Source organism: Bacillus haikouensis (genome assembly GCF_013179555.1).
Classification (GTDB): domain Bacteria; phylum Bacillota; class Bacilli; order Bacillales; family Bacillaceae_B; genus Rossellomorea; species Rossellomorea haikouensis_A.
Genome location: NZ_JABMCR010000006.1, coordinates 1 through 43,993 on the forward strand (window position 1 = coordinate 1; position 43,993 = coordinate 43,993).

47 protein-coding genes are annotated in these 43,993 nt (G+C 41.0%); 5 read left to right on the top strand and 42 right to left on the bottom strand.

Annotated features, from left to right (window positions below; all coding sequences use genetic code 11):
- The 27 genes from pgeF to HP456_RS01460 all read right to left on the bottom strand — a co-directional run.
- On the bottom strand, positions 1-811 hold an 811-nt coding region (gene pgeF, locus HP456_RS01330), incomplete at its 3' end, for a peptidoglycan editing factor PgeF (RefSeq protein WP_312857717.1).
- A gap of 58 nt (positions 812-869) precedes the next feature.
- Positions 870-1,151 (bottom strand): YlmC/YmxH family sporulation protein, encoded by a 282-nt coding sequence (locus HP456_RS01335; RefSeq protein WP_172248214.1) that lies wholly within the window; start codon positions 1,149-1,151, stop codon positions 870-872.
- A gap of 162 nt (positions 1,152-1,313) precedes the next feature.
- Positions 1,314-2,090 (bottom strand): RNA polymerase sporulation sigma factor SigG, encoded by a 777-nt coding sequence (gene sigG / locus HP456_RS01340; RefSeq protein WP_172248215.1) that lies wholly within the window; start codon positions 2,088-2,090, stop codon positions 1,314-1,316.
- A gap of 192 nt (positions 2,091-2,282) precedes the next feature.
- Positions 2,283-3,002, bottom strand: a complete 720-nt coding sequence (gene sigE / locus HP456_RS01345) for an RNA polymerase sporulation sigma factor SigE (protein ID WP_172248216.1) — start codon at positions 3,000-3,002, stop codon at positions 2,283-2,285.
- Between the two features lie 53 nt (positions 3,003-3,055).
- Positions 3,056-3,979 carry a sigma-E processing peptidase SpoIIGA gene (spoIIGA, locus tag HP456_RS01350; RefSeq protein WP_172248217.1) on the bottom strand — a complete coding sequence of 308 codons (924 nt, stop codon included), beginning with the start codon at positions 3,977-3,979 and terminating at the stop codon, positions 3,056-3,058.
- A gap of 346 nt (positions 3,980-4,325) precedes the next feature.
- Positions 4,326-5,483, bottom strand: a complete 1,158-nt coding sequence (ftsZ, locus tag HP456_RS01355; RefSeq protein ID WP_172248218.1) for a cell division protein FtsZ — start codon at positions 5,481-5,483, stop codon at positions 4,326-4,328.
- 40 nt (positions 5,484-5,523) lie between these two features.
- Positions 5,524-6,822 (bottom strand): cell division protein FtsA, encoded by a 1,299-nt coding sequence (gene ftsA, locus HP456_RS01360; RefSeq protein ID WP_172248219.1) that lies wholly within the window; start codon positions 6,820-6,822, stop codon positions 5,524-5,526.
- Positions 6,823-6,936: 114 nt separating this feature from the next.
- Positions 6,937-7,299 (bottom strand): small basic family protein, encoded by a 363-nt coding sequence (locus HP456_RS01365; protein WP_172248256.1) that lies wholly within the window; start codon positions 7,297-7,299, stop codon positions 6,937-6,939.
- A gap of 1 nt (position 7,300) precedes the next feature.
- Positions 7,301-8,029: a DUF881 domain-containing protein gene (locus HP456_RS01370; RefSeq protein WP_172248220.1), complete on the bottom strand. Its 729-nt coding sequence runs from the start codon at positions 8,027-8,029 to the stop codon at positions 7,301-7,303.
- Positions 8,030-8,079: 50 nt separating this feature from the next.
- Positions 8,080-8,781, bottom strand: coding sequence for a DUF881 domain-containing protein (locus HP456_RS01375; RefSeq protein WP_246288650.1), 702 nt, complete (start codon positions 8,779-8,781; stop codon positions 8,080-8,082).
- A complete protein-coding gene (locus tag HP456_RS01380) occupies positions 8,765-9,553 on the bottom strand; it encodes a cell division protein FtsQ/DivIB (RefSeq protein WP_172248222.1) in 789 nt (262 codons plus the stop codon). Before HP456_RS01380 ends, HP456_RS01375 begins: the two co-directional genes overlap by 17 nt.
- A gap of 689 nt (positions 9,554-10,242) precedes the next feature.
- Entirely contained in the window at positions 10,243-11,343 is a 1,101-nt protein-coding gene (gene spoVE / locus HP456_RS01385; RefSeq protein ID WP_172248223.1) for a stage V sporulation protein E, read from the bottom strand.
- Positions 11,344-11,458: 115 nt separating this feature from the next.
- Entirely contained in the window at positions 11,459-12,808 is a 1,350-nt protein-coding gene (gene murD / locus HP456_RS01390) for a UDP-N-acetylmuramoyl-L-alanine--D-glutamate ligase (RefSeq protein WP_172248224.1), read from the bottom strand.
- A complete protein-coding gene (gene mraY, locus HP456_RS01395) occupies positions 12,809-13,783 on the bottom strand; it encodes a phospho-N-acetylmuramoyl-pentapeptide-transferase (RefSeq protein WP_172248225.1) in 975 nt (324 codons plus the stop codon). It abuts the gene before it with no gap.
- 1 nt (position 13,784) lies between these two features.
- Positions 13,785-14,174 (bottom strand): hypothetical protein, encoded by a 390-nt coding sequence (locus HP456_RS01400; protein WP_172248226.1) that lies wholly within the window; start codon positions 14,172-14,174, stop codon positions 13,785-13,787.
- Between the two features lie 29 nt (positions 14,175-14,203).
- Positions 14,204-15,664, bottom strand: coding sequence for a UDP-N-acetylmuramoyl-L-alanyl-D-glutamate--2,6-diaminopimelate ligase (locus HP456_RS01405; protein ID WP_172248257.1), 1,461 nt, complete (start codon positions 15,662-15,664; stop codon positions 14,204-14,206).
- Between the two features lie 332 nt (positions 15,665-15,996).
- Positions 15,997-17,913, bottom strand: a complete 1,917-nt coding sequence (locus HP456_RS01410) for a stage V sporulation protein D (protein ID WP_172248227.1) — start codon at positions 17,911-17,913, stop codon at positions 15,997-15,999.
- Between the two features lie 213 nt (positions 17,914-18,126).
- The gene (locus HP456_RS01415; protein WP_216663135.1) at positions 18,127-20,343 is read right to left on the bottom strand and encodes a penicillin-binding protein; all 2,217 of its coding nucleotides are present in this window, start codon (positions 20,341-20,343) and stop codon (positions 18,127-18,129) included.
- Positions 20,343-20,711, bottom strand: a complete 369-nt coding sequence (ftsL, locus tag HP456_RS01420; protein WP_172248228.1) for a cell division protein FtsL — start codon at positions 20,709-20,711, stop codon at positions 20,343-20,345. Before ftsL ends, HP456_RS01415 begins: the two co-directional genes overlap by 1 nt.
- Positions 20,712-20,735: 24 nt before the next feature.
- Positions 20,736-21,671, bottom strand: a complete 936-nt coding sequence (gene rsmH, locus HP456_RS01425) for a 16S rRNA (cytosine(1402)-N(4))-methyltransferase RsmH (RefSeq protein ID WP_172248229.1) — start codon at positions 21,669-21,671, stop codon at positions 20,736-20,738.
- Positions 21,672-21,708: 37 nt separating this feature from the next.
- Positions 21,709-22,140 carry a division/cell wall cluster transcriptional repressor MraZ gene (gene mraZ / locus HP456_RS01430; protein WP_172248230.1) on the bottom strand — a complete coding sequence of 144 codons (432 nt, stop codon included), beginning with the start codon at positions 22,138-22,140 and terminating at the stop codon, positions 21,709-21,711.
- Between the two features lie 318 nt (positions 22,141-22,458).
- Entirely contained in the window at positions 22,459-24,078 is a 1,620-nt protein-coding gene (gene bshC, locus HP456_RS01435; RefSeq protein ID WP_172248231.1) for a bacillithiol biosynthesis cysteine-adding enzyme BshC, read from the bottom strand.
- A 97-nt stretch (positions 24,079-24,175) separates the two neighbouring features.
- Positions 24,176-24,562: a DUF3397 domain-containing protein gene (locus tag HP456_RS01440; protein WP_172248232.1), complete on the bottom strand. Its 387-nt coding sequence runs from the start codon at positions 24,560-24,562 to the stop codon at positions 24,176-24,178.
- 2 nt (positions 24,563-24,564) lie between these two features.
- Positions 24,565-25,461: a 2-dehydropantoate 2-reductase gene (locus HP456_RS01445; RefSeq protein ID WP_172248233.1), complete on the bottom strand. Its 897-nt coding sequence runs from the start codon at positions 25,459-25,461 to the stop codon at positions 24,565-24,567.
- Positions 25,462-25,604: 143 nt separating this feature from the next.
- Positions 25,605-27,146 (bottom strand): acyl-CoA carboxylase subunit beta, encoded by a 1,542-nt coding sequence (locus HP456_RS01450; protein ID WP_172248234.1) that lies wholly within the window; start codon positions 27,144-27,146, stop codon positions 25,605-25,607.
- A 304-nt stretch (positions 27,147-27,450) separates the two neighbouring features.
- On the bottom strand, positions 27,451-27,666 hold the full coding sequence (locus HP456_RS01455) for a biotin/lipoyl-binding carrier protein (RefSeq protein ID WP_172248235.1): 216 nt from the start codon (positions 27,664-27,666) through the stop codon (positions 27,451-27,453).
- A 23-nt stretch (positions 27,667-27,689) separates the two neighbouring features.
- Positions 27,690-29,039, bottom strand: a complete 1,350-nt coding sequence (locus HP456_RS01460; protein ID WP_172248236.1) for an acetyl-CoA carboxylase biotin carboxylase subunit — start codon at positions 29,037-29,039, stop codon at positions 27,690-27,692.
- Positions 29,040-29,267: 228 nt separating this feature from the next.
- On the opposite strand from HP456_RS01460, the gene HP456_RS01465 reads away from it, so the two are divergent.
- Entirely contained in the window at positions 29,268-29,744 is a 477-nt protein-coding gene (locus HP456_RS01465; RefSeq protein ID WP_172248237.1) for an N-acetyltransferase, read from the top strand.
- An 82-nt stretch (positions 29,745-29,826) separates the two neighbouring features.
- Here the strand turns inward: HP456_RS01465 and HP456_RS01470 are convergent, their stop codons facing one another.
- From HP456_RS01470 to HP456_RS01485, 4 genes are all read right to left on the bottom strand, one after another.
- Entirely contained in the window at positions 29,827-30,453 is a 627-nt protein-coding gene (locus HP456_RS01470; RefSeq protein WP_172248238.1) for an RsfA family transcriptional regulator, read from the bottom strand.
- 101 nt (positions 30,454-30,554) lie between these two features.
- The gene (locus HP456_RS01475) at positions 30,555-31,313 is read right to left on the bottom strand and encodes an enoyl-CoA hydratase/isomerase family protein (RefSeq protein ID WP_172248239.1); all 759 of its coding nucleotides are present in this window, start codon (positions 31,311-31,313) and stop codon (positions 30,555-30,557) included.
- A 270-nt stretch (positions 31,314-31,583) separates the two neighbouring features.
- Positions 31,584-31,757 (bottom strand): 50S ribosomal protein L32, encoded by a 174-nt coding sequence (rpmF, locus tag HP456_RS01480; RefSeq protein WP_032088947.1) that lies wholly within the window; start codon positions 31,755-31,757, stop codon positions 31,584-31,586.
- A gap of 62 nt (positions 31,758-31,819) precedes the next feature.
- Positions 31,820-32,362 (bottom strand): YceD family protein, encoded by a 543-nt coding sequence (locus HP456_RS01485; RefSeq protein WP_281357935.1) that lies wholly within the window; start codon positions 32,360-32,362, stop codon positions 31,820-31,822.
- A 306-nt stretch (positions 32,363-32,668) separates the two neighbouring features.
- On the opposite strand from HP456_RS01485, the gene HP456_RS01490 reads away from it, so the two are divergent.
- Positions 32,669-33,883 (top strand): nucleotidyltransferase, encoded by a 1,215-nt coding sequence (locus HP456_RS01490; RefSeq protein ID WP_172248241.1) that lies wholly within the window; start codon positions 32,669-32,671, stop codon positions 33,881-33,883.
- 58 nt (positions 33,884-33,941) lie between these two features.
- Here HP456_RS01490 and HP456_RS01495 read toward each other — a convergent pair whose 3' ends face one another.
- Complete coding sequence (locus HP456_RS01495) at positions 33,942-34,988, bottom strand: SepM family pheromone-processing serine protease (RefSeq protein WP_172248242.1); 1,047 nt, start codon at positions 34,986-34,988, stop codon at positions 33,942-33,944.
- 5 nt (positions 34,989-34,993) lie between these two features.
- On the bottom strand, positions 34,994-35,773 hold the full coding sequence (locus HP456_RS01500; RefSeq protein ID WP_172248243.1) for a patatin-like phospholipase family protein: 780 nt from the start codon (positions 35,771-35,773) through the stop codon (positions 34,994-34,996).
- A gap of 170 nt (positions 35,774-35,943) precedes the next feature.
- Here HP456_RS01500 and spoVV point away from each other — a divergent pair, with 170 nt between their 5' ends.
- Positions 35,944-37,170 carry a dipicolinic acid transporter SpoVV gene (spoVV, locus tag HP456_RS01505; RefSeq protein WP_172248259.1) on the top strand — a complete coding sequence of 409 codons (1,227 nt, stop codon included), beginning with the start codon at positions 35,944-35,946 and terminating at the stop codon, positions 37,168-37,170.
- A gap of 44 nt (positions 37,171-37,214) precedes the next feature.
- Here spoVV and coaD read toward each other — a convergent pair whose 3' ends face one another.
- The 4 genes from coaD to HP456_RS01525 all read right to left on the bottom strand — a co-directional run bounded on the left by coaD (position 37,215) and on the right by HP456_RS01525 (position 40,377).
- Complete coding sequence (gene coaD / locus HP456_RS01510; RefSeq protein ID WP_172248244.1) at positions 37,215-37,703, bottom strand: pantetheine-phosphate adenylyltransferase; 489 nt, start codon at positions 37,701-37,703, stop codon at positions 37,215-37,217.
- A gap of 29 nt (positions 37,704-37,732) precedes the next feature.
- A complete protein-coding gene (rsmD, locus tag HP456_RS01515; protein ID WP_172248245.1) occupies positions 37,733-38,287 on the bottom strand; it encodes a 16S rRNA (guanine(966)-N(2))-methyltransferase RsmD in 555 nt (184 codons plus the stop codon).
- Between the two features lie 260 nt (positions 38,288-38,547).
- Positions 38,548-39,969, bottom strand: coding sequence for a stalk domain-containing protein (locus HP456_RS01520; RefSeq protein ID WP_172248246.1), 1,422 nt, complete (start codon positions 39,967-39,969; stop codon positions 38,548-38,550).
- A 93-nt stretch (positions 39,970-40,062) separates the two neighbouring features.
- Complete coding sequence (locus HP456_RS01525) at positions 40,063-40,377, bottom strand: hypothetical protein (protein WP_172248247.1); 315 nt, start codon at positions 40,375-40,377, stop codon at positions 40,063-40,065.
- 88 nt (positions 40,378-40,465) lie between these two features.
- On the opposite strand from HP456_RS01525, the gene HP456_RS01530 reads away from it, so the two are divergent.
- The gene (locus HP456_RS01530) at positions 40,466-40,855 is read left to right on the top strand and encodes a DUF7147 family protein (protein ID WP_172248248.1); all 390 of its coding nucleotides are present in this window, start codon (positions 40,466-40,468) and stop codon (positions 40,853-40,855) included.
- Between the two features lie 52 nt (positions 40,856-40,907).
- On the opposite strand, the gene HP456_RS01535 is transcribed toward HP456_RS01530, so the two are convergent.
- A complete protein-coding gene (locus HP456_RS01535) occupies positions 40,908-41,183 on the bottom strand; it encodes a YlbG family protein (protein WP_172248249.1) in 276 nt (91 codons plus the stop codon).
- Between the two features lie 787 nt (positions 41,184-41,970).
- On the opposite strand from HP456_RS01535, the gene HP456_RS01540 reads away from it, so the two are divergent.
- Positions 41,971-42,285: a hypothetical protein gene (locus HP456_RS01540; protein WP_172248250.1), complete on the top strand. Its 315-nt coding sequence runs from the start codon at positions 41,971-41,973 to the stop codon at positions 42,283-42,285.
- Positions 42,286-42,329: 44 nt separating this feature from the next.
- Here the strand turns inward: HP456_RS01540 and HP456_RS01545 are convergent, their stop codons facing one another.
- The 4 genes from HP456_RS01545 to HP456_RS01560 form a co-directional block, all read right to left on the bottom strand.
- Positions 42,330-42,773, bottom strand: a complete 444-nt coding sequence (locus tag HP456_RS01545) for a YlbF/YmcA family competence regulator (RefSeq protein ID WP_172248251.1) — start codon at positions 42,771-42,773, stop codon at positions 42,330-42,332.
- A 99-nt stretch (positions 42,774-42,872) separates the two neighbouring features.
- Positions 42,873-43,262, bottom strand: a complete 390-nt coding sequence (locus HP456_RS01550; RefSeq protein ID WP_172248252.1) for a hypothetical protein — start codon at positions 43,260-43,262, stop codon at positions 42,873-42,875.
- A gap of 161 nt (positions 43,263-43,423) precedes the next feature.
- On the bottom strand, positions 43,424-43,663 hold the full coding sequence (locus tag HP456_RS01555) for a YlbE-like family protein (RefSeq protein WP_172248253.1): 240 nt from the start codon (positions 43,661-43,663) through the stop codon (positions 43,424-43,426).
- A gap of 11 nt (positions 43,664-43,674) precedes the next feature.
- A partial coding sequence (locus HP456_RS01560) for a YlbD family protein (protein ID WP_172248254.1) occupies positions 43,675-43,993 on the bottom strand: 319 nt, incomplete at its 5' end.

The window sequence follows — 43,993 nt, forward strand, 5'->3', positions numbered from 1 at the left end:
TCCAGCCAATGAAACTCATCATTCTCCCTGTTTTCCCTTCATCTCTTCGGTAAGAGAAAAATTCGCTGCTGCATGAAGAACAATAACCAGAAGTATGGATTTGTCTATCATTTAATCCCCGTTGAAGCAAAAGAAGTTTATTCACTTTCTTTAAATCCAAATGATATTGACCTTCTTCTTTTAAATTATAGGGCATGTCGTTCCCATCTTCTAGTACTTTTTTTACTCGTTTCATCACTCTGTCATCCACTACATAACAATCTTTACAAATGGAAGGTCCAATCACCACGTCAATATCCGATATACTTGAACCTTCGCCCTGGAATTTCGTCAGCATTGCCGGACCAATTTCATCTACTGTTCCCTTCCAACCCGCATGAGCGACTCCCATTAGGCCATTCTTTCTATCAAGGAAATACAGGGGGACACAGTCTGCATAGCACATTGTCAACAACAGATTCTTGTGAGCGGTAAGAAATCCATCCGTATCTTTAATACTTGTAGAGTAAGACGTACTGCCCATTCCTTTATCTGAAGGAGTAACTTTATGGATCCGGCTGCCATGAGTCTGTTCTGCTGCTACCCAATTATCCAGCGGGAGCTGCAGCAAATCGGCAATTTCCGCACGGTTCTTGATCACATTTGCCTGCTTATCGCCAACATGCAGCCCCATATTCAGAGAATCAAAGCAGCCGTTACTTTCTCCACCGTTCCTTGTAGTAAAACCTGCTGTCAAACCAGGGAATTCTTCAGTCCAATTCTTAATTGAATAATATGATTCAGATTCTCTATAAAAAGGCTCAATAGACACAATTGAATCTCCTTCGTTTTCTATAAGTGTACCACAGAAACTGAATATTCGTCATTTATCAAGAAGATTCTTTAGGTTCTTCGAGCTGCCCTTGTATAAAATGACTATCTTTATGTCGAACCAGTATGACATCTTCACCGATTTTCACGATGCTTTTCCATGGTATGACAATATCCTCATCTTTTCCAAAGAACCCCAATAACTTACCGCCTCCACCGATGACGATGGCTTCAATCCTGCCCGTATCAAGATTGATTTCAATATCCCCGATATTCCCTAACTTCTTTCCATCCGAAATGTTGACGACATCTTTTATTTGAAACTCAGAAATACGAACCACAAGAATCCCTCCTGCACGCTTGCCCTCAGGCTTTTTATTAGGCAGCATTTTTTGCATAATACTATATTATATGCAGCAATAAGAAAGGCAGACCCTGGATTTAAGGATCTGCCTTTCTGCTCGATATAGGGGAAGAATTTTTTCTTCTTACGCCCTTTTCACTTACTGAATGTTTTTATTCATTTGTTTTATGGCTGCTTTTTCTAATCTGGATACTTGAGCTTGTGAAATCCCTATTTCGTCAGCAACTTCCATTTGTGTCTTCCCTTGGAAAAAGCGTTTGCTTATAATCAGCTTTTCCCTGTCATTCAATCTTCTCATTCCTTCTTGTAACGCAATCTCTTCGATCCAATGGAAGTCGCGGTTACGTTCATCGCTAAGCTGATCCATAACGAAAATAGGATCCCCGCCATCGTTATAAATAGGCTCGAACAAAGAAACCGGATCCTGGATCGCATCCAAGGCAAAAACAATCTCTTCATGCGGGACATCCAGTACCTTTGCAATTTCTTCAGCAGTCGGTTCCTTGGAGGTTTCGCCCATCAGCTTTTCTCTTACTTGTAAAGCTTTATAAGCAATGTCACGCAAAGAGCGCGATACGCGAATGGGGTTGTTGTCACGCAAGTAACGGCGTATCTCTCCAATGATCATAGGTACTGCATAGGTGGAGAATCGCACATTTTGACCCAAGTCAAAGTTGTCAATCGATTTCATTAATCCGATACACCCGACTTGAAACAAGTCATCAACATACTCACCACGGTTGTTAAAGCGTTGAATTACACTTAGTACGAGGCGTAAATTTCCATTAACAAGCTTCTCTCTTGCGGATATGTCGCCTGCTTGCATTTGTTTGAACAATACTCTCATTTCATCATTCTTCAACACTGGTAATTTGGAAGTATCTACACCACAAATCTCTACTTTATTACGTGTCATTCTTTCCCCTCCTTGCAGGAGCTGTTGTACAAAATTCATTATTTCCTTGAGGAGGAAAAATATGCATTTCTTTCTGTCGATTTATGGTTGAGTTCCGGCCAACCCCTTACAAAATCTAGAAAAAATCACTGAAATTTTTTTGTTAATATAAAAAAACACGCTGATCTTTTTATAAAAAGATCAGCATGTTATTTACACCATTTTATTAAATTCTTTCTTTAGTCTTTTAATGATCCTTTTTTCCAGCCTCGAGATATAGGATTGGGAGATCCCCAGCATATCCGCGACATCTTTTTGAGTCTTCTCTTCTTCGCCCATCAGACCGAATCTCAGCTCCATAATTTGTTTCTCTCGCTCTGAAAGCTGGTGAAGAGCGTTGAATAACAACTTTTTATCCACGGTCGCCTCCAAATCTTTCGTAATGATGTCTTCATCCGTTCCAAGAACATCTGAAAGCAGCAATTCATTTCCATCCCAGTCTATATTCAATGGTTCATCAAATGAAACTTCAGAGCGAATTTTGTTGTTTCTTCTAAGATACATAAGGATTTCATTTTCTATACACCTTGAAGCATAAGTGGCCAATTTGATCTTCTTCTCTGGATTGAAGGTGTTAACCGCTTTGATTAAGCCAATTGTACCGATACTGATGAGGTCTTCAATGTTGATACCCGTGTTCTCGAATTTCCTTGCGATATATACGACCAGCCTAAGGTTTCGTTCTATAAGAAGTGAACGTGCTGCTTTATCTCCTTTTGGCAGTTTGTTAAGAAGTACTTCTTCCTCTTCTTTGGTCAGGGGAGGAGGGAGTGCTTCACTGCCTCCTATGTAATAAATTTCATCCGTCTTGATTCCAAGTTTGATTAATAATTTATACCATAAATATAAAAACTTCATTTTTAATTTTTTCACCGTTGCTCCCCCTTCTATTTCTTAAGAATGTGAGTATAGTAGTAGTAATTGAACTATGAAACATTCTGCACCGGTTTCCCTGAAGCCATTCTGGGATGAACGATTGCTTCGAAGCTGTCATCAGCCGAAAGAGGCTCCTGTCTGAAAACGATCAACCCGTCGGAAGACCAGGAGGATTCTTGGTCTTTTAATGTAATGGAATCTGGCTTGATCGCAGCCAACAGCTGACTTTTCCTGCCAACTGACTTGGCAGGTACGATTCTTAATCTGTCTGACCACTCTGGCTCGAGGTTTTTTTTCCCTGAGAAGATTTCATCAGCTTCTTCACATAAAATTTTCACCACATCAGGAATTGTATCTTGCAAAGATGAAATGGATACAACCATTACAGGAACCTTTGATATAGGATCCTGAAGCTGGTTTCCGCTGTCCACAAGGCCTTTAACATGAAATTCAAATTCTCCAATCTTAATGACTACTTCAACAAGTTGATCATATTGGATTTTCACGTATTCCACGCTATCCATCCGTCCTTTGGAAAAGTACCATGCAATAGGTAATGCCAGCATGACAAATACCCAGCTGATGGGATCTCCAAATCCCTTGATACTTGCCAATAGTACAGTTGTTTCCGCCCCGGGATCAAACGTAAGGAAGTAATGAGCACCTATGAGGATGCCCCCTGTTAAAAAGGTGACAAAATAAAACATTAGAAGATTTGTAAGGTAGTATCGTAACCTTTTATACCCAAAAGCCGAATAGACCATGACCAATGAAAACAGCAGTTTAATTAACGGATTTCCAACTATATAGGCAAAAGGAGAAAAGGAAAGAATTATAATGGCAGAACCAATCAAACTTCCTATTGCTATTCTCCAAAGAACCAATCGTCTCTTGAGGATCAATCCTGTCAGCCATAGCAATATAAAATCCACACATACATTCAACAACCAGATGACATCTAAATATAAGGCCAATCGCTCCCCTCCTTTTTAAACTTCACCTAGTTTGTGTACTGTTATAGTTGAAAACTGTATGACTTATACGAAGTATATCGTACATACCCTCTAAAAGTTTGTCACTTTATGTATGCCATCGAAGAAAACTTTTAGAAGATATGAACGAAATATGTCACAAATATTTTAGAGTCTAAAAAGGTGAATCTTTTACTCTGGATCCATTTAATCAGACAGCATACCTACTTGCGATATACAGTAAAATCAATACAAAAAAGACCCCGATAAAGGGGTCTTTTTTGTGAAATAATTTAAATCTGATCGAACACGCAAGAGATTAGTTAAACGCAAATGTAACTAACCCATATTATCTTCTGCGGTTACGGTTACGCAGGAAGGTTGGGATATCCAATGTATCTTCTGCCCCCTGGTTGTTGGATGAAGAGCGTACAGGTTCCTGCTGCTGCGGTTCTTCACGTTTCTGTTCACGTTTAACCTGCTGCTGGGTCGGTGCAGGGTTGGGCTTGACACCGCCAAATGTAGGACGGGTCTGCTTTGGAGGCTGAATGACTTCTTCGTTAAAGCCTGTTGCAATAACAGTAACTACGATATCGTCTTTTAGGTCTTCATTGATGACTGATCCGAAAATCATGTTTACATCCTGGTCTGAAGCTGAAGCAACAATATCTGCGGCTTCCTGAACTTCATACAAACTAAGGCTTGTACCACCAGTAATGTTCATCAAGACACCCTGTGCCCCATCAATTGATGTTTCAAGTAATGGACTTGAAACAGCTTTCTTGGCAGCTTCTGCTGCGCGATTTTCACCTGATGCTGCACCTATTCCCATTAAAGCGGAGCCTTTGTTGGACATAATGGTTTTGACATCTGCAAAGTCAAGGTTGATTAAACCAGGTGTTGCGATTAAGTCTGAGATGCCTTGTACACCTTGTCTGAGTACGTTATCCGCTTCCCTGAAGGCTTCAAGCATCGGAGTGCTCTTGTCAACGATTTCAAGCAGTCGATCGTTAGGGATAACGATAAGAGTATCTACCCCTTCTTTCATTGCAGCAATACCGCCGCTTGCCTGATTTGAACGCTTGCGTCCTTCAAATGTAAATGGACGTGTCACCACACCAACAGTCAATGCTCCTATTTCACGGGCAATCTGAGCGATGACAGGGGCCGCTCCAGTGCCTGTTCCGCCGCCCATACCAGCGGTTACGAAGACCATATCTGCTCCTCTTAAAGCTTCTTCGATTTGTTCTTTGCTTTCTTCTGCAGCTTTTTTACCAACTTCAGGATTGGCACCTGCGCCAAGTCCTCTTGTCAGTTTCCCGCCGATTTGCATCTTTATCTCTGCTTTTGAGAGATTAAGAGCTTGTGCGTCTGTATTAACGGCGATGAATTCAACACCCTGGACACCGTGCTCGATCATCCGATTGACAGCGTTGTTTCCTCCACCACCGACACCGATAACTTTTATTGTCGCTAATGAATCTAAATTTGTATCAAACTCCAACATGACAAATCCTCCTAACTCGTCGAATCAATGGATTCCTTATTTATTCAAAGAAGTATCCAAAGAACTTTTTCACTTTTGTCATCGCCTTATCATCTTCATGCGTCTCTTCTGCTGCTTTTGCCGGCTTTGGTTTCTTATTCGTTTGTTTTGACTGTCTTTTTTCAGCTGTATCGACCGGGACAGGTTCAGCACTAACGTTTTTACCTTGTAATCTTGCATTCTTTTGAGAATACTTTATCAAACCGACTGCAGTGGTATATTGTGGTTCCCTGACTCCAATATAATCCGGAATGGCTACCCGGACCCTATTCTGAAAAACAATTTGTGCTAATTCTAACACACCTGGAAGGTTCACTACACCACCTGTCAATACATATCCGCCTGGCAGGTCTCTAATTCCCATTCTCTTAAGCTCATGACTGATGAGATCCAGGATTTCCTCCAGCCTTGCTTCTATGATATCAGAAATTTCTAATTGATTAAATTGTTGGTGTTGATCACTGCCGATGATCGGAACACTGAACACTTCATCTTCGGAAGCATGATCGTAATAAGCATGTCCATATTTGGTTTTTATCTTTTCGGCATCCTCTGTAGAAGTTCTTAGGCCGATGGATAAATCCTTTGTTATATGCTCTCCACCTACTGGCAGGACTGTAGTCGCTCTTAAATGACCTTGTTCGAAAACGGCGATGGTCGTTGAGCCTCCGCCGATGTCGATTAAAGCAGCACCGAGATTCTTCTCGTCTTTTGACAATGCGACAGATCCGGCTGCCAGCGGCTGCAATACAATATCCACAATTTCGAGTCCTGCTTTTTCAACACAACGCAAAGTATTATGTAATATCGTCTTAGATCCTGTAATAATGGTGCCTTCCATTTCAAGGCGGACCCCTATCATCCCTCTCGGGTCTGTTATTTCATCCAGACCGTCAACAATGAACTGTCTGGGGATCACATTGATGATTTCTCTTTCAGGCGGGATAGAGACAACTTGTGCTGCATCCATCACCCTCAGAACGTCTTCATCCCCAATTTCGCGATTTTCGCTTGAAACGGCGACTACACCGTGACAATTTTGAAGTGAAACATGGTTTCCTGTTATACCAACGATAACCTGGTTTATGGATAAACCGACCATTCTTTCCGCTTGCTCCACTGCCTTCTTAATCGTATGAACAGTTTCGTCTATATCTACAATGGAACCCTTTCTGATTCCTTCTGATTCTACATTCCCTACACCGATAATGTTCAAGGAATCATTTGACATTTCACCAATGATCACTTTCACTGTGGACGTACCGATGTCTAGGCTAACGTAAATTTCATTGCTGTTCACTCTATGGCACCTCCTTAAAGAATGTTAATGAGAACAACAATCCTAGATAGTCTCAATTCTAAGTATATCTTATTAAGATATTCGTCGTAACAAAAACGATTTCCTTTTAAAATTCTAATTTTTTTCTCTTTTTTCTTGATTACTTGTCCAATTGCTTATAAGTATCCTTCTTATCACTGCTATGTTTTGGAATAACCTCACTCCAAAAGCAAAGACAGCTGCCAAATATAAGTCTACACCAAGATGGACACCTAGAAAAGCTAAACTTGCTGCTAGTAAAATATTAAAAAAGAATCCCGAAACAAAGACTTTATCATCGTAAATATTTTGGAGGTGAGCACGGATTCCGCCAAACAGCGTATCCAGGGCTGCCAGAACTGCAATCGATAAATAATTCGAGTATTCATCTGGAATTCTAATATCAGTAAGAAGGCCCAGGAAGACCCCTACTAGCAACCCTAAAACGGGAAGCCACATATTATCCGTTACCTCCTCTTTCACTGACAGGTTCCATATAGCGGACACGGATTGTATCATCATATGATGGCAGAACAACCTCTTCCATCGGTTTTGAAATGGATACCCTGAGATTATCGATAAAGAAATCCTCTACGGATTGTGATACCTGCATTCGATTGTACAATTTTTTGGCCGTTTCAAGATCCTTCGTCAATACTCTTACCTCGAACGGAATCTTGGTGATGGAATATCCATCTACATTTGTTTCTCCATTAATATCCCGGATAACCGAGGTATTGATCAAACGACGACCATCAATCGAGATGTCCATGGCATCATATTGGTTTAATTCATTGACCATCCTTTCGAGGAGCTGCGGGGATACACTATGTACTTTTTCACCAAGCAATATCTCTTCCATCGCCGGTTCGACCGTAAGAATCAGACCGGTTCCTTTTTTCTCGGTCAAACCCGCTTCCGTCTTCAGTTCCTCTAATGTTTGTTTCAGTGCCTGCTCGGGACTTTCCTTTCTCTCTGATTCATATGTTTCAAGCTTTTCTTCTACTGCTCTCATTTCATCAAGCAGACTTGAATTCAATTCTTTCTCTTTAAGAAGGGCATCTCTTAGTTCCCAAATGTCTCTCGTATCACGGACAACAGGTTCCTTGACTGTCTGGAATTGAATCGCAATCATGAAACCAATGATAATAGTGATAACCGTAAAACTCGCTTTAAGCTTGTTGTCCATTCCCTTTCACCTTGCTTTCCAATCACTTTCCTTTTATTGGAGTGCAAACTTTATGACTCACCGATCAGCGGTTCTAAAACAATATCCGTTTTCTTTTCGAGGGAGAATTCGATATTATCATTCACCAATTGATCTTTAACCCCACCTGTTATGTTCATGGCAGAAGAGAGTACTTCCGGATCCCCGATAGCTGTAATTTCAAATGGAGCCGGGTATTCAATTCCGTCGATTTGTATGACCGGCCCATGACACAGTACATAAGAATCATGTTTCAGCCTCTGCCCATTTATGGAAACGGCAGAAGCTCCGGCAATATACAATTCATTGATTACCTTGAAAATATGGTGTTCATGAACAATATAATTGTTTGCGTTATCTTCATTCGGTTTATAGTCGGCATCTGAAAGCTTTACTTTCACTCCCGGACCTTTGACCTTGGTTTTCCCTAAATACATGCGGTATTTTTCCGCTTCCTCAGCAAGATTAAAATAGATCTGCTTCTCTTTTGAGAATTCTTTTTCAATGTCGACTACTTTTTCTTGTTTCTCATAGAGCTGTTCCTGCAGATTATTATTCTTTTGCTGCTGCTCCAGTATTTGATCTCTCAACTCTTCTTCCTGTTTCCATTGACCATTACTTCGATTTCCCAGTCCTGATTCTTCTGAATTGGCAAGACTGTATGAAAAAGCAAGGATGAAACCGAGCACAAGGCTTACGAGTGAGAGGACAACTTGTTTACCTTTCACTTTCATCCCCGTCATCTCCTTCATCTTGCCCTTCTGCTTCATATGCCCTGAAATAAGAGCCTACCTCCAGATCAATGATACCTTTTTTCGAAGGGTCCAATTGACTGACGATTGATGGGTAATGCTCCATTTTCTCTGAAAATGTCCTGATTGTTGCACTTACCTCATAGCCGTCATTCATAAATAAAGTCAGATGATATTGATCCGTTTTCTTAGGGTCCAGGTTAATCTCGGATATCAGGTGCTGAACCTCCTTGGGAAGTTCACCTAATTCAGAAATCATTTTCTTCAGTGTCTCATCCTCTTTGAATCCTCTTAAAAGAGGGGCATCAACAGGAATGGCTTCGGTCCCCTTATCAAGCACCTTACCGTTTTCCAATATGATAAGAAATTTATTATCCTTAAGAAGGTAAGCTTTTTTCCCCAATTCATCCACTTCAATCACAAAGGAATTGGGAAACGACAATCTCACCTTTGCATTCTCCACCTCGGGAAGTTTCTTTAATCGTTGTGCAGTTTCATTTCTATTAACGCTCCAGACATTCATTCCCGGTTCAAGTTTACTTTTTGAAAGAATGGTTTCACTTGAGACAAGCTCATTCCCCTTTACCTTGATGGCCTTCACATGACTGAGAGGCGACTGGAAATAAATAACCGACAAGATCATGATGAGAAACAGTGTCAGCAAGAATAACAGCCTTCTGTTTGCCTTCTTTTTTCTATGCTGTTTGAGCTTGGGAATTCTTTCTTCAATGGACACAACATTTTCTTTTCTCATTACGTTTTCCTCAATTTCATTTCGTATTTATGGGCATGTCTGTCACGCCTTAAAATGAGAGTACTCTTAAATATGAGTTACCTTCTTTGTCCTCATGAAGGCAATCGCTGTAAAAGAGAATTGAACGGTTATCATTCAGAAAGGTCAATTTAGACTCCTTGACTGCATAGCAATGCAGATCTCAATTGATCGTTATGTACACTCCACGGAATGGAATTGAAAAGAGAACAACCTTTTGTATATTTCACTCTTCTCCTCTATTTTAAACACCATTTCCATGTTATGAAAGGATGTCATTGAATTGTAAAAGTTTTGCTTAATAAAAGTAATATAACCTCCTATTATATTGAAAACCAAATCACTTTCACCCGTTGCATTTATGTAATTAATTGTAACATCTAACCTTCAAATATCCTATTGTTATTTCATCGAAATTTGGGTATTAGTGCTTTTTTTTACCTCATCTGAACAAAGCCGTTTCACTATTCTGCCAGGATTCTTCATCTTGCCCTCCAATCAACAGCCCGAACAGATAAAAATGGGATAAATCGGTAACCTGCCAAGGAGTAAAAACTAAAAAAGACAGAAAAAAAGATTGACTTCGAATTCAACCAGTCAACCTTACAGCCCTATTCTGTATCTTGGACAGGATTGTTTACTGAATGAAGAAAAAGCCAATCTTTTTTTGATTAATTTCTTGAATAACGGCTTATGTTCAATAGAACTCCCACTGCCATCAGCATGAGGGTCAGTGAAGATCCACCGTAGCTCAGGAACGGAAGCGTAATACCCGTTACCGGCATCAAGCCCGTTACGACACCGACATTGATCATGACTTGAATCGCGATCATCGAAACAATCCCTACTGCCAGGAAACTCCCGAATAAATCAGGTGCACCTAGCGCAATCCTTATTCCCCTCCACAATATCAATGAAAATAAAAGGAGGACAAAAGTACCACCGATAAAACCAAGCTCCTCTGCCAAAATAGCAAAAATAAAATCATTCTGAGGTTCAGGCAAATAAAAGAATTTTTGTCTGCTCTCGCCCAGCCCCAATCCAAACAGCCCCCCCGGGCCGATTGCATACAGTGATTGAATGATTTGAAACCCGCTATTCAACGGATCTTCCCAAGGATCCAGGAAAGAAGTAATACGCTTTATCCTATAGGGGGCCGACAGTACCAGTGCTGCAAACCCTGCGAGTCCCGCTATTCCCAGCCAAGCAAAATGCATGACTCTTGCGCCTGAAATGAATATCATCACCACACAAGTACCGACCATCACTGTGCCTGTCCCTAAATCCGGCTGAAGCATGATCATTCCAAATGCTGAAAAGACCAACAGCAAAGAAGGCAGGATACCTTTTCTGAATGAGGTAATGTATCTCTGATTTTCAGATAAATATTTTGCAAGAAATGCAATCATAGCCAGCTTCATGAACTCTGAAGGCTGAATGGAGAAAGCCCCCACTCCTATCCAGCTTCGGGATCCATTTCTAAGGACTCCGATTCCTGGGATAAGCACAAGCACGAGCAGGACAAAGCAAATGATGATAAGAACTTTCGCCCAATTCTTCCACGTCCAATATTCCACGTTCATGATGAAAAACATGGCGAAGACACCAACGGCTGCAAAAAGCAATTGTCTTTTCGCAAAGAAAAATGAATCATCAAACTTGTAATCCGCCCATACAGCACTTGCACTGTACACCATAATTAACCCTACAGCCAATAGCGTCAGGGTGACCATAATAAGAATAAAATCGGGAGTCGATTTTTTTAAAGGCAATCTTAACACCTCGAATAGACGTATTTGAGCCGCTTCAAGCAATACATACTGTTCCGTTTCTTAGATTGCCTTACCTGATGTGTTCGTGATGATGCTTTTCTTTGACAAGCCCTTATTAAAGGTTATGCACCGCTTCAATAAAAATGTCACCGCGTTCTTCAAAAGTTCGATATTGATCCCAGCTTGCGCATGCAGGTGAAAGCAGGATGACGTCTCCCTCTTCTGAATGTTCATAAGCGGCCGGTACTGCCTTCTCAACATTATCGACACGTACGATCGTTTGTATCCCTGCCTTTTGACCGGTTTGTTGCAGTTTGTCAGCTGTCTCGCCAAATGTGATCAGTACTTTCACATTTTTCAAATGGGGAATCAGATCATCGAAAGAATTCCCTCTATCCAGTCCGCCTGCCAATAAAATGGTTGGCCCATCAAAGGCATTCAATGCACTTTTCGTGGCTAGACTGTTAGTCGCTTTTGAATCGTTGTAAAACTTTCTATTATTCAATTCTTTTACAAATTGCGTGCGGTGTTTCACACCTGTAAATGATCCGAGTACATGCATAATACTATCATTTGAGACTCCGTACAGTTTCGATGCAGCGACTGCACAAAGTATATTTTCAAGATTATGGGCTCCCGGCAGTACTACCGCAGATAACTGACCGATGCATTCTTGTTGAAAATAGATTGCCCCCCCCTTTATATAAGCTCCGTTTTCCACTTCCCTTATTGTTGAAAAAGGAATGATTGATGCCTGTGTAAAATCGACGATAGTCCGAAGATGATCCTGGTCCTGATTGATGATGAGATAATCTTCTTTAGTTTGATTCTTTGTAATATTGGCTTTCGCTTTCCAATACTCATCGATGGTACCGTGGTAATCAAGATGTGCATCATATAAATTGGTGATGATGGCGATATGAGGAGAGAATTCGTCGATCCCCATAAGTTGAAAAGAAGATAATTCCACCACCATTTTCTCATCTCTTCCCGCTGTTTGAGCCACCTCTGATGCAACTGTACCAATATTCCCTGCTATTAGTGGATTTTTCTTGTCTTCGCTAAGGATTTCATATAGCAGTGTGGTTGTAGTGGTTTTACCATTTGTACCCGTAATTCCAATCATTTCAGCTTCTGATACTAAATAAGCAAGCTCTACTTCAGTAAGTACAGGTATCCCTTTCTCGACTGCTCTTTTTATTAAAGGATTATGATAAGGGATCCCTGGGTTTTTCACGACATATTCAAAGCCTTCGTCCAGCAGCTCTATCGGATGGCTTCCACAGATCACTTTAATTCCTTCCTGCAGAAGCCCTTGTGCTTCGGGGTTCTCCGCTAACGGTTTCTGATCGTTCACCGTCACAAAAGCTTCAAGCTTATGTAATAATGAGGCGGCACTGACTCCGCTCTTCGCCAATCCTAATACAAGAATTTTTTTGTGTTTGAACTTCGTTATTTTCTTCAATTATAACCACACCTCGATATAGATTCCTAATACAGCAAAAAGCAAACCAATCGTCCAAAATGTAACGACGACTCTCCATTCTGACCAGCCGACTAGCTCATAGTGGTGATGAAGAGGACTCATTTTGAAGATTCGTTTCCCAGTCGTTTTAAAAGAAGCAACTTGTAAAATAACCGATAATGTTTCAATGACGAAAACTCCACCGATCAAAATCAGGACAATTTCTAATTTTGTTAAAATCGCGATCGCTGCAATCGCGCCTCCAAGTGCTAGAGAACCGGTATCCCCCATGAAGACTTTCGCTGGATGTGCGTTAAATACCAAAAATCCAAGTACGGCTCCGACAACAGCCACACTGAAAATCGATACATCATATTGACCCTGATTCCATGCAAGAACTGCGAGTGCTCCAAAAGCAATGGCCGATGTGCCTGATACCAATCCATCCAACCCATCAGTCAAATTAACCGCATTTGAAAAACCAACAAGCCAGAATATGATGAATAATACATACATCCATCCAAGGTCAAAGGAGATGTCAGTCATCGGAATCGATACAGTAGTAGGGAATTCATTCTGCTTAAAGACAAGATAGAAAATAACCGAAATGATGATTTGGCCGATCAGCTTTTGTTTGGAAGTCAGCCCCAGGTTCCGTTTCATGACAACCTTGATGAAATCATCCAAAAATCCAAGAAGGGCGAAACCGACTGTAACAAGAAGCATCAAATATGTTTCCGGTCCAGGTTCTGAATATTTTCCAGTCATAACAAACGTTGTGATAACGATCGACAGCAAAAATACAATCCCGCCCATGGTTGGTGTACCTGTTTTCTTTTGGTGGGACTGAGGTCCCTCATCTCTTATGCTCTGACCAAATTTCAGTCTTCTCAAGAAGGGAATGAAGATCGGTGCCAGAAGCACAGTGATCAGAAATGCCATGATGATTGTAAAAAAGATAACCTGTTCAAGCACTTCATTCCCCTCCTTTCTGTTTCATGTCCTGATCTTCCAAACTTTCTGCTTCAATTGATTTAATTAAACTTGATTCACTATTACATATAAACTTCGTCATAATTTCCCACTTTTCTTGATTGTTTTTTTGTTTGTAGAAATGGATAAGTTCGTCATAAGCCAATAGAACATCTTTCACAATGAACAAAGGAAAATGATTGGGTACGAATCGAGGTACCTCTACTTTGCTGTCCCATAAAGAAGCGATGGCACCATTATTTATACTCTCAAAAAGGTGATCATGGGATACCATCGGCACATACAAACCTTTTTCAAGACGTATATCGTACAAGGGTGAAACTGCATGAAATCCAACTCCCTTAAGCTGGATTCCCCGAGTATGTGGAAACATTGTCTTTACATCCTCATAAAAGAGCATGACTATATCTCCCTTATGATTTGCTTTGCCACGTCACGGTCATCAAAATCAAATACATCGTGTCCAATGACCTGATAGGTTTCATGACCTTTCCCTGCTATAAGAACAACGTCACCTGCTGCGGCAAGGAAGATCGCTTCTTTTATCGCTTCTTTTCGATCCGGAATCAATTTATATTGTTTGCCGACTACTCCCGCTTCCATATCTTTGAGAATCTCTATCGGGTTTTCAGTACGTGGATTATCAGAAGTGAAGATGGCAAAATCACCAAAATCACACGCAATTTCTGCCATTATAGGTCGTTTGATTTTGTCGCGGTCCCCACCGCATCCGACCACTACGATAACCTTTCCGTCAGTAATGGATTGAATGGTTTCCAAGACGTTTTTCAAACCGTCGGGCGTATGGGCGTAGTCAATGATTACAGAGAAGGACTGCCCTTCGACAACTGATTCAAATCTCCCTCTGACACCCTGGGCTTTTTCCAGGCATTCAACAGTTTGTTCAATGGGGATGCCTGCTGCAGAAGCAGCAGCTATCGCAGCTAATGCATTGTAAACATTGAACTTACCAGCCAGACTAAGAACCATATCCTTCTCTCCGAATGGGCTGATCATTCTAAACGAAGACTCTGAAGCATTCAACTTCAAATTCTTTGCATAAAAATCAGCTTCATGTGACAGGCCATATGTAAAGACATGGGCAGCTGTCGACTTGATGAAGTACTCTGCCGCCTCATCATCTTTATTGATAATGGCATATTTAGGAGTTTTTTTAAAATAAGTATTTCCTAATTGAGAGAACAATAAGCCTTTTGCATTCCGATAATCATCCATTGAACGATGGTAATCGAGGTGGTCCTGGGACAAGTTTGTAAATACGGCAATATCATAATCACAGCCATGCACCCTTCCTTGATCAAGGGCATGCGAAGAGACTTCCATGATGGCCGAAGTGATCCCTTTCTGACAAAAGCGGCTGAATGTCTGCTGCAGAGTCAAACTGTCAGGCGTCGTATTATGACTGACTTCAAGCTCATCACCTGCCTTAATATGCATGGTTCCTATAAGGCCGGTCTTTATTCCATTCCCTGAAAAAACTTGGTCGATAAGATGAGTAGTAGTCGTCTTGCCATTCGTTCCTGTCACACCGACTAACAATAATTGGTGCGAAGGTTGTTTATAGAAATAATCGGCAAGCACAGCCATGGCTTTTTTTGTATCAGGTACAAGTATTAGAGGTATGTTAACATCTACTTTCCTTTCTGCAAGAATAGCAGCTGCACCATTCATCTCTGCAAATTGGGCGAGAGTATGGCTATCTACCTCCAGGCCTTGAATGCAGATAAATAAGTCACCACTTTTAACTTTCTTATGGTGATTCGCGATGTTTGAAATAGCTGGATTTCCTTCACCATGTACTTTATAGAACGGCAGTACCTCCAGCAAAGTGTGCAATCTCATCATTTCAACTCCTCACAGGTAGAAAGCAACCTTTTTATATTTTACATAAAAACAGACTTGAAAGCTATCAACCTTTTAACTTAGTTCATAATTTCTTGGCACCGTTATACACCGCTGCCCGGTTCCGTGGAAGACCATGTTTTCTTAGGATGTGCCGTGAGCCACCCTGGTCGTACCGCCCTAGGTGACTCATCTGTCCAGCTGGACATAATCCAAATTAAAATTTGTGTTAAATTCAGCCTTCACTCTCCCAATCTCTTAAACAAGATCATCACTTCCTGAATAGAATTAAATAGACGAAATACATAGATTGAAAAACATTTTTCTGATGTTTATTCAGACAAATAAACTCGGACTGTCGATCCTTGTTTTATTTTCACGCCTGGATCCGGTGACTGATTTACTACCTTCTCTCCGCTTCCGCTTATGTCCAGATTCAAATTAACCAACTGCTGCTGAAGTTCTTTTTTCGTCAAACCAACCAGATCAGGTGTCTCAATTAACGGAATGTCATCCCAATTCATTTTTTTCTCTATTTGTTCCTTTCGTTTCGGTACTCCCATCGCTTCCAAACTATCCCCTATGATACTGCCCGCAATCGGTGCAGCAACCACTCCACCGAACTGAACTGTCCCTTTCGGATTATCAACGGCTATATAGACGACAATCTCCGGGTCATCCGCAGGGGCTACCCCCATAAATGAAACGATATGATTATTCTCCAAATACTTACCGTCCTTTGCTTTTTGTGCAGTACCTGTTTTCCCTCCGATGCGATAACCATCGACAAACGCTTTCCCGCCTGTACCTTGTGCGACTACACTTTCGAGAGCTTCCCTTATTTGTTTGGAGGTTTCTTCAGAAATCACTCTTTTCTTTTTCTGGGGAGACTTTCTCATAACTACTTCGTTCGTTTCTGGGTCTATCAACTCTTTGGCAATATACGGCTGGTATAAAACCCCTCCGTTTACAGCCGCAGAGACAGCTGCGACCTGTTGGATGGGTGTTACGGCAACACCTTGCCCGAAAGCCGTTGTAGCTTGTTCGACCGGACCGACACGATCTAATTTAAATAGAATTCCCTTTCCTTCCCCTTGAAGATCGATACCTGTTTTTTGGCCGAACCCAAAATCATTGATGTATTTAAATAATGTTTCTTTACCAAGCCGTTCCCCCAGTTCGACAAAACCAGGGTTGCAGGAGTTCTGTACCACTTCGAGGAAAGTTTGAGTCCCGTGCCCTCCCCTCTTCCAACAGTGCAGAGTAGAACCCGCCACTTCTACATGGCCGGAATCGTGGAACGTATCTTTATATAAATCAACTTTTTTCTCTTCGAGTGCAGCTGCAAGAGTGATGATCTTAAAGGTCGAACCTGGTTCATACGTACTCCATATTGGCAGGTTTCGGTTGTAAATTTCCTGCGGCACATTGCGGAAGTTGGCAGGATCAAAAGTCGGCCTGCTTGCCATAGCCAATATTTCTCCATTTTTTGGGTTCATGGCAATGGCGATCATACCATCGGGATTATAGGTAGCCTGTGCAATATCCAGTTCCCTTTCTACGATGGTTTGAACCTTCGTATCAATTGTCAGTTTCAAATCCAGTCCGTTCTCCGGATCCTCAAAGTCATCCGCCATATCCCCCATCCTCTTCCCTTTCGCATCTGAGAAGAATTTGACATATCCTTTGTCACCTGTCAGTTCCTCATCGTAGGAAAGTTCAAGTCCCATCAAACCTTGGTTGTCGATCCCCGCAAACCCCAGTACATGGGATAAGTAACTTCCATAAGGGTAATACCGCTTGGAGTCTTCCCCAAGGTAAACCCCTTTCAGATTCAGATCTCTGACTTCCTTTGCTTTATCATAAGATAATTTTCTTGCTTCTTTAATCAAAACCATACTCGCCTGCTGTGTTACATATTTATATGCAGATTCCACTGAAATATTAAGAACCGGCGCCAGTTTCTCAGCGGTCCCTTGAGGGTCTGTAATTTGTCTTGGAACGACAAAAATAGTCGGTGCACTTTGATTTGCTGCCAGCTCCACACCGTTACGGTCTACTATTTTCCCCCTTTCAGGCTGAAAAGGAATATTCCGGCTCCAGGAATCTTTTGCACGGCTCGTCAGCATATCCCCCATGAAAAATTGTACATAACCAAGCCTCAAATCAATAATGGAAAATATCAATACTCCTGCAATCAGAGCAATCGCTAATCTCTTTCTTACCGTTACATTAGATACTCTTTTCACAAATGGACCTCCCCTTCTATGGCTCGTTCCATTATATGCTTGGACACAGAAGGGTATGTATTCCTTTATTGATTCATCGCAATGCTCATTGCTGTGATTTTGGGATTACTACAATAAAAAAGGCGGACAATTTCATGTGATCACCCATACCCGAATCGGTTCAGCAATTCGGGTATAATGAGCTCATTGATTGTCCACACTTCTTTTTAGCCATTAATTCAAGGGTCTTTCTTCCTCGGAGGCTTCTTGGTCTTCACTTTCTTTTTGCTTATTCCGTTGTTCCTCAGGCGTTTTGAAATTTACTACGAGAGGTTCGTTTTCTTTTACAGGTGAATCAGGCTGGATGTTTTGGCTTACCGCGAAGCCGTTCCCTACCATATTAATTCTGAGTTCTGCAATATTTGCTATTTTGAAAACATCTCTTATTGACCAGCCTTTCATATTCGGGATGGTAATGTCTCCATCCGTCCTTATGATGACTTTTCCACCTTCAAGCATTTCACTGCCCGGCTGCGGCAATTGTTTAATTATCTTGGATCCGTTTCCGACGACTACCGGATCCCCCCCAGCTTTTTTAATGACTTCCTTAGCTTCATCAATACTTAAACCTGTCAGGTCAGAGATTTGTTCCTGTTTCAAGTTCACTTTTTCCTGCGGTTTGATATTCAAGTACTTCAAGCTGTTCTGCATGACGGGTTTAAACACAGCAGATACCGGATCTGATCCTATCTCGGTCGGCTTCAATTCTGGCTCCTGCACCCCTACATACACAATCAGCTGTGGGTTATCAGCTGGCGCCATCCCGATAAATGAAAATAGATAGTTCTCTTTTCCGTATTTATAACCACCGGTTTCAGGGTCGGGGATTTGAGCAGTTCCTGATTTACCGGCTACACTGTACCCTTCAATTGCAAATCTAGTACCTGTACCATGTTCGGATGTAACCGTCGACTCTAAGTATTTCCTCGTCTTCTCCGCTGTTTCTTTCGTAATAGGATTCCCCACTACTTCAGGTTTTGTTTCTTTTACTACTTCATTTGTATTCGGATCCACCACTTTCGAAATGACAAAAGGCTTCATCATCTTCCCATCATTGGCAATCGCAGATTCTGCCTGGATCATTTGCAATGGGGTGACAGTCGTACCCTGGCCGAAAATGGTTGTGTATTTCTCAATAGGATAATGATACAGAATGGATCCAGGTGCCTCATGCGGCAAGCCAACATTTGTGGGCTCTCCAAATCCAAAATCATCTAGATAACCTTCGAATTTCTTAAATCCGATCTTATCCAGCAAATAAGCAAAAGCCACATTGGAGGAACGCTGAACTCCTTCGAGGAACGAAATAGAACCCCACCCCTCCCCGCCATTATGGTCACGGATAGGGTTTGGAACATTATCTACCTTATATGTTCCCGATTCGTATGCTTCGTTCGGATTGAACTTTCCTTCATTCACTGCTGCAGCCAGGGAAAATGATTTCATTGTTGACCCCGGTTCGATAGTTTCTTCTACTATCGTATTCGTCCAGTTATCCAGTAGTCCATCTCTTGTATCGGGATGGAAAGTCGGACGCTGGGTCATAGCCAGGATTTCCCCTGTTGTGGGATCGGCAACAATAGCGAACATTTTCTTTGGTTTATATTGTTTTTGAACCTGGTTCATCGCTTCTTCGAGGAAGGTCTGTATCTTCTTATCGATGGTTAGATAGATATCATTTCCATCCTGCGGTGGTGTGACGTGTTCTTCAGAGTTCGGAAGTAAATAGCCCCAAACATCACTCTTATATTCTACCGAGCCGTTCTTCCCGCTCAGAATGTCATTAAAGCTTTTTTCAATCCCCATTTTACCCGCAGTTACGGATTCCCCGTCATCATTGGTGGTCTTCTGGGCAAACCCGATCAGATGAGAAGCGAATGTCCCATTTGGATAGAATCGCTTGGATTCTTTCCTGAAGGTAATGCCCGGCAGTTTCTCCTTTTTTATATCAAGCATCAACTGGTGGGAAAGGGTCCGTCCGGCTGAACCGAATTCAACCTGATAGGCTCCCTCGGTGGTTAACTTTTCATATATCTCGCTTTCCTTCATGTCAATGAACTGTGAAAGTTCTCTTGCCGTCTTTTCCGGGTCGGTCACATGTTTAGGGTTTTCTGGATCATTGGTAACAGTCGGGCTGAGGACAGCAACCAGAGTATATGCAGAAGTATCTTCTGCTATCACCTCGCCTTTATGGTCATAGACGGTCCCCCGGTGTGCTTCAAGTATCCTGCTTTTTATATATTTTTCTGCAGCCTGGGATGCAAGAACCTTCCCTTCAGCTTCTCCCGTAACTTGTATTGTGATGAAGCGTACCATTAATACAAAAAAGAGCAAGCCGAAAATCCCGAAAAGGATGGCTGCCCCTATGTTCATACTTGGCCTTTTTTTCATTATTGTTCAACAACCTTCACATTCTTTTCTTTTAAGTCAAGACCGAGCTCTTTTGCTTTTTGCAAGATTCGTTCGTAAGTGCTTAACTCACTGATTTGAAGCTTAAGGTCATTGTTTGCTTTTTCTTGTTTCTCAACGGCTGTTTCCATCACTTGTACTTCTTTATTTACGTCATAGATAGCAGCTTGTGTCTGTACAATCTGTACAGCAAGGAAGCAAAATACTACAGCAAAGATTGCGACAAGAATTTTTTCTCCCGGTGTAATGACAGATCGCTGCTCTTTTCTCAGGGGCTGAGGATTCACTTGAACTGATTGGTTTGATTGGTCTACTTGCTGCCTTTCAAAGTTTCTGGCTAAGTTACTCATTATTGCTCCCTCCCATTTCCTTTTTTATCTATTTTTTTCTGCAATTCTCAACTTTGCCGATCTGGCTCTATTATTTTCTGCGAGTTCTTCCTCGCCGGGTAAGATAGGTTTTCTTGTGACAAGCTTGAGTACCGGTTCATATTCCTTTGGTATGATTGGCAGCCCAGGCGGTAAGTCCGGTCCCGCGGCTTTTTCTTTAAACATGGTTTTACACATCCGGTCTTCGAGTGAGTGGAATGTAATAACGCTGACTCTTCCGCCTTTAGCCAGCATTTCAATCGCTTGTTCCAGCGAATCCTCAAATGCACCAAGCTCATCATTCACTGCAATCCGGATTGCCTGGAATACTCTTTTGGCAGGGTGGCCTCCCTTTCTTCTGGCAGGTGCCGGGATTCCTTCCTTAATCAATTCCACAAGCTCACCAGTCGTTTCAATGGTCTTTGACTCCCGGGCAGCTTCAATCTTCCTTGCTATTTGCTTTGAGAATTTTTCTTCCCCATATCGATAAAAGATTCGGACAAGGTCTTCATAAGCCCAGTAATTTACCACATCAAAAGCCGATACTTCACCCTCTAGATCCATCCTCATATCAAGTGGGGCATCATGATGATAACTGAATCCTCTTTCAGGTGTATCAAGCTGAGGAGACGATACTCCCAGATCGTAAAGTATTCCATCGACATTATGTACTCCAAGCTGCTCAAGCTCTTCTTTTAAATGACGGAAATTCGATTGGACGAAAGTTACCTTCCCTAAGTGAGGCAGGAGCTTTTCTCTTGCGTGGTTAATAGCGGTTTCATCCTGGTCAAAGCAATAGAGGTGACCTTCTTCGGACAATTGGCTTAGCAGGTACTCACTATGGCCAGCCCCTCCTAATGTACAATCCACATAGATTCCGTCTTTTCTGATATTCAATCCATCTACTGTTTCCTTCAATAATACTGTTGTATGTTTAAACATGTTGACGTCACCTTTCCAATCGAACGTTTTTGATCATTTAAATATCAAATCCTATCATATTCTCTGCAAGTTCTGCAAAAGAATCTTCAGACTCTGTGAAGTAGTCTTCCCATAAAGCCTTACTCCAAATCTCAATCCGATTGGAAACTCCAAGGATGATACATTCTTTATCCAGTTTGGCATAATTGACAAGAGTGGCAGGAATGTTGATTCTTCCTGTCTTGTCCAATTCACTTTCTGTGGCTCCAGAAAAGAAGAAACGTGTAAAGGCACGGGCATCTTTCTTTGTAAGTGGCAAAGCTTTCAGCTTTTCTTCAAGTGCCCGCCATTCATCCATTGGATAGCCGAATAAGCATTGATCTAATCCACGGGTGATGACAAATGACTCGCCCAGAGAATCGCGGAACTTGGCAGGCACAATTAAACGGCCTTTATTATCAATGTTATGTTGATATTCGCCCATGAACATATGCACTGCCCCCACTTTCTAACACAAATGTACCACATCCCCCCACTTTTCTCCACTGTTTTCTAAATTCTCTTTTTATAAAATATTTCCTTTAATTTTCTTTAGCCTTTTTCTCCGTTTTCCTGACAAGATTGAGAAAAAATTTGTCTTTATAGCACACAAAAAGGACTTCTTTCGCCCTTTATTGCGAAAGAAGTCCTTAAATATTGGGCTTATTTAATCCGAGTGGATTTCCGTAAAACCTCCGGAGGCACCTTTTTACTTCTACTCTACGGTACCCTTAACTCTCAGCCATGTATTTTCATAAGAATAACGGCCTTACAAGTACACAATTTTATGGTTCCCGTCGAAGTCCATTGGGAGAGCCATCAAGTCATGAATGAATCCTTCTCCGTATTTATTCAAGAAATAAACGGTGTTCCAAGTTCTCTCCTGAGGTCCGTTATTGGGACGAAGGCAGTTTTCCACTTTGGCGAAGTCCGAAAACGTTTTTTGATGTTTTTCCTTAAGTGCCTTATCTGTCCTCTTCCTCAAGTAATCAAATTGATGAAGGTGGATGGAGAGATTTTTATCCACTATTTGATCCAATCCGCGGCCAATGCGCTCGGATTTTTCACGGATATACGTGTATTTTTGCTGAAGAAACAGTTCAAGCTCGGCAATTTCTTCTTCTAACGAAGGTACTTTTATAGAATTCCAATAATCCTCGCGCTTTTCGGATACGCCTTCGATTAACACCTGTGTCAATGAAAGTCCAAGAGAATCCATTTTCTTCTCCACTTCTCGTTCAACGATGGTGATACTTAATCTCGGGACAACCGGAGGGATTTTCAAGCCAGTATGTTCAAACGCTCTTTTCAACTCACCCCAGTAGGCGATTTCACCCGGGCCGCCAATAAACGCAAGGGTCGGAAACAACCATTCCTGCATCATGGGCCTGGTTACAACATTGTTGCTGAATCTTTCAGGAGCCTTTTCAAGTATTTCCAGTAATCCTTCACCTGTAAAAGCGCCTCCGGAATTTTTTTCTTTAAAATCAGAACCTACTCTTTCCAGTAATGCGCGTTCATCATTTATGGAGATAAATAAATTTGCTGCTTTAGGAGAGATATCCAATAATGGAGAGAACCCTTTATTTCTTATTTCTGCCTGCTGCTCCAGAACTGCATTTGTGATACTCTGGCTGCTTTCAATCAGATGATGAAAGTGAGATTTTTCTAGTTTCCTTAATGAAGGGTATGCCGAATCGATTACCAATAATCCATAATCCTTGAACAAATGCATCACTAAATGAGCAAAGAACCGTACTAGATTGCCCTTTTCTTCTGCCATCTTGTTCAGATCAGAGACGAGTTTTTTGGTGTGGCGCGTTTCACCAAGAGTCTGGATAATCTCATTCACCCATTTCTTCATTACACTTTTATCGAAAGAGATATCTGAAGTCATTTTCTTTTCGAGAACTCTTTCCGGATACCCCTTCTTCTCCATTTCTATCCCTTTTTCCAGATAAATATGATTTACTTCCTGGTAATCATGATCTTCCCCTGCAATCCAGAATACCGGTACCACAGGATGATCTAAAGCACTTTCCTGCTCCTGTGCCAATTTAATGACCGTAATGATCTTATGTATAGTATATAATGGGCCCGTCAACAATCCCGCCTGCTGACCCGCTATTACGGAAACAGCACCTGATCTCAGCTTCGTTAATGATTCTTCCACTTTTTGTGAAGATGGCAAGTCCTTCATATATGAAACAATACATTCTGTAAGTTCTTCACGTGGAAAATCACGATATGCCAAATCGTTCAATCGTTCCCGATAGACATCAGGCTGATTTATATTATAGTGAAAAAAAGAAGTCACAGGTTCTTTTTGTTCTATATAAAGTGAAGCAAATCGGTTGATAGCCGGAATATTCAGATTTTCCAATTCCATATGAACTACTACTCCTTTTCTAGCTCTTTATTTCCTAACGAAGAGTATAACATTTCACTTACTGAAAAGGAAAAAAACTGCCTGCTCAGGGATAAACTTAGTTCAGTTCTATTATCCTGAGTATCAATCCTGTTACCATCAACGCAATATAAGCCGTGAAGAACAGGAGAAAGTTAATTCTCCACACACCTCTCAGCACCTTCGGATAATGAATCTCCCCTTTAGCCTTCCAATACAAAACGGCAAAAATCAAGCCGATGGTGCAAATACTTATAACAATTAACCATAGATAAGATGTATCCCAGATGGCAAGTACGATGAAATGGACAGAAACCATCAATAGAAGCGTAGTCACATCAATTGCAAGATGCACAGCTTTCCTGTGATTCTTCATCACTTCCTTCGCAATGATGAAACTGATGAAGTATCCCAAGAATGGAATAATGACAAATATGGCAATAACCGTAGAAAAAATGGAAGCCACTTCTACCCCCCCTGACCTTCTCTTTCAATTCCTTTTACCAATTCGTAAAGTGTATTCATGATGGGTACAAAATGGTTATCCTTTTCCGCTTTTAACAGTAAGGACCCCAGGATAGTTTCAATTTCTGTTTTCCTTTTTTCTTCTATATCCTTTAGCATGGACGATCGATTTTCAGAAGTGCCGAGACATATATCCATTATCTCTTGAAAGTGTATGTGGTTCTTCATTTGTGGAAAGAGGATAAGTAATTCTTCAAATAAGTTATTTTGGATATGAAGGAAGTGAGGATTAGCAGGTAATCTCCCATTCTTTACTCCAACAATTGCTGTAAGTGGATTGACCAAGACATTCACAAACAATTTCTTTAACATCATTACTTCGTAATTGTCTTGAAGAATGAACGGAAAATAGTCTATCTTCTGTATTAATAATTCTTCTGCACTATTCAATTCTCCTCTAATTACAGCAAGATTTGTCTTGCCGATACCGAGGTGAATCACTGAATGATCATTTTCTTTTAATGCACCGTGTTCCACCGAACCTGCCAGAAGATTCAGATGAGGGAGTGTATTCACCCTGCTTAAATGGCCGATGCCATTTTGGAGGAACAACAGAGGGACCCGCTTGTCCGTCTCCCTTAGAATCGTCAGAACAGATTCAAGGTCATATTCCTTAACAGCAATAATAATTAAATCATATGCTGTCATTTTTCCCGAAAGAATTTCACCATTCAGATATGAAGTGATTGAACGATTTGATCTCCGGAGGGTGACACCACTGCGGTTAACAAGGGTCATTTGTTCATTTCTTCTGACCAAAAGTGTGACATCAAATTTTTCACTTAGATAAGAGGAAAAGAGAAGCCCGACTGCCCCTCCTCCGATAATTCCAATTTTCATGAGCTCTCCTTCATAAGAATCGATTTGTATGTACTAACCCTAGTTTAGCAAATTTTTCCGCAGTAGAAAACTATAGGTGTAAAAGTACTGTTGAAATAAAAAACTTGTCCCTGAAAAATTTCAGGAACAAGTCGGCAGTCTCTTCACACCGGATACACAGGGTGCTTTCTTTCACTGAATTGGACATCTTTGGTTTCATACAATTTAAAGCGTTCAATTAATACTGAACGCAGCTCATTAGGAGCCGTGATTTCGTCAACGATTAACTCAGAGGCCAATTTATAAATATCGATATGTTCTTTGTATTCTTGTTGTTTCTCTTGAACATATTTAATTCGTTCCTTCGGGTCTTCAATCGCCTGGATTTTATTCGAATAAACAGCATTCACCGCGGCTTCAGGTCCCATCACAGCAATTTGAGCAGTCGGCAGGGCAATGCATAGATCGGGTTCGAAGGCAGGACCGGCCATCGCATATAATCCCGCTCCATACGCTTTCCTCACGATAACTGAAATCTTAGGAACAGTAGCAGAACTCATAGCCGCGATGAGCTTTGCTCCATGTCTGATTATACCCGCTCTTTCAACTTTTGTGCCGATCATAAAGCCCGGGACATCAGCCAGGAATAATAAAGGAATATGGAAAGCATCACACAATTGAATGAATTTAGCTCCTTTGTCGGCAGAATCATGGAACAAGACTCCACCTTTCACCTTTGGCTGATTGGCAATAATCCCAACGACTTTTCCGTCCATACGCCCAAAGCCTGTGATTAACTCCGGTGCAAACAATTTCTTCATTTCAAAGAAACTTCCTTCGTCAATCAGTGTATTGATCCCTTCATACATATCAAATGGAGCATTCTGATGCTGAGGAATTAATTCCTCGAGCAACTTTTCTGTCTTTGGAGCCAGTCCATCTTTCACAGACGGCTTCTCTTTGTAATTTGCCGGGAAGTATTCTAAGTATCTCTTCGCCTCTTGGATTGCTTCCTCTTCTGATGCTGCCAATAGATCTCCGCATCCACTGACGGTGCAGTGCATTCTAGCCCCGCCCATTTCTTCAAGTGTAACTTTTTCACCAATTACTTTTTCAGCCATGCGAGGAGAACCGAGGTACATGGAGGCATTGCCATCAACCATGATGACAATATCACAGAATGCAGGAATATAAGCGCCGCCTGCAGCAGAAGGTCCGAATAGTACGCAAATCTGGGGCACCATGCCGGACATCTTCACCTGATTGTGAAATATCTTTCCCGCACCCCGTCTGTTCGGGAACATTTCAAGCTGATCGGTAATACGCGCCCCTGCGGAATCCACAAGGTAAAGTATAGGCACTTGTAAACGCAATGCGTTTTCCTGGATGCGAATAATCTTTTCCACGGTTCGGGCACCCCATGATCCCGCTTTTACGGTAGAGTCATTTGCCATCACACAGACAGTCTGTCCACCAACTTTCCCGATGGCTGTCACCACTCCATCTGCAGGTAAATCATCCGCTTTATTGTTGGCAAACATACCGTCTTCCTGATAATCCCCATTATCGAATAATTGCTCAAGACGATCCCGGACAAACATTTTGTTTTGTTCTTTCAATTTTTCATGATATTTCGGCTGTCCGCCGGCACTAATTCTTTCCCTTGTTTCATTAAGTGTATTGATAAACGTTTTTGATGCAGTCATATAAATCCCCCTTTGTTCGTTATGTAAAGATGACCATTTGGTTCCGTGGAAGACTTCGCTCTCCGCGGGCAGCCCATATGCATCTTCAGTCGCCCGTGTCATACATAAGCTACTTTTCCGCAGGAGCCTTCGTCTTCCACTCCAGCAAACAGCTGTTTCAGTTAAATACCAGCAAGTACCATTCCCAGTTCAATATCCAAAGAAACCTCCTCCTGCTCTTCCAGCAAAAAGAACGATCGAAAACAGTCTGTTGATTTTCTGGAAGACGTTTCTATAAAAATAGGAAATATTAGCCTAAAGTTTCTTAGCCTTCAACTATGAGCAATACGTCTCCTTCGTTTACAAAGTCTCCAACGTTAACTTTCACTTCGGAAATTTTGCCTTCCACTTCTGCTTCGACCGGGATTTCCATTTTCATCGATTCAAGCATGAGTACCGTATCCCCTGCTGAAACACTTCCGCCTTGTTCCACTAAAACATTTAACACAGTTCCTGCCATTGCTGCTGTAACTTCTTTCATGTCTGTTTCCTCCAATTATCAAATTATGTTCGATTTGCAGTCAAATAATTCTGAAGCCACTTAGTTGTGTAAGTTCCTTCTATAAACTCTTTCTCTCCGATAATCTCACGGAAGAGACTTACATTGGTCTTGACACCTTCGATTTGAACGTCAGCAAAGAACGCCTTGGCTCTTTCTATTGCCTCTATTCGATTTTCTCCATGGATAATGCACTTTGATATCATCGGATCATAAAAAGGAGTTACTTTATTCCCTTCTATATACCCCGAATCAATACGGACCCCTTCACTGTTTCCCCAATTCAATAAAGTGATTTGTCCGGGAGAAGGATAAAAGGTTTTAGGATCCTCGGCATAAATTCTGAATTCGAGGGCATGCCCTTTTGATGTTATCTCATCTTGATTCAACAACGGGAGAGGTTGTCCGTCTGCAACGAGCAGCTGCCATTTCACAAGGTCAAGCCCGGTCACAAATTCCGTAACTGGGTGTTCTACCTGTAATCTAGTATTCATTTCAAGGAAATAAAAATTTTCATCTCCATCAACAATGAATTCGACCGTTCCAGCATTGATGTAATTCACTGCTTTCCCAGCTTTGACAGCAGCTTCATACATTGCTTGACTTGTCTTCCCGGACAGCATCGGAGACGGAGACTCTTCTATTACTTTTTGATTTCGTCTTTGAACAGAACAATTCCGTTCATACAAATGAACGATGTTACCGTGCTCATCTCCAAAGATTTGAACTTCTACGTGGCGTGCATTTTCCACACATTTCTCAAGGAATACTTCATCTTTCCCGAAATATGCTTTGGCCCGATTTTTAGTAGAATCAAAACTTTGATCGAGCGCTTGCTCATTTTCACAGCGAATCATCCCGATTCCGCCGCCGCCGCCGCTGGCTTTGAGCATGACCGGATACCCAATTTCCTTTGCAAGCTCCTTAGCGGCCTCTATACTGTCTATCCCGCCTTTACTTCCCGGAACAACCGGTACCTGAGCATCCTGCATCACTTTTCTTGCTTCTACTTTATCTCCCATTTTCTGAATGACACTGTGATGTGGTCCGATAAACGTAAAGCCTTCTTCCGAAACTCTCTTTGCAAAATCACCATTTTCCGATAACAATCCATAACCCGGGTGAATCGCATCCACATTTTCTTTTTTTGCAACTTCAAGAATGGCATCTATCACTAAATAAGACTTGTTAACAGGCGGTTCACCAATTCGATGGGCGATATCAGCTTCCTTAACAAAAGGCATCTCCTCATCAGCATCAGAATAGACTGCAACCGTAACAATGTTTAATTGTTTACATGTTTTTATTATTCTTGAAGCAATTTCTCCCCTGTTCGCAATTAAGACTTTTTGCACAATCTCTCCCCTTTCTGAAAAAAACAGCATCTCAATAATAAGGATTCTACAAAAACCGTCGAAATCCTCCCCTCTATTGTAAACGTTTTCTCAAATAGGTGCAGAATTTTTTGTTTATTTGTTATATAATAATAATATATAATCATTTAATTTTCTCATTATTGATAACGGATTCACTTGATTCCGTTATCAGAAATATCTGAGGATGCAATAGTAGGAGGTAAAAGTATGGCAGTTAAAGTTGAAAAATTAAAAGTGAATTATAAGACTCTTGAAGAGTTTAAAAAGTTTAAAGAATATGGTGTGCAGGAACTCTCCATGCTTGAAGATCTACAAGCGAACATCATCGAAAACGATAGTGAATCTCCATTTTACGGTATATACTTCGGAGATACATTGATTGCAAGAATGAGTTTATATCAGAGAGAGGCCAGATTCGATCAATACTTCGACCCGCCTCAAAATTATCTGGAGCTGTGGAAACTCGAGGTACTTCCTAAATATCAAAACAAGGGATATGGCAAATTGCTCGTGGAATTCGCAAAAGAATTCGGGCTGCCGATCAAAACTAATTCTCGTATCAAATCGCAGGGATTCTGGGAGAAGATGAGTTTTGAGCCTGTCACTTATGATGTGGAAAGAGACCTCGGAGAAAACCCTCTGGTCTGGTATCCTGAAGGAGTAAAGGAACAAAAGATCAGTTAATTGGCCAAAAAGGAAAACGGCTGGCTAAAGTTACTTTAGCCAGCCTTTCTTATGGATTATTCAAGAGTCAACCATCTCAACTTTACTTATTGACCCTTTGAAGATTACCGTTTTTATCCATCTGAAATTTTACTTTTTCTTCATTTCCTTGCAAAAGTGCCATCTTTCTTGCTTTTTCAAAAATAGTCAGCAGTGATTTATGATCATCTTCAAGTAAGGTAAATTTGCTTTTGAATTCTTTTAATTCTGATTCAGCTTGTTGAAGCTTTCCCGTTAATTGAGAGAGTTGTTCATGCAGCTGTGTATTCTCCTGTTTCACCTTTTCTTCATTAATTACGGCTTCTTCTGCTCGTTGTAAATATTGAATCATACTCCCCATAGAGAAACTGTCGTGAACATTCTGACCTGATTGCAATTGAACCCGGGTCACAGCCGCGTCTTCCTCCGGAGAATGATTTTTGAGCAGCGGCGGTGTATGTTTTTTTGATTGTTTTCTTTGCTTTTTTGCTAATTCAATACCTGATTTATATTGTTTACGAACAAATGAATTCCAGCGAAAACCACATGCAGCCGAAGTCCTCGATAGTTTTCTGCCCACCTCTTCAAAAGCCTTCAGTTGGGTACCGCCTTCACGAATTTGGCGAAGCACCACTTCAGCTAGTATTACATCTTCATCCTGACTCCAAGCATCCTGTCTATTTGAAGACATTTCCATCCCTCCCGTTAGATCCATTTATTTTATGCATATGCACTTACTAGAGAAGATAGAATCAACAGGATGCTTGTCTTCAGAATTTATTTCTATATGAGCTACTTAGATAAAAAGCGTTCTACCGCATCATGATGGTCATCAGACGCCCAAAGCCTCGAGCATTCTCGAATTTCTTTTTCTATTCGCTCCTCCATTTCCCTTCTATTCCAACCGGTCAGCATCTGTTTTTTGTATGCTGTCAGTACTCCATGGGTTTTAGTTGATATTCCCTTTAAAAGGGGAATTTCAGTTATTTCCGTTGTATTCTCCACTAATTCATCTATAAAGCCCATTTCTAACAATGACTCAACATCTTTCAATTCAGCAGTCATAAGAAGAGACAAGGCTTTTGCCGAAGGAATCCGCTTATGCAGCAGGGTTCCTCCGCCCCAACCGGTCGTAATCGCAAGGCTGCCTTGAACAAATCCCATTTTCGTGCCTTTTTTCCCAATCCTCAAATCACAAGCTGCAGCTATCTCGCACCCTCCGCCTATAGCAGTTCCATTTATAAATGCGAGAGTGGGCTTAGGCAGAAAAGCCAATTTGATTAAAATACTTCCCATTTTGCGCAGCATTTCATAACTTTCTTTTTCGGTTTTAAGACTGTTGAATTTCGATAAATCCCCTCCGGAACAGAATGCCCTTTCTCCATTTCCTGTAATGAGAAATGCCTTTATGGATGGATTTTCCTCACATTCTTTCAATGCCTTTTCTAACCCGTCCATTACCCCATAGTTAATAGCATTACGTTTCTCTGGACGGTTAATAATGAATTGAAGAATTCCTTCCTGATTTTTATGTATGATGTATTCACCCATTTGTCATCCCCTCCCACCTTAGTGTAAATTGATTTAACAAAATTGAACAGTATTGCATCAAGAAAAGCGGAAGGGCTTTGTATAGAGGCGGGTGGCATAAGGCGAATCGGCAACAAAAGCGTTCTTTGCCCTCTTGGTCGGTTTGAATTATGACATGTGCCACTACGCCCCGGAGCCAACAATTCTCGAGATGAAATTTATACGTTCTTATCAATTAAAAAAAAGCGTGAAGAGCCATGGTCTCTTCACGCTTTTTTTATATGTTGTAAATTATTTATTTACAACTTCTTTTCCTTTATACGTTCCGCACTCTTTACAAACACGGTGTGCTAGTTTCATTTCACCACAGTTTGGGCATTCTACCATACCAGGTACACGTAGTTTGAAGTGTGTACGACGTTGTCTTTTTGCTGTTTTAGATGTTCTTCTAAAAGGTACTGCCATTCTTCCCACCTCCTTATAGAGATAAAAATATTATGAAGCCAGAACGAACTGGTACTTCGCTTTTAAGAGTTCTTGTTTTGATCAAGAAGCTTTGCTAAATCAGCGAGTCGAGGATCAACTTTTTTCTCTTTTTCCTCTTCGACTTCATAAGCCTGTTCTTCGGTCAGCACTTCCCAGTTCTTACCGGAAGGAAGCTTATCCTGTTCTCTCGCTTCATCACTGATTACCTGCAATGGAATCTCAAGTAACAGCAACTCTCTTATTACTGGTTTTAAATCAATTACATCCCCATCAATTCGGTGCACTTCCTCTTCCTCGTACTGATCATATTCAGTATCTGTAAGCAGGAATGTCTCAATTGTATTCAGATCAATTGGCAAGTCCACATCCACGAGGGTCCTTGAGCAAGGCAAAACAAGTTTCCCGTCTATATGAAGATGGAAGGTGACACGGTTGGAACCAATGTCTGCTTTACCTGTAACATGAATCGGAGATACTTCTCTGACTTGCGGATCAATTTCATTTGGATCTTCGAAAGTGACCGTTTCATCTAGAGTAAGTCCTTTATCCCTGAATTTCTGTAATTGTATAATTGACCATTTCAATGTCATCACCTCAAGGCAACAAAGGTAATTATAGACTTGATATTACCGTTTGTCAATATTTTTTCTTTACACTTATTACTGTACCAGTGTTGCAATTATAACGCTTTATTATAATGTGTTTCAAATATTTTATAATATCCGATATGATACTTATATATATTTAAAAATTTATGTACCTGTAATGAATGGATTGTCTTTATATATCGAACCGGTGGTTTTGAGCACCACTGTTAATTCCGGGACATCCATGCTATCAAATAACAGTGATTTCAAGGGAGATCCTTAATTAAAGGAGTGGAGTTTACAATGAAAGCAACCGGGGTTGTGGTCGAGTATAATCCGTTTCATAACGGACACTTGCATCATTTAAATGAAACAAAAAGAGCTTCTGGAGCAGATCTTGTTATTGCCTGTATGAGCGGGCATTTTCTGCAGAGGGGTGAGCCCGCACTTACTTCAAAATGGGCACGTACAAAAATGGCGTTGGCAGCAGGTGTTGATATGGTCATTGAACTGCCGTATGCATTTGCCACACAGCATGCAGAAATTTTCGCGAAAGGATCCATTTCCCTTCTCAGTGAAATAGGCTGTGATAGCTTCTGTTTTGGCAGTGAAGACGGGGATTTGGCATCTTTTGAGGAGACCGTCGATCTAATCGATGAAAATATACATACATATAACAATTCCATTAAAGACTATGTAAGTAAAGGTGTAAGTTATCCTTCAGCTCTATCGAAAGCCTTCAAAGATATAAAAGGCAGTGAGGACATGATCGATTTAAGCAAGCCTAATAATATTTTAGGCTATCATTATGTTTCTGCAAGGAATGAATTTGCTCCCGGCATGCAAGCATTCACCATAACAAGGGAATCTGCAGGCTATCATGATGAGCACTTTACCTCATCTTCCATCGCAAGTGCGACCAGTATCCGTAAAACTCTTTTTGATCCGAACCGGCAAACTGAAACGATCAATCATTATATACCTTCCTCGAGTCTGAACGTCCTTGACGAATATAGGCAGGAGATTGGGGGATATCATAGATGGGAGAACTACTGGCCGTTATTGAAATATAAAATAATCGCATCCTCCCCCTCAGAACTTCAGGATATATATGAAATTGAAGAAGGAATTGAGAATAGAATCATTGAATGCGCCAGAGAAGCACTGTCGTTTTATGAATTCATGACCATGCTTAAAACAAAAAGGTATACATGGACCCGTTTACAACGAATGTCGCTTCACATATTAACAAATACATCCAAAGAAGAGATGAATAGAAGACATTACTCACCCGCTTATATCAGATTGCTTGGAATGAACCAAAAAGGACGGGAGTATCTTCACTTATGCAAGAAATCGCTGAATCTTCCACTAGTCAGCAAACTTTCAAGTGCAAATAAGGATGATATTTTCTTAGATATAAAAGCTTCCGAAGTGTATTCTCTGGGGCTTCCTTCTTCCCAATCCAATAAACTGCTCCTTCAGGAATGGTCTCAGCCCCCGATCATTATGAGATAGACGCTGCTGCACCTTTCATAAAACAAGGAGAGACTGCCTTTTGACAGTCTCTCCTTGTTTACTTATTTGGAAGTGAATGTAAAAACGTTACGGCATCATCAAAAGTCTTTACCGGAATGACTTTCATATCGGTTTCGATATCCTCAGCTGTTTTCTTAGCAGCTGAGTAATTTGATTCCAACTCGGGATGTTTTTCCTTCATTTCATCAGAAATTGATTCATCCGGGGCAAGAAAATACTCTGCCCCGGCATTGTCGGCAGCAATGATTTTCTGCTCGATTCCACCTATCCTGCCCACTTCACCATTCTCTGAAATTGTTCCGGTCCCCGCTATGGAATACCCTTTTGTTAAGTCTCCTTCTGTTAATTGATTATAAATCTCCAGGCTGAACATCAGGCCGGCTGAAGGACCGCCTATCTCTTCCGTATCCAAGGATACAGCCGGTTCAGTTACAATCTCCTTATCATCACTCAATGAAATTCCGAGACCGAATTTATCGGGCATATCCGGAAATTCTTTCAGCGGGATCTTATCAGTCATTTTTTGATCATTTCTGATATAGGTTATCTCAACTGAATCACCTTTTTTCTTATTCTCTAAATACTCTATGAATTGCTCTGAGGAGTCAAACTTCTGTCCATCTATGGCTGTAATCCGATCACCAGGATTCAATATTTCAGCTGCGGGCATGGAAGGATATACATTCAGTACGTATATCCCCTTATAATTATAGTGATAAGGCTTATTTGCTTCCTTAAAGGCAACTTCGATTGCGTGATTTTGGGAGTTTTCCATCAATTGAAGCTGTCTCAGGTTGTATTCTTCGTCGCTTTCATGAGGGTTTCTGATTTCCTCAACCGGATAGATATATTCATATTTCTTAATTTTGGCTATAAGGTAGGCATAGATGTTCGCTTTCCCCATTCTGACTGTAGTCAGCATAAACTCTCCTTCATCCTCGTCCCCGTCCTTCACTTTAACAATAGGATCAAGTTCATGGGCACTGCCCGGCTTGGTTACATAATAGGGAAGATAGTAAAAAGATGTTGCAACGATAAAAACAGTCATTACGACCAGGATCCTAATCAGCGTTCTATTCTTCATAAAATTTACTCCTTCCATTCCTCTAACGCTTTTCTAATAGAAGGAATGACCTTCTTGGCTTCTTCTTCCCCCATATAAATGATTTCTTCTATATTCTTGAAAGCGCGGGTACTGTACATTTCGACATGTGGCCGAATCATGAAATCTGAAGCAAACTCCCTATGTGCCACTATTTCAAGCTGGAGGATATCTATGCTTTGCATGATCACATCATAAATCGTAGTGATTTCCGCATTTCTTTTGACATGGGAAACATCTACTCCTATCACGATATCTGCGCCCATTTCTTTCACTACTGAAACAGGCACACGGTCAATCACCCCGCCGTCCACCAGAAGGCGGCCGTCGATTTTTTCAGGAACGAATATACCGGGGATGGCAATGCTGGCACGGACTGCACTTGCGACAGGACCAGTAGTAAAAATGACTTTCTCTCCATTGGTTATATCAGTAGCCACTACACTAACAGGTATGTTTAAATCTTCGATGTTTTTATTATGAGAAAATAATTGTATGAATTCTTTTATTCGCTTACCAGAAATGAACCCCATTTTCGGAACGGTGAAATCCAAATAATATTTCCTTCTGAAAGTGGTGGATAGTTTATAGAGGTCTTCCATTCTATGACCGACACCATAAAGGCAGCCAACCAACGCCCCCATGCTGCTACCTGCTATCAAATCCACAGGGATTCCTTCCTCATCAAAGGCCTTTAAGACCCCGAGATGCGCAAATCCTCTTGCTCCACCTGAACCAAGGGCTAATCCTATCTTCGGTCTACTCAAAAGGCCTTCCCCCTTTACCCTTAGTTTGCGGTTCAATTCATCATATGGTCTATTTCTAATATGTATGAGTATATTGAATAATATGAGGACAAGTAGAGGTTAATTTCATTTTATCATTCTTTCTGTGTTTCACAAGAAATTGAGATAGTAAGGTTTATGAGGAGGACGTGCTGTTGAAGTCGAAATTGAAAACGTTGGTATTATCGGCTAGTGTGACAATGTTTGCTGCGGCATTAATCATCATGCCTGGTGAATCCTTGAAGGCTTCCATCAGGGGACTCGATATGTGGTGGGAAATTGTATTTCCCTCGCTGCTGCCGTTTTTTATCGTTTCTGAAATGCTCATCGGTTTTGGTGTTGTAAGGTTTATAGGGGTAGTACTCGAACCGCTGATGCGTCCGTTATTCCGGGTACCCGGAGCTGGAGGATTTGTATGGGCAATGGGGATGGCTTCGGGATTTCCTGCTGGAGCAAAATTGACTGCGCGCTTGCGGCAGGAAAACCAACTGACAAAGATCGAGGCTGAGAGACTTGTTTCATTCACGAACTCATCCAATCCATTATTTATTTTTGGTGCTGTTTCAGTAGGATTTTTTCAAAATGCTACTCTTGGGATTGTGCTGGCATGTGCTCATTATATTGGAAATATTTGTGTCGGCCTCGCGATGAGGTTTTATGGGAGAAAAGAGGAAGAACTCCAAAGGAATCACTCTAAGGAAAGGAAACGATTTTTAATCACAGAAGCATTTTCAGCTCTTCATCAAACAAGGCTGAAGGATAATCGGCCAATCGGTAAATTGCTTGGAGATGCAGTAACTTCTTCCATCCAGACATTATTGATGATCGGTGGGTTTATCATCCTTTTCTCTGTTATGAATAAAATGCTGTATCACTTGAATATAACTACATTCATTGCGGAAGGATTCTCCAGCATACTCATCCTGTTTCAGCTAACTGAACAACTGAGTATCCCCTTCATTTCGGGGTTATTTGAAATCACATTGGGCTCTAAGCTGACAAGCGGAGTAACAGAAGCCACCTTGCTGCATCAGGCGATCATCACAAGCTTCATCTTAGGATTCAGCGGCTTCAGCGTACAAGCACAGGTTGCCAGTATCATTGCCCAGACCGATATACGATTTAAACCATTTTTTTACGCCCGGTTTCTTCATGGTGCTGCATCATCAATTGCAACACTCATTATCTGGGAGCCTGTTTATCAAAGATTTTCAGATGAACAGCTTTCAAATGCCATCCCTGTATTCGCGCATGATAATGTATATATATGGAGTGAAATCTTTTATTGGCTCAAAACATTCGGCCCGCTTATGACGATTCTAAGCTTACTGGTTTACATTGTAATTTACAGTAAAAGAATGTTAAATAAATCACTTTAAAATAGAAAACAGGGCTATTCATATCAAATGAACAACCCTGTTTTTTATTCTTTAATTGAATATTTCTCTTTTAATGCGTCCTTTACTGGATGTGGCACCAACTCAGAAATGTTTCCACCATATTTGGCCACTTCTTTAACGATACTGGAACTTAAGAAGGAATATTGATTATTCGTCATAATAAAGAATGTCTCAATATCTTCTTCCAATACTCGGTTCATGGAAGTGATCTGCATTTCATATTCAAAATCCGATACCGCTCTCAGCCCTCTGATAATAGCACTTGCCTTCACGCTTTTCGCATAGTCTACAAGAAGTCCCTGAAATGAATCGACAACTACATTTGGAATGTCTTTGGTGGATTCGCGAATCAATTCGATTCGCTCTTCAACAGAGAATAACGGTTTCTTAGAGGAGTTATTCAGTACTACTACATATATATCATCAAATACCTTTGCCCCTCTCGTAATGATATCTAAATGTCCGAATGTAATTGGATCAAAGCTTCCCGGACACACTGCAATACTCGTCATGATCATTTACCTCCATGTCTGCCTTTTCACTATTTTTGATATGTATAAATCGATATTCCGATAATCCCATAAGTTTCTTCTCTAAATTTCTGCAATCGGCCAATCACTTGTGATGGTGTACTCCCAGAACTGTATTCACACATGACGAAACCGTTTTCATTTAGAAGGTTATGCTCATCTATGAACGTAACCAATTCCTCTAGTTTTCTTTGTTTGTATGGAGGGTCCAAAAAGATATAGTCGAACGCGATCCCCCTCTTCGCTATCGCTTTCAAAGCCCGATTCGCATCGTTGCGATATACTTCACTTCTATCGATTAAGTCACATTCTTTTAAGTTGGCCTTAATGGTTTGCAGGGCCTTGGAATCTTTATCGACAAATATTACCTTTTCTAGTCCGCGACTTAATGCTTCCACACCAAGTCCTCCACTGCCTGCGAAAAGATCCAAGCCCATTCCGCCTTCGAAATAAGGACCGAGTATGTTGAATATCGACTCTTTCACTTTGTCTGTGGTCGGCCGTGTACCGCTTCCCGGAACGGCTTTTAATGGCCTGCCTTTTAACGTTCCTGCTATTACTCTCATAATCATCCACCATATATGTATTTTTTCTACATTATCCTAACATAAATCTACATGAATCGCTACTTCAGGAAATTGATCCTAAAATGTATAAAAACAAATTGATAGGTGATAATGGAAGTAACAACATCCAAACTGATGTTGTTGCCAACCGCGGAGAAGACTTACGTTTCCCCATAAGTTCTTCCTCCGGTTTCTCCTCTCCCTTTGCCTTCTTTCCAGTAATGGATATGAAGGACCCTGCAGATATTCTGCAGGGCTTTTTATGTTTCTGATAATTGTATTTCTACCTGGGAACTGCTTCTGTCAATATCTACTTCAAACAGCTTTTCCAGCCACTCTGCTTCCATAAATACAGTGCTGCCTATTTTTTGAACCGGCTTTGTCAGGAGTCCGTAATTCTCTTCGTTCAAAATAAAATAGTCCTTATTGACATAGAACCGATACGAACTGCCGCCTTTCACCGCATAAATCACATCTTCCTGGAGGAAATTGTACTCTATTCCGATTGCCTCGAACAGCTCTGCTAAAGAAATCAACTCTTTTTGTTTATATTGTATGAAGTCCACATCGATTAAAGGCTTGTCATTCAGCAGCACAGTTTGAGGTGCTTTCAGGATAAACGGTATTTCTTCAGTTGTATTGCTGATTTCCTGAAAGTAAGTAGAGTTTAAATTGGTGGCCAGTTTCAACAATACGTCCATTTGACCGGCCTGTAGTATGTGGCCTTTCTCTTTCAGCAGCAATTGTCTGAAGGAATCAAATTGGGCTTCTGTGAGACCTGTTTGTAAATCACGAAAAACATTCATCGTTTTGGCAGACCCATGAGATGATTTCAAAATGATGTTTGCTCTCAACTCTTTTAACCAGCTGTCTTGGTAAGAAGCAGAATTATGTTGCTGTTCCAAAGCCCAATCAACTTTTTGAAGTAATGAGGATCGAGAAATATCCCCATTGATGATCAGGAAATTTTCCGTTTCACTTGCAGGAAAACGGTCATCAATGACTGCTGTTACAAACCCCTCATTTTTTAAACCTATGTCACCCAAGTTAAATTTCGACATTTCTTTTGAGTAAACTCTTGTATTAGCATTTTCAAGCAGGTTCATTTCCCCGGAGTACAAAAGCAAATCCGACGGGGGTCCCTTTCCGGTAAAAGAATAATAATCGAGAAAATGCATTTCTTCTTGCTTTGACTCTTTATAACCAGATATCCATTTGGCTTCCCTGCTGGTCTTTTCGATTATATTAATCGTTGTTTTCATCGGGATCGCGGTTAATAGCGCAGGATACCATTCCTTCAGCAGCAGATTCCCGTCTGAAGTTTGTCTTTCAAGTGTGTAACTGATCGTCACATTTGCCGTATGTTTTTCTCTATTGATCTGCAAGATGAATTCTCCATTTTCTTTGGAGAGGCAGCTTTCGCCCTCATCATCCAAGCACTGATAGTTCTGAGCATCATCCGGCCAGTCTATTGTTATTTGCTCCTGGTTACCTGTCTTAAAATCAACTTTCTGGGTAATAAAAAAAACTTTACCTATGTGTTCTATCGTAAATGACTGATCCACTTCAGAAATATCGAACTCTTCGGCACTGCCTGCTATGAATCCGTTCCATTGAAAAAAGAGAATTCCTGCTATCACTATTGACATAAAGAGAGTAAATAAAATCAGGATACGTTTCATCTTGATCTCCTTCATTAAATCTTACTATTAAGATATCAGATTTCTCCGAAGGGATATATAGTCAACGCAATAATTACGATAATATTGCAATGCTTATCCTATGTCCAGATCCTGACTATCTATAAAAGGACAAGTGCTGTCAAGATGGTCATTGACCAATTCATCCCACTCAAACTCACTGATTCTTGAATGTTCAAGGAGATTTTCTTTCAATCCAAGCAATGTTTCCCCTTCAAATTCATTTTCTTCGAGAAGCGAGATCACTCCATGAGCTGTCAATGTTGAAAGGATAGCAGTTACAATATAAGCATCAACATTCTTCAATGGGACATCTTTCTCTTTCTTATTTAGAGTAACGACATAAGAGCAAGTCAAGAAAACCACCAAACCAAGAAAAACCCATACCATACAATCACCCCTCATAACTTCTTTACTTCTCATACTATGTTTGAAATAATAAGGAATTGATTAAATACATGATAAAAGGAGTTAAAACATGATTCAGCGTTTTATCGAATTAGGTGAAGGATTATCTGATATTTATGAATTGATGGAATCTGCAAGACACAATAAAGATCGAGTACAGCATCTGATGGCTTTTCATACTATCATTAAAGACCGGCCGGTTACGTCGCTTGGCATCGTAATGAAACCGACAACAGAAGGGAAGTTTCAGGCAATATATTTCTGCAGGGAAGGCATACCGAATCCAAACATGATGGCGAACAAGAGGTATTCACTGTTTGAACAAACTGCTGAGAAACTTGAAAAAACGATTATTCAGATGGATGTCAAGCCATCCACTCTTTTTCCCGAGAAGGAACTCTATTATCAACACCTGATTGCCATATTAAGATTAAATCACTATATCCTACCCTTACAATGAGCATCTGAAACCAAAAGAAAAAGCTGCCAACAATTTGTTTGGCAGCAATCAATTAAAATCCCATCTTGTAATCATATTCCTTCGCCTTATCAGGTCTGGAATTTTCAAACACTGATTTAATAAAAGGTTTATAGGAAGGATCCACTCTTTTCACATAAGAATAAGAAGTAATACGTTCCATGACAGAATCGATTTCATCCTGATTACAATACAATACAACATATTTCATTTTCCTCGATACATAGTGTACATTCCCAAATCGTCTCAAAGACTTTGCATGCTTTAAACTATGTAACCAAACAACTAATCCTTGTCTTTCAGTCAACATACCGTTTCCCCTCTAGGAATCACTTTTTTATCAGTCTAGCACAAAAATATGGGAATTAGCAATATGAAATGCGGAGGCGGCTCGCCCAGAGGCGACAAGCATAAGACAGGGCAGCCATAAAAGCGTCTTTTGCTTTTTTGGATGGCATGGCTTATGTCTCGAGCCTCTAGCCGCCAGAGCTGGACAATACGAAATGCGGAGGCGGCTCGTTCAGCCCCGACAAGCAAAAGATGAATGGGCCGGGAAGGCGCTCTATGCCTTCTTGGACCATTTAGCTTATGACCTCGAGGGGCTAGCCGCCAGAGCTGGACAATACGAAATGCGGAGGGGCTTTGCTCAGAGGCCGGTGGCATAAGCCGAATCGACCATGAAGGCGTACTGTGCCTTCTTGGTCGATTTGGCTTATGACATGTGCCTCTAAGCCCCGTAGCTGGACAATATGAAATGCGGAGGCGGCTCGTTCAGCCCCGACAAGCAAAAGATGAATGGGCCGGGAAGGCGCTCTATGCCTTCTTGGACCATTTAGCTTATGACCTCGAGGGGCTAGCCGCCGTAGCTGGACAATTCGAAATGCGGAGGCGGCTCGCCCAGAGGCGACAAGCATAAGACAGGGCAGCCATAAAAGCGTCTTTTGCTTTTTTGGATGGCATGGCTTATGTCTCGAGGAGTTGGACAATACGAGATGCGGAGACGCAAGTTATTTAAAAATCTCATCCACTTCTGAACATTATTGACCCTTTTTAGGGTATAGTACTTATGATAGTTAATGTGCGGATGGAGGGTTTAGATGGATCTGAGCGTCATATGGGATGATTTCATTGAGTATCTTCGCGCTGAACCGGATATTCAGGATGCAACCGTAAAAAAGATTGCGGGCATTCCCTTTCTGTATGTAGACACCTTGCTTGATAAAAGTGATGTGGAATATTTAATAAAGAAATGGTCGGCTCGTGCGATGAGGGGCAAAAGACTGCATTCGGATACGATTTTCTTCAGGACGCAATCCTCCATATTTGTTTACCGTCATCGGTTTTATGTTCCTCAGGAGAAAATGTTCTGCTGTGGAAATTTATGTGTCGATTGTGTACGGTTAAAACAGTAACGTCAATAAAAAGAACGGGCGATAAGCCCGTTCTTTTTATCATATCAGGCTGAACAGCCGCAGCCCCCGCCGGTTCCGCAACCGCCGCCGCATGAACTTCCACTGAAGAAAGGATTGCCAGTCGGAACCTTCACATTTTTAGAAACAGAGTATCCAATAATCTGACTCACTTTGTCCAGTAAATCCTGAAGCTCATTTTCTGCACGTCTGAATTCTGCTACATTATCATCCATATCCATGTCACGTTTTAGTTCCCGGATTTCTTTCATGACCGTTTTGTAATCCGGATGATAGCGGCCGAAACGCTGTACTTCTTCGTAACTTTCTTTCATGCGAGTAAAAATCTGTATTTTTCTCTGCGTTTCATTATTATTACGAAGTTTATATAAAGACTTCCGATAATTTTCTGCCACATCGGAATTTAAGATCCACTGAGATAGTTCATCTGCACTATCTAAAATTTCCATTCTTTCTATAGTAGCAAGCAAAGTGCTCACCTCCGTAACGTTATTTTAACACGTTTTATGGCCGGAAGCGAATTTGCTCTGTAAAATAATTTCCACCTGCTATTTCTCGATTTCTAATCCTTAGGGAATGGTCACATACAGTCGCTTCTTGATTCCTAAAGGTTTATTACTCAGATTCACCACTTCTACATTCAATATATGATTTCCCTTTGGGAGATTCTTCACGACGAACGCTGCGGTGTAAAATTCTTTGTATAATCCGCCTGAATTTGATGAGACGACGATCTTCCCTTTCTTGGCGCCTTTTCTTTTGGATGAAAACGTTACATCAGGCACTACACATTCAATGAATACCTGATTTCCTTGAACAATATGCTTCACGGAAAGGGATTTTTCTTCTTTTGCATGAACCTTATTTATAAACGAGAAACTTTCTGGTTCGGGTATATCATCTTTACAACCGCTCAACAACACCAACATAGAGAGGGACAAAAGAATAATCTTTTTCATAGTCTTTACCACTCCTTTTCCTTTAGCCTTCCCCATATTACGTTATATTTACCCGTTGAATACAAAAACTCATATTTCTTTTTAAGCTTGTCCAAATAAAAACAAAAAAAAGGAAAACCTCTTCGCGAGTTATTTTCCTTCTATGTTCAGCCGGTCACTTGCTATTCAGAGTTATTCATGCTTTGAAACATGCTGATCATCATGGATGCCATCTGAACTCCATTAGAGAATTTCTGTACCCGATGTGGTATCGTTTTTTGAAAATGATTGATTGACGCAATTTCAAATTTCTCCAGCTCGTTCGGATTCCTTGAAAGTCTTCTATACCATTCCGGCTTTTCCCTCAGAAACATCTTTAATTCTTCATTGGAATGAATATATTCAATTATGTCTGCTCTCATAGCCTATCCCCCTAGTCCTTACGGAACGAAAATGGATGAGAAGGTTTAGAACGTGTTTCGTTTGTAACCGTGGTACCTTTTGGATTCGATTGGAACTGGCTGATGACACCCTGGACCGTTCCCAAGACTTCACTGATGTTATTGATATGACTTTGCAATTGATTTGCATCCATTTTTTTGACTAACTCACCAACGTGGTCAAACCAGCCATTTTTACTGCTTTCTTCATCCTTTTCTTCATTTTTTTCCGCTGTGTCCCTGTATGGGTTCCATCGGGTATCTTCCTCCCCAAGCAAATACCAATCTTCAAAAAGCTCCTGCCAATTTGCA

Excerpts from the sequence above, each read along its gene's own strand:
- HP456_RS01550 (WP_172248252.1), bottom strand. The coding sequence starts at position 43,262 with ATGAAAAAGATTATTCTTTTGTCCCTCTCTATGTTGGTGTTGTTGAGC.
- rpmF (WP_032088947.1), bottom strand. The coding sequence starts at position 31,757 with ATGGCAGTACCTTTTAGAAGAACATCTAAAACAGCAAAAAGACAACGT.
- HP456_RS01520 (WP_172248246.1), bottom strand. The coding sequence starts at position 39,969 with ATGAAACGTATCCTGATTTTATTTACTCTCTTTATGTCAATAGTGATA.
- sigG (WP_172248215.1), bottom strand. The coding sequence starts at position 2,090 with ATGACACGTAATAAAGTAGAGATTTGTGGTGTAGATACTTCCAAATTA.
- HP456_RS01470 (WP_172248238.1), bottom strand. The coding sequence starts at position 30,453 with ATGTCTTCAAATAGACAGGATGCTTGGAGTCAGGATGAAGATGTAATA.
- rsmD (WP_172248245.1), bottom strand. The coding sequence starts at position 38,287 with ATGAGAGTAATAGCAGGAACGTTAAAAGGCAGGCCATTAAAAGCCGTT.
- HP456_RS01365 (WP_172248256.1), bottom strand. The coding sequence starts at position 7,299 with ATGTGGCTTCCCGTTTTAGGGTTGCTAGTAGGGGTCTTCCTGGGCCTT.
- coaD (WP_172248244.1), bottom strand. The coding sequence starts at position 37,703 with ATGACGAGTATTGCAGTGTGTCCGGGAAGCTTTGATCCAATTACATTC.
- mraZ (WP_172248230.1), bottom strand. The coding sequence starts at position 22,140 with ATGTTCATGGGCGAATATCAACATAACATTGATAATAAAGGCCGTTTA.
- ftsZ (WP_172248218.1), bottom strand. The coding sequence starts at position 5,483 with ATGTTGGAGTTTGATACAAATTTAGATTCATTAGCGACAATAAAAGTT.
- HP456_RS01495 (WP_172248242.1), bottom strand. The coding sequence starts at position 34,988 with ATGAAGAATAGAACGCTGATTAGGATCCTGGTCGTAATGACTGTTTTT.
- HP456_RS01525 (WP_172248247.1), bottom strand. The coding sequence starts at position 40,377 with ATGGTATGGGTTTTTCTTGGTTTGGTGGTTTTCTTGACTTGCTCTTAT.
- HP456_RS01400 (WP_172248226.1), bottom strand. The coding sequence starts at position 14,174 with ATGTTTCCACATACTCGGGGAATCCAGCTTAAGGGAGTTGGATTTCAT.
- HP456_RS01415 (WP_216663135.1), bottom strand. The coding sequence starts at position 20,343 with ATGAAAAAAAGGCCAAGTATGAACATAGGGGCAGCCATCCTTTTCGGG.
- HP456_RS01475 (WP_172248239.1), bottom strand. The coding sequence starts at position 31,313 with ATGGGTGAATACATCATACATAAAAATCAGGAAGGAATTCTTCAATTC.
- HP456_RS01445 (WP_172248233.1), bottom strand. The coding sequence starts at position 25,461 with ATGAAAATTGGAATTATCGGAGGAGGGGCAGTCGGGCTTCTCTTTTCC.
- HP456_RS01490 (WP_172248241.1), top strand. The coding sequence starts at position 32,669 with ATGAAAGCAACCGGGGTTGTGGTCGAGTATAATCCGTTTCATAACGGA.
- HP456_RS01375 (WP_246288650.1), bottom strand. The coding sequence starts at position 8,781 with ATGAAAGTGAAAGGTAAACAAGTTGTCCTCTCACTCGTAAGCCTTGTG.
- HP456_RS01555 (WP_172248253.1), bottom strand. The coding sequence starts at position 43,663 with ATGAGAGCAGACATAATTGAATATATTCATTCCAATGAAGAATTAAAG.
- HP456_RS01530 (WP_172248248.1), top strand. The coding sequence starts at position 40,466 with ATGATTCAGCGTTTTATCGAATTAGGTGAAGGATTATCTGATATTTAT.
- rsmH (WP_172248229.1), bottom strand. The coding sequence starts at position 21,671 with ATGTTTAAACATACAACAGTATTATTGAAGGAAACAGTAGATGGATTG.
- HP456_RS01455 (WP_172248235.1), bottom strand. The coding sequence starts at position 27,666 with ATGAAAGAAGTTACAGCAGCAATGGCAGGAACTGTGTTAAATGTTTTA.
- HP456_RS01465 (WP_172248237.1), top strand. The coding sequence starts at position 29,268 with ATGGCAGTTAAAGTTGAAAAATTAAAAGTGAATTATAAGACTCTTGAA.
- HP456_RS01380 (WP_172248222.1), bottom strand. The coding sequence starts at position 9,553 with ATGAGAAAAGAAAATGTTGTGTCCATTGAAGAAAGAATTCCCAAGCTC.
- HP456_RS01535 (WP_172248249.1), bottom strand. The coding sequence starts at position 41,183 with ATGTTGACTGAAAGACAAGGATTAGTTGTTTGGTTACATAGTTTAAAG.
- HP456_RS01540 (WP_172248250.1), top strand. The coding sequence starts at position 41,971 with ATGGATCTGAGCGTCATATGGGATGATTTCATTGAGTATCTTCGCGCT.
- ftsL (WP_172248228.1), bottom strand. The coding sequence starts at position 20,711 with ATGAGTAACTTAGCCAGAAACTTTGAAAGGCAGCAAGTAGACCAATCA.
- HP456_RS01370 (WP_172248220.1), bottom strand. The coding sequence starts at position 8,029 with ATGGACAACAAGCTTAAAGCGAGTTTTACGGTTATCACTATTATCATT.
- bshC (WP_172248231.1), bottom strand. The coding sequence starts at position 24,078 with ATGGAATTGGAAAATCTGAATATTCCGGCTATCAACCGATTTGCTTCA.
- HP456_RS01405 (WP_172248257.1), bottom strand. The coding sequence starts at position 15,664 with ATGAGATTGCACACTTTGCTGGAGGTACTGCCGTTCTATAAAGTACAT.
- HP456_RS01450 (WP_172248234.1), bottom strand. The coding sequence starts at position 27,146 with ATGACTGCATCAAAAACGTTTATCAATACACTTAATGAAACAAGGGAA.